This is a genomic window from Caldicellulosiruptor naganoensis, assembly GCF_026914285.1.
GTDB classification, from domain to species: Bacteria; Bacillota; Thermoanaerobacteria; order Caldicellulosiruptorales; family Caldicellulosiruptoraceae; genus Caldicellulosiruptor; species Caldicellulosiruptor naganoensis.
Genome location: NZ_CP113864.1, coordinates 1,834,730 through 1,892,136, shown reverse-complemented (window position 1 = coordinate 1,892,136; position 57,407 = coordinate 1,834,730). Strand labels below are relative to the sequence as shown.

Sequence of the window (57,407 nt, the reverse complement as noted above, 5' to 3'; positions counted from 1 at the left end):
CGGAAAATACAAAAAGGTAAAATACAAAGGTGTTGTATGTGACAAATGTGGTGTTGAAGTGACAAAATCAAAGGTAAGACGTGAGAGAATGGGGCACATCGAACTTGCTGCCCCTGTCTCTCACATTTGGTATTTCAAAGGCGTACCAAGCAGAATGGGTCTTATACTTGACATGACACCAAGAAACTTAGAAAAAGTTTTGTACTTTGCAGCGTATGTTGTCATTGATCCGGGTGATGTACCAAACTTGGAGAAAAAGCAGATTCTTTCTGAAAAAGAATATAGAGAGCTCAAAGAGAAGTATGGTGACAGATTCAAAGCAGGAATGGGAGCAGAGGCTATAAAAGAGCTTTTAAAGGAGATAGATTTAGACAAGCTCTCTCAAGAACTAAGACAAGAGCTTGAGACAGCAACAGGACAAAAGAAACTCAAGATAATAAAGAGACTTGAGGTCGTTGAAGCATTTAGAAAATCAGGAAACAGACCAGAGTGGATGATATTAGATGTAATACCGGTAATTCCACCTGAACTTCGCCCAATGGTCCAGCTTGATGGTGGAAGGTTTGCAACATCTGACCTGAATGACCTCTACAGAAGGGTTATTAACAGAAACAATCGTCTTAAAAAATTGATGGATTTAGGTGCACCTGATATAATTATTAGAAACGAGAAGAGGATGCTTCAGGAAGCAGTTGATGCTCTGATTGACAATGGTCGACGCGGAAGACCTGTCACAGGTCCTGGGAACAGACCATTAAAATCTCTTTCTGATATGTTAAAAGGAAAACAAGGAAGGTTTAGACAAAACCTTTTAGGAAAACGTGTTGACTATTCAGGACGTTCTGTTATAGTTGTTGGACCTGAGCTCAAGATTTACCAGTGCGGTCTTCCAAAGGAGATGGCACTTGAACTTTTCAAGCCATTTGTGATGAAAAAACTTGTTGAAAAAGGAATATGTAACAACATCAAAAATGCGAAAAAAGCAGTAGAAAGACAAAGAAGTGAAGTATGGGATGTCTTAGAAGAGGTTATAAAAGACCATCCTGTTTTGCTCAACCGTGCTCCTACTTTGCACAGGCTTGGAATTCAGGCCTTTGAACCAGTGCTTGTTGAAGGAAGAGCTATAAGACTTCATCCACTTGTTTGTACAGCGTACAATGCTGACTTTGACGGAGACCAGATGGCGGTGCATGTTCCACTTTCTGCAGAGGCACAGGCTGAGGCAAGGTTTTTAATGCTTTCTGCGAACAATTTGCTAAAACCTGCTGACGGTAAACCTATTGTAGTTCCAACCCAGGACATGGTTTTGGGAATCTATTATCTGACGCTTGAGAAAAAAGGTGACAAAGGCGAGGGGATGATGTTCTCATCAGAAGATGAAGCACTGCTTGCATATGAACATAAAGTGGTTGGACTACATGCCAGAATTAAAGTAAAAAGGACGGTTGAAAAAGACGGTGAAGTTGTTTCAGGTATTGTCGAGACAACAGTAGGGAAAATTATACTAAATCAGATAATTCCGCAGAACTTGGGTTTTGTCGATAGAAGCAAGAAAGAAAACTGGATAAAATACGAGATAGACACTCTTGTTGACAAAAAGATGCTGGGAAAAATCATTGACAGGTGCATAAAAGTTTACGGGAATACTCGAACAGCAGAGATTTTAGATGAGATAAAAGAACTTGGATTTAGATTTTCAACAAGAGGAGCAATTACAATTTCTGTATCTGACATGGTAATTCCAGAGGTTAAGCAAAAACTCATAGCAGAGGCTGAACAAAAGGTCGAGAACATTGAAAAACTATACAGACATGGTTTGATTTCAGACGAGGAAAGATATGAGCAAGTAATTGCTATCTGGAATGAAACAAAAGACAAGATTACTGAAGAACTTATCAAAAACCTGGATGAGTTTAACCCAATATACATGATGGCAAATTCAGGTGCACGAGGTTCCAAAAATCAGATAAGCCAGCTTGCAGGTATGCGTGGTCTTATGGCAAACCCATCCGGAAAGACAATTGAGATGCCTATTAAATCTAATTTCAGAGAGGGTTTGAACGTTATAGAGTTCTTTATTTCTACACACGGTGCAAGAAAAGGATTGGCAGACACAGCACTGAGAACTGCAGACTCAGGTTACTTGACAAGAAGACTTGTTGATGTTGCACAGGATATAATTGTTCGTGAAGAGGATTGTGGCACAGATAAAGGTATTTGGGTAGAAGAGATTAAGGATGGCACAGAAGTTATTGAAACGCTTGAAGAAAGAATTATAGGAAGATATGCTGCAGCAGATATAATCCACCCACAAACTGGAGAGGTAATAGTCAAGAGAAATGAACTTATCACAGAAGAGATAGCACAGAAAATAATAGATGCTGATATAAAGAGCGTGTATGTCAGGTCAGTACTTGAGTGCAAGACAAGATATGGAGTTTGTGCAAAATGTTACGGACTTGACCTTGGCACAGGCCAGCCAGTAAACGTCGGAGAAGCAGTTGGTATAATTGCAGCACAGGCTATAGGTGAGCCAGGAACACAGCTTACAATGAGAACATTCCACACAGGTGGTATTGCAGGGCAAGACATTACCCAGGGTCTTCCAAGAGTTGAAGAACTGTTTGAAGCAAGAAAGCCCAAGGGAGTTGCGATAATTTCTGAGATAGAAGGATATGTTTCTATCAAAGAGGAGAAGAAGAAAACAATCACAATACGAAATGACAATGGAGAGGAGAGAACATACGAAGTACCATATGGTGCAAGATTAAAAGTAAATGATGGAGATTATGTCAAGGCTGGAGATGAGCTGACAGAAGGTTCTATAAATCCTCATGACCTTTTGAGAATAAAAGGACCGAGAGGAGTTCAGAGCTATCTTTTAGCAGAAGTTCAGAAAGTTTACAAGATGCAAGGTGTTGATATAAATGACAAGCATATAGAGATAATTATCAGACAGATGATGAAAAAGGTAAAGATTGAAGACCCAGGTGATACAGATCTTTTGCCCGGTGAGATTGTTGAGATTCACAGATTTGAGGATGAAAATGATAAAGCAATTGCAGCTGGCAAGCGTCCTGCTCTTGGAAGAAGAGTACTTCTGGGTATTACAAAAGCGGCACTTTCAACAGAGTCATTCTTGTCGGCTGCATCTTTCCAGGAGACAACAAGAGTTTTGACAGATGCAGCAATTAAGGGTAAGGTGGATCCACTCATTGGCCTTAAAGAAAATGTTATTATAGGTAAACTCATTCCCGCTGGAACTGGTATGGCAAAATACAGAAATATTGCGGTTGAAGAAAAAGCATAAAATAAAATTTAAAAAGGGGTATGCCTGAGAAAGCTCTTAAAGGCATACCCCTTGAAAAAACTTTAAAGGCTGCTTAGTTAAACTTTCTTGACATAAAATAATTTGAGTGTTATTATATTTGAGTGTAATTTTACACCTTCCATTGTGAAAAAGGGAGGAAATGAATTTGTCATCAGATTTAGAAGCCTTAAAAACTTCTCCTAAAACAGTAGGTGCGCGCCAAACTGCCCAAGCTATCCAGAAAGGGAAAGCGAAAGTAGTGTTTGTCGCAAAAGATAGCGACGAATGGGTAGTGAGGGATATTATAGAAATGTGCAAACAAAAAGGCATTAAACTTGTCTTTGTTGATTCTAAAAAAGAACTTGGTAAGATTTGTGGTATAAGTGTGGCAGCATCCTCTGCCGCAATAATTGAATAAGATTTTTAACAAGGAGGTGTACAGATGCCAACAATAAACCAGCTTCTTGACTTTGTCAGTTAGGAGGAGTTTTTGAGCTAACAAAAAATAACAAAGTCTTAATTTATGCGGGTTTTGAGAATAGAAAAATAAAAAATTTTAAAAATTGTAGTGGCAAATTATAGTCTGAAATATGCTATAAATACTTGACATTTTGAATATTTTGTGGTACAATTACTCAAAATACCTTTGAGGAGTTACCATATGTTTGTCAAAATAACTAATGCTGGCGGTTACCAGTATGTTAGATTAGTCGAAAACTATCGTGAAAATGGCAAGGTAAAACAAAGAGTGTTATTTAATTTTGGTAGACTTGATCTTCTCAAAAGTGATCCTGCTTTTAAAAACATTGTAAAAAAACTATCCGACATTGTTGAAAAAACAACTACTGGAAATACAAAAGCTGTTACTATTGAATCTGAAGAGGATGTATCGGATGCAGTTATAAAAAATTGGGGATACATTGTATTCAGAAAGTTATGGGAAGAACTTGAAATAGATAAGTTTTCAAAAGAGAAAGCAACAAAAGGGAGAAAGATAAAATTTGATGTAGACAAAGTAAGTTTTTTAATGACCATACAGAGATTGATAGAACCTATGAGCAAACTAAGAACTTATCATCAGAGAAATAAATATTTTGGATTTGAAGAGGATATAGATTTAAATCAGTTGTACAGGTGTTTAGATTTTCTTGACAGTATAAAAGAAGATTTAGAGACGTATCTGTATCAGAAAAATAGGGATTTATTTAAGATGGTAGTTGATGTAGTTTTTTATGACGTGACGACAATATACTTTGAGAGTTGTAGAGCCGATGAACTTAAAAATTTTGGTTTTAGCAAAGACAACAAGATAAATGAAGTACAGGTTGTGTTAGGGCTTTTGGTAGACAAAGAAGGCAGGCCGATAGGTTATGAACTTTTTCCTGGCAATACAATAGATAGCAAAACAATGGTAAAGATACTGAGGAAACTGAAAGAAAAATTTAGTATAGATAAGATAGTGATAGTAGCAGACAAAGGGCTCAACAGCAGATTAAATTTAAAGATGATAAAAGAAGCGGGATACGATTATATAGTAGCAAGCAGATTAAAGAATGCAAGTAAAGAAATTTTAGATGAAGTTTTTAATGAAGAAGGATATAAAAGACTTGATGGCAAAAGATGTTTGAATGCTGAAGAAATTTATGGAGATGAATTCAAATATAAGGTATTGGAAAGAACAAATGTTATCAAGGATGAAGAGTGTAAAGAGTTTAAAATAGAAGAGAGACTGATAATAACCTATTCAAGCAAGAGAGCTAAGAAAGACAAAGAAGACAGAGAGAGATTGGTATCAAAAGCCAAAGAGCTTTTAGAGAACAAAGGAAGTATAACAGCCTTAGAGAAAAAAGGTGCGAGGAAATATTTGAAGAAGAAATCAAAGTCAGAAGAATATGTATTGGATGAGGAAGCGATAAAACGAGATGAGAAGTTTGACGGTTACTATGCAATACAAACGAGCAAAAAGGATATGGATGTAGAAGAAGTTTTAGGAGCATATCACGATTTATGGAAGATAGAACAGTCTTTCAGAGTAATGAAAAGCTGTTTAGAAGTACGACCGATATATCACTTTACAGAAAGCAGAATAAAAGGACATTTTGTGATATGTTTTTTGGCATTTTTATTACAGAGGACATTGGAATATATTTTGAGGAAAAAAGGTAAAGGAATAAGTAGTGAAGGGATAATGGAAGCAATAGATTCAATGAATTTTATTGAAATAGAGATAAAAGGGAAGAAATATTTGATAAAGCAAAGGACAGAAGGAGGAGCTGGAGATATACTGAATGTGATGAAGATAAAGGGGCCAAAAAATTTCATCACATATGAGGAAGGCTTAGAATTTATTGGTATTAGCAAATGATGTAGTGACAAAATTGAGGTCCATATTTTGTCAATCCCAGTCCCCCCAAGCTTTTTGAGTTTCAAACTGACAAAGTCAAGAAAAAGAACTTGGTAAGATTTGTGGTATAAGTGTGGCAGCATCCTCTGCCGCAATAATTGAATAAGATTTTTAACAAGGAGGTGTACAGATGCCAACAATAAACCAGCTTGTAAGATATGGCCGAGAAAAGAAGGTTGATAAGTCAAAGGCACCAGCGCTTCAAAAAGGTTTTAATTCACTTAAAAAGAAATACTACGACATAAGCTGTCCACAGAGAAGAGGAGTTTGCACAGTTGTAAAGACTATCACTCCTAAAAAGCCAAACTCTGCTTTGAGAAAGGTAGCAAGAGTCAGACTTACAAATGGTATTGAAGTGACAGCGTACATTCCTGGTATTGGTCACAACTTGCAGGAACACTCTGTTGTATTGGTAAGAGGTGGAAGAGTCAAGGACTTACCAGGTGTTAGATACCATATTATAAGAGGTGCACTGGACTGTGCTGGTGTTGCTAACAGAAGACAAGGCCGTTCTAAATACGGTGCAAAAAGGCCAAAACAACAGGCAGCAGGCACTGCAAAGAAATAATACATCTGAGAAAGCAGCATAAGTTGTTGTAAGGCCTAAAGAGGCAGTTAGAGTTTTTAAAAAGGAGGGGTAGAGTTTGCCAAGAAGAGGACCAGTTAAGAAAAGGGAGATATTACCAGACCCAGTTTACAACGACAAAGTTGTGGCAAAACTCATAAACAAAGTAATGAAAGATGGGAAAAAATCTATTGCACAAAAGATAGTATATGGTGCATTTGATATAGTTAGAGAGAAGACGGGTAAGGATCCACTTGAAGTGTTAGAACAAGCACTTAATAATGTTATGCCGGTACTGGAAGTAAGGCCAAGAAGAGTTGGTGGTGCGACATATCAGATTCCAATTGAAGTTTCACCTGATAGAAGACTTTCGCTTGGTTTGAGATGGCTTGTTGAGTATGCAAGAGAGAGAAAAGACAAAAGAACAATGAAGGAAAAGCTTGCTGCAGAGATTATGGATGCTGCAAACAACACAGGTGGAGCAGTTAAGAAGAAAGAAGATACACATAGAATGGCAGAAGCGAATAGAGCCTTTGCACATTATAGATGGTAAAATTACTTTTTTGACAAGGAGGACAGAAGAAATTGCCTAGGCAGTTTCCACTTGAAAAAACAAGAAATATAGGTATTATGGCTCATATAGATGCGGGGAAAACAACAACAACAGAGAGAATTCTTTTCTACACTGGTAAAGTTCATAAAATGGGTGAAGTCCATGAAGGTACAGCTACCATGGACTGGATGGAGCAGGAACAGGAAAGAGGTATTACTATAACCTCGGCTGCTACAACTTGTGAGTGGCGAGGACATAGAATAAACATCATTGACACACCAGGGCATGTTGACTTCACAGTTGAAGTAGAAAGGTCTTTGCGCGTGCTGGATGGGGCTATTGCAATATTTTGTGCAAAAGGCGGCGTAGAACCTCAATCAGAGACTGTGTGGAGACAGGCAGATAAATACCGTGTTCCAAGGATTGCATATGTTAACAAGATGGATATAATGGGTGCTAATTTCTTCAATGTCATTGAGATGATGAAAGAAAGACTTGGTGCAAATCCTGTTGCAATCCAGGTTCCAATTGGTAAAGAGGACACATTTAAAGGTGTTGTTGACCTTCTTACAATGAAGGCTATTATATATGTAGATGATTTAGGAAAGGTTGCACAGGAAACAGAGATACCAGATGAGATAAAAGACATTGCTGAAGAGTACAGAATAAAACTTTTAGAAGCTGTAGCTGAAACAGACGAAGAGATTATGATAAAATATTTAGAAGGCGAAGAGATCACGGTTGACGAACTCAAAGCTGCGATAAGAAAAGCAACAATAAACCTGCAGATGACTCCTGTTTTATGTGGCTCATCATATAGAAATAAAGGTGTTCAGCCACTTTTGGATGCTGTTGTTGACTACTTGCCATCACCAGTGGACATTGCAGCTGTAAAAGGAATTTCACCTGAAACAGGTGAGGAGATTGAAAGAAGAACGAGTGAAGATGAGCCGTTCTGTGCATTGGCGTTTAAGATTATGTCTGACCCATACGTCGGTAAATTAACTTTCTTAAGAGTTTATTCTGGTGTACTTCATGCAGGTTCGTATGTGTATAACTCAACAAAGAACAAGAAAGAAAGAATTGGAAGACTTCTTCAGATGCATGCGAACCACAGAGAAGACATCGACACAATATATGCGGGTGACATCTGTGCAGCAATTGGTTTGTCTAATACAACAACTGGTGATACACTCTGTGATGAGAATCATCCAATCATATTAGAATCAATGGAATTTCCAGAGCCTGTTATTCAGGTTGCAATTGAGCCAAAGACAAAAGCTGACCAAGAAAAGATGAGTATTGCACTCCAGAGACTTGCAGAAGAAGACCCAACATTTAGAGTATCAACTAACCATGAGACTGGGCAGACTCTCATTGCAGGTATGGGTGAGCTACATTTAGAGATTATTGTTGACAGAATGAGAAGAGAATTCAAAGTAGATGTAAACGTTGGTAAGCCTCAGGTTGCATATAAGGAGACAATTAAAAAATCAGTTAAGGTGGAAGGTAAATACATCAGGCAATCTGGTGGTAGAGGTCAGTACGGCCATGTTTGGCTTGAACTTGAACCGCTTGAAAGAGGCAAAGGATACGAATTTGTTAACAAGATTGTCGGTGGTGTGATTCCAAAAGAATTCATACCAGCTGTTGACGCAGGTGTTCAGGAAGCTATGCAGTCTGGTGTTTTAGCAGGATATCCAGTTGTGGATGTAAGAGTTACTCTATTTGATGGTTCTTACCATGAAGTTGACTCAAGTGACATGGCATTCAGGATTGCAGCAGCTCAGGCTTTCAGAGAAGGTATGAAAAAAGCGGAACCGGTGCTTTTAGAGCCTATTATGAAGGTTGAGGTTGTTGTTCCAGAAGAGTATATGGGTGATGTAATGGGTGATATAAATGCAAGAAGAGGAAGAATTGAGGGTATGGAACTGAGAGGCAACGCCCAGGTTATCCGTGCATATGTACCACTTGCTGAGATGTTTGGATATGCGACAGACCTGAGGTCTAAAACACAGGGTCGTGGCACATATACGATGCAGTTTGACCACTATGAAGAAGTTCCAAAGAATATTGCTGATAAGATTCTTGAAATGAAGAATAAATAAATGGTAAAATAGTTTATAAGCATTGGTTGTAATCTTAAATTAACATAAATCAAAAAAATACTATTACCGTGAAGGAGGATAAAATTAGGATGGCAAAGGCAAAATTTGAAAGAACAAAACCACACGTAAACATAGGTACAATTGGACACGTTGACCATGGTAAGACAACATTGACAGCTGCAATTACAAAGGTTTTAGCTCTCAAAGGTAAGGCTCAATTCATGCCCTATGACCAGATTGACAAGGCTCCAGAGGAAAGAGAAAGAGGTATCACAATCAACACAGCACACGTTGAGTATGAAACAGATGCAAGACACTACGCACACGTTGACTGCCCAGGACACGCTGACTATGTAAAGAACATGATAACAGGTGCTGCTCAGATGGACGGTGCTATCTTGGTTGTATCTGCAGCAGATGGTCCAATGCCACAGACAAGAGAGCACATTTTGCTTGCAAGACAGGTTAACGTTCCATACATTGTTGTATTCCTCAACAAAGTAGACATGGTAGACGACCCAGAATTAATTGAACTTGTTGAGATGGAAGTTAGAGAACTTCTTTCAAAGTATGGTTATCCAGGTGATGAAGTACCAATTATAAAGGGTTCAGCTTTGAAAGCATTAGAGTCAACATCAGAAGATCCAAATGCGCCAGAGTATCAATGCATTATAGAACTCATGAATGCTGTTGATACGTACATCCCAACACCGCAGAGAGACATTGATAAACCATTCTTGATGCCAATTGAAGACGTGTTCTCAATTACAGGTAGAGGTACAGTTGTTACAGGTAGAGTTGAAAGAGGAACACTCAAGACAGGCGAAGAGGTTGAGATTGTTGGATTTGCTCCAGAACCAAGGAAAACTGTTGTAACAGGTATTGAGATGTTCAGAAAGGTGCTTGACGAGGCAGTTGCAGGTGACAACGTTGGATGTCTTCTCAGAGGTATTCAGAAGAATGAGGTTGAAAGAGGTCAGGTTCTTGCAAAGCCAGGCACAATCAAACCTCACACTAAATTCAAAGCACAGGTTTACGTATTGACAAAAGAAGAGGGTGGAAGACATACACCATTCTTCACAGGTTACAGACCGCAGTTCTACTTCAGAACAACAGACGTTACAGGTACAATTACATTGCCTGAAGGCGTTGAAATGTGCATGCCTGGCGACAATGTTGAGATGACAGTTGAGCTTATTTCTCCAATTGCTATTGAGTCAGGGCTCAGATTTGCTATCCGTGAGGGCGGAAGAACAGTTGGTGCAGGTTCTGTTACAACAATAATTGAGTAGTCAAAAAAAGCCCAAGCCTATGGGACAGACTATAAAGTCTCTTAGGTTTGGGCTTTTTTTTGACTGAAAAAAATCCTTTAAAAAGGGGGCTTGATTTCAGGGTTTATGGCGAGGATAAGAGAATACTACAGGGACCTTATTGAAAAGCTCAAACACTACAAAAGCGAGGAGTACATGATAGATGAATTTATCTACAATAGCTTAAAGGAGATTTCACAGAAGCTAAATAAAGAAGTTGCTATTGTAATAAATAGGAAGGGAAACGTTGAAGAGGTTGTAATTGGCGAGAAAGATAAGATAGAACTTGAAGATGCTTCTGAGGCTCAGAAAAAAGCAGCGATTATCCATACTCATCCGACAAGCCAGGCTACCCCCTCTATGAATGATTTGTCAACACTGATTTTGGAAAAATATGATTATATAATGACAATTTCGCTCAAAACAGAAGAGGCAACACTTGCTTTTTGGGGAAAGGAACTCAAAGATGTTGAAATAATAGGTCCTTTTAAGGTTGAATATTTCTATGAATTTGACATATCTCATAAGATTTCAGAAATTGACCAAAAACAAAAAGAAAGAGAAAAGCTTTATGACATTGCCAACGATAAAATTGAAGAGAAGGCGCTTTTGGTTGATGTGTGGCCTAAAAGCGATTCTGAAGGAGACAAACACCTATTTGATGAGCTTGAGAGCTTATGTTACACAGCAGGTGTAAAGGTAGTTGACAAGGTTGTTCAAGTAAGGAGGAATATAGACCCTGCATATTTTATAGGTAGGGGTAAAGTAGAGGAGATATTGCAAATTTGTCAGCAAAAAGACATTGATGTTGTAATCTTTAACAGAGAGCTGACTCCAGCCCAGATAAAAAATCTTGAAGAGGCACTCTTAAGAAAAGTAATTGACAGAACAGATGTAATACTTGACATATTTGCAAGAAGGGCGAAGACAAAAGAAGGAAAACTCCAGGTAGAGCTTGCACAGCTTTTGACACTGCTCCCGCGACTTCGTGGAATGGGAACAGTACTCTCAAGACTTGGTGGTGGAATTGGCACAAGAGGACCCGGTGAGACAAAGCTTGAACTTGACAGAAGGCATATTCAAAGACGTATTGAAGAGATTAAAAAGGAACTTGAAAAGGTAAAGAAAAGTAGAGAGGTACAGAGAAAAAGTAGAATAGAGAACAATGTTCCAGTTGTTTCTATTATAGGTTATACCAATGCTGGCAAGTCAACTTTGATGAACAGGATTTCAAAAGCAGACGTGCTTGTTGAAGATAAACTCTTTGCTACTCTCGACACTACCACAAGAAGAGTGTACCACAAAGGTAAAGAGTTTTTAATTACAGACACGGTTGGGTTTATACGAAATCTTCCACATCATTTAGTAGAAGCCTTTTCATCAACTCTTGAAGAAGTAAAATATTCAAATTTAATCTTAAATGTTGTAGATGTATCAGACCCATTCTACTTTGAACACATAAAAGTCTCAGAGGATTTACTAAAACAGCTTGGTGCTGACCACATTCCTCTTATCAGAGTGTATAACAAGATTGACAAAGTCAACTCTCTTGATCTCAATGTTTTTGACAAAGTTCCTACTGTTTTTATCTCAGCAAAAGACGGAACGGGGATTGATAAGCTGCTTGATATGATTGTTGAGAGGATATGAAGAAAAATTTTTCACATTCGAGAATGTAAAGTTGAATATAATGCATAAAGAGGGTATTATTTATTTAGGGGGAAATTTAAAATTCAAATAAAAAGAAAGGGGTTGTCCGCAGTGCTTATTAGAAACTGTGCTGGTGGGGTTGTATTCTACCAGGGGAAGATTTTTATTATGAAGAATGAAAAGGGTGAATGGGTTTTCCCAAAAGGTGTTATCAGAAATGGCGAGATTGCGCCCGAAGTGGCAGTGAGGCGCGTAAAAGAAGAAGTTGGTATTGATGCTTCAATTCTGTCAACAGCAGGTCAAACAAGTTATGAGTTCTATTCTGTGACACGTCAAAAACCTGTATGTAACAAGATAGTATGGTATATCATGGAGGCAAAATCCCCAGAGTTTTTGAAAGAAAATAAAGAAGAGAATGTATTTGATGCAGGGTATTTTGACATTGAAGAAGCTCTTCAGAAGATTACTTATAGTCAAGACAAGGCTTTAGCATCTTATGCGTATCAGCAATACAAGCAGCTTGTGAATATTTAAATTGATGTTTATAATATAATTGAAAAGTAAGGGCTGTCAGTTGAACAAAATATGACAGCCCTTTTACTTCTGCTTTAGTAAATTGGTTGGTTATCTTGAGTTTTTCCCATATAAAACTTTACACAAAAAGGAGAAGCAATGAAGAATGGGTTACAAGACTATAAAACAAAATACACGATCAGAGATTATAGAAAAAAAATCGAGGTTCATTGCATCGGTATTTAGAGTGGAAAATCAGCAAGAAGTAGATTTTTATTTAAATGAAGTTCGAAAAGAGTTTTATGATGCAACTCACAATGTATATGCTTATACATACGGCATTGAATATCCTATCCAGAAATATTCAGATGATGGAGAACCACAGGGGACAGCAGGTCTTCCTGTAATGGAGGTTATAAGAAAAAACGGACTTTCAAACGTTCTTTTGGTTGTTACCCGCTATTTTGGTGGAATACTTCTTGGAGCATCAGGACTTGTAAGGGCATATACTCAAGCTGCTGCAGTTTGTATTGAAAAGGCGGGAATTTTAGAGTATCACGAGTGTGAAAAGATAGCAATAACTTTGGAGTACCCTAACTTTGAAAAGGTCAAATGGTTAATTGAGAAAACTGAAGCCAAGATACTTGAAATAGAATATTCGCAAGTGATAGATATTCTTGTTTTAGTAAAGGCAGAATATGCTGAAGACCTTATTAAAAACATTTCTGATCTTACAGCGGGTAATTTTTTGGCTGAAAGAAAAGGTCTGTGCCTTGAGGCAATTTAAAAGTTTAAGAGAATTTTATAAACAAAAAGGGTGTGATTCTGTGAACAAAAAAGAAAGTATATACAAGAATGTTATCTTTAATCCTTTGAATTTTGTCAAAGATATTTCTCTTATAAATAATTTTCCTGTCGGAATAGTGGTTTATCTAATTTATTTGGTTTTATTTTCATTATATGTGTATATTCAGATTCGAAATAGGAATGAAATACTGCCACATGAGTCTGGGTTAATTTTTTTTGCAGAGAGAATAATAAACTACGATATCGAAAATCTAAGATTGGCAAGACTTGTGATAAACCTTTTTTCTGCTGAAATCTTGAGACTTTTTATTATAAGCATAGTTTTGTTTGGAATAGCCTCAATACTGACAAGGAAAAAAACAAATCTTTCCCAGATTGTAACAATTCTTACGGTCTCATATTTAATTCCCTGTTATGTATTTTTGGCAGGAATAATATTGTCATTTTTACCTTTAAGTTTCGTAATCTTTAAAGTAGCTGAAATAACATTTTTAATATCTTTATATGAAGCATTCTCAAAGGGTTTTGGTATATCAAAAGCAAAAGCATTTTTTGTTCTGTTTGTAGTTATCACAGCTCAAGCATTGCTTTATGTATATGTACCCTCAGTTTTTCTTACGCCGTTTTTTATATAGCAAAAAGACAAAAACACAAAGTGCATACCCTATTAGAAACAATGGTACAAATATTGCCATAGTTGTAATCTAGATATAGAAAATCACAAGTATAACAAACAAGCAAAAACAAGCAAGAAAAAGAAGAGAAACAACTGTATCTTTTTCAAGTGTAAATTTAAGTTTCAAATTTGAAATTTTTTCTATCATAACAATACAGGAAATTAGAGCAAACATATTGGTAATCCAGATATAGGGAAGTTCATTTTTGAAGATTAATATTGAAGGTATGTAAAGTAGAAGGCGGATGATTATCAATATGGTACTTTGAACAAAGTTAAAAACAACCTCTCCAAGTGCGTTTAATATACTTGAAAGTGTGACAGAAATATAATAAAAAACTATAGCGGGTGCAATATGTTTTAAATAGCTTCCTGCTAACTGGTTTTTGTAAAGAGAGGCACAGATCTCAACCGGGTAGAGTAGAAATATACATGTGGTGGGTAGAGAGACTATTAATGTTGTGAAAATAAAAGAGTTTATTCGTGAGTTTAAAGTTTTGTCATATCCTTTTATTTCGGACAAAGTTGGTATTATAATAATTGAGAGTGAATTTATTATCACAAGAGGTAGTAATGCAGCAGGAAAACTCATTCCATTTATGATCCCGTATACTGAAATAGCTTGAGAGTTTTCCATACCGATTAACTCAAAAAGTTTTGGTATAATCATGTTTTCAAGCGATTGAAATATCATTCCAATAACACCTATTGTTGCTAATGGAATAGAAGTTTTATATATCTTAGAAGGTATTTCGACAAGATCAGTTAAGTTGATCTTAAGAGTATTCTTTGAAAACCTAATCTTATATGCTGCTATGAGAAAACCACAGCTCGAAAATTCACCCAAAAGTATTCCAAGAAAGGTAAGAAAAAGTTTTGTTTCAAATGAAGCAGTTTTATCAAGATTTAAAAAAAGAGGACACATAATGGAAAGTCTCATAAGATTTTCAAAAACCTCCGCAAATGCAGGCGGAGAAGGATTTTGCATCCCATAAAAAAACCTTTGAAGATTGCTGATTGCGAAACAACCACTTTACAGATAACAAGTGGGTAGATGGTTTCTTGGAGAACAGGGGTGTTGAATACACCAGTGCAAAGTATAGGATTTAAAGATAAAAAAATGATTGCAACTACAACGCTCCACAAAAATATAATTTTACCCATAATGAAAATGGTTTTTACTTTTATTTTTGACAATTCAGAAGTTTCAGCTATGTACTTTGAAATTGCTGTCGAGATTCCGCCGCTTGAGATGTTATAAAATAGATAGTACAAGGTCATACCAAATGTATAAAGGCCCATGCCAATAGAGCCGATTTGTCTTGAGATAAACACTCTGTAGAAGAAAAATAGGCTGTATGTTAGAATATTGCATAGTGTGAGTATCAAAATTTGATTTACAATTTTTCTATTCATTTTTCCAGATTCTTTTACAGAAATGTTCTACTTATAATATGTATGAGTAAATTCCATTTGACATTAATCCTAAATTAAATTTATAATTCCTAAATAGAAAAATGTGAGCATTTGAGGTATAGGAGGAAAGCATATGGCTGGACATTCGAAATGGGCAAATATCAGACATAAAAAGGAAAAAACTGATGCTCAGAAAGCCAAAATCTTCTCAAAATTAGGCAGAGAGTTGATGGTTGTAGCTAAAATGTATGGACCTGACCCTGAGAAAAATCCAAAACTCAGAGACGTGATTGCAAAAGCAAAGGCTAACAATATGCCTATGGAGAAGATAATGGGGTTTATAAAAAAAGCGGCTGGGGAGATTGACACAACAGGGTACGAAGACATTACATACGAAGGATATGGTCCGGGCGGTGTTGCTGTAATTGTTGAGGCTATGACAAACAACAGAAACAGAACTGCCGGCGAAATTAGGCATATATTTGACAAAAATGGTGGTAATTTGGGTCAGACTGGCTGTGTGTCTTGGATGTTCAACAAAAAAGGTGTGATTATAATAGAAAAAGAGAGCTTCCCGGACGAGGATTTTGTAATGGAAAAGGCTTTAGAGTATGGAGCTGAAGATTTTTCCTCAGAGAATGATGTATATGAGATAATAACCTCTCCAGAGGATTTTTCAAAGGTGAGAGAGGGTTTAGAAAAGGATGGATTTACATTTATAAGAGCTCAGATAGAGATGATTCCTCAAACCACTGTAAAGCTTTCTGAAGAAGATGCACAAAAAATGAGAAGACTAATTGACATGCTTGAGGACAATGACGATGTAAAAGAGGTATATCATAATTGGGAAGAGGAGTAAATTTTTATGTATAGCAGTGAGATTGGCAGGGAATAATAGTAAAAAAAGTCCATGTTAGTGGGGGCTTTTAGGTATGAAACTTTATTTTAAGACTGCCATTCTCACTGCTATTATTATTTTCTTATTTCTTGTATCATTTGCAGTGGGATTTACTATTACAATAGAAAAAAGCAAGATAAAATCAAAGCAGCAGCTGAAAGGAAAGAATATTACAGAAATTGCCTATATAAAAGATAGTTATCCTCAGAGAATAGATGAAAATACAATTTTGATAGTCAGGAAATACTTTAAGGCGTGCGGACATATAGTTGAAGAAAAATCTAATATTCCTCAGGAATATTTTGGAATGGTCAAGGAGGACTTTAGGAGGCTTTTTAGTGCTTGGGAAATAGATGCTTTTAATTCCAAGTATGTAGTAATAAGTAGAATATTTGAAGGTTATTGTTCACACCACTTTATAGTTTCAATCAAAGATGGGAGAGTAGCAATTTTTTATTCTCAACCTGTTGATGGAGACAATCTCAAGCTTATAACTCCCTATAAGTATTGATAATCTGCCTCAGAAAGAGGTTGAGGAATTGAAAAAGGGAATAGTTGTAAACTCATATGAAGATGCAATAAAGATAATTGAAGACTTTGGAAGTTAAATAAAACTTTTTGTAACACAGTTTACCCATAATTCATATTATGTAAATGAAAGAAGACATAATATGAATTATGGGAGGGAAGATGGTATGTCAGAAAAATTGGATTTAAGGTACGAAAGTCACGAGCACCACTGCCACGACATCTGCGAGCACATGAGAAGGTACTTGGGAGAGACAGTCACTGTATTTACAGAAAGCGGAGGAGAAAGCGGTCAAGGATTTACAGGTGTTTTGGCCCTGGTCACACCAAGATTTGTAAGACTTATTGTGACAGTTGGAACACCACCAGATGACCTATTTATGTACAGAATGTACAGAAGAGAAGGAGAAAGAGAATGTGAAGAACATGAACATCACAGAAGACATAGATACTGCTGCTACCCATATCCAAGAAGATTTTGTGGTCTTGGTTCAATTGTAGACATTCCTTGCAGAAAGATTGTTGCATTTGTTCACAATGCAGTCTGATTTTAAAAATATTGTAAAAACACTTTCTATCCTGGGGTTGCAGTGTTTTTGCTGTGGCCCCTTTAATTTTGTTAAAAGTTGTAGTATAAAATAATTAATATACTCTATTTTTTTTTTAGATATGAGGGATTTAAAAATGTTAGAGGATATACTGAAAATTATATTCGCAATCTTAGCAGGTGGACTTATTGGCATGGAACGTGAAAATGTCCACAGACCGGCAGGCTTCAGGACTCATATACTTGTGTGTGTGGGTTCCACACTTGTTATGATGACATCTGAGTATATTTTCAATGTTTACTATAAAGGACATGGAAACATAGATGTTGCAAGGCTTGGCGCTCAGGTCATATCAGGAATTGGTTTTTTAGGTGCAGGGACCATAATCAAAGACGGTGCTACTGTGAAAGGCTTGACAACTGCTGCAACTCTGTGGGCTGTTGCTTGTATTGGCTTGGCTATTGGAATTGGCTATTACAAAGGAGCCGTTGTGGCAACAGCGGCTGTGTATCTTACATTGATTTTTTTAAAGAAGTTTGAAGTGAGATTTGTCTCCAAAGGAATTTTAAGATCAATTGTTGTTGAAGGACATAATCTCAAAGATTCTATACAAAAAATTGATTCTATTTTGTCTGCACATTCTATTACTATAAAAGACCTTAAATTTATACATGAAGATACAGAAAAGGTCTATTATAAAGTTTTGGTCCTACCTGATGTCAATATAAATCAGCTCATAACAGACCTTTACCTGGTGGAAGGTGTCAGAAGGATATTTTTTGAATAAAAAAGTACTTTTAAAAAAATTGTAGTGTGGTATAATTATCATTCAGAAAATTAAAAAATATAAAGGATGGAGGCAGGGCAGAATAAGGTGACAAAGGAGGACCAGAGCAAAACACCCCTTTTTGATGCTGTAAAAAGACACATTGAGAAAAACATCATCCCATTTCATGTGCCAGGACATAAATACGGAAGAGGCTTAAAAGAATTTACCGATTTTGTGGGTCAGAACGTCATGCTAATGGACCTAAATGGCATGGAAGATTTAGACAATGCAAACAATCCTATTGGAGTTATCTGCGAAGCGGAAAAGCTTTTTGCAAGTGCATTTGGAGCCCAGTATGCATACTTCTTAGTAAACGGTACAACAGCTGGTGTGCAGACAATGATAATGTCAGCTTGTGAGCCTGGTGATGAGATTATCTTGCCCCGAAACGCACACAAGAGTGCATTTGGTGGAATAATCCTGAGTGGGGCAATTCCTGTATATGTACAGCCAGAGGTAAATGAAGAGCTTGGTATTACAATGGGTGTGACAGTAGAGAACGTCAAAAAGGCTATTTTGAAGCATCCTCATGCAAAGGCTGTGTTTGTTATTAATCCAACATACTATGGTATAGCAAGTGATTTAAAGTCTATAACTCGAACTGCACACAAATTTGGTATGGCAGTTTTAGTTGATGAAGCGCATGGTGCTCATATGGGCTTTCACAATGATTTTCCGTTAACTGCGATGGAAGTTGGCGCTGATATGAGCGCTGTGTCAACACACAAGACAGCAGGTTCGCTTACTCAAAGCTCGGTACTTCTTTTGCGAGGTCACAGGATTCAACCTGAGACAGTAAGGCAAATTTTGAACCTTACAATGACAACGAGCTCATCCTATATCTTGATGTGTTCAATTGACGTTGCACGAAAACAGCTTGCTATGTATGGTGAAGAGATGTTAGAAGAGACTTTGAGACTTGCCAGGATGGCAAGAGAGGAAATAAACAAGATTGAAGGACTTTATGCATTTGGCAAAGAGCTTATTGGAACACCTGGTGTTTATGACTTTGATGAGACAAAGCTTGGAATCAATGTCAGAAGGCTTGGAATTACTGGTTATGAAGCTGAAAGAATTTTAAGAGAGGAGTACAATATACAGATAGAGATGTCTGACCTTTACAATATTTTGGCAGTAATTACTTTAGGTGATACACAAGAGAGTGTGGAAAAGCTAATTGAAGCACTTAGAGATATGGCAAAGAAGCTTGGTGTAAAAGATGTAAAGACTCCAACAATAGTGCTTCACTCACCACAGGTTATTGTTTCGCCACGTGATGCCTTTTATAGTTCAAAGAAGGTTGTTGAGCTTGACAATGCAGTTGGTGAGATTTCGGGCGAAATGGTGATGGCATATCCGCCGGGAATACCACTAATTTTGCCTGGGGAGAGAATAACAAAAGACCTTGTAGATTACATTAAACTTCTGAAAGAGGAGGACTGTCAGCTTCAGGGCACTGCTGACCCATATGTCAATACAATTAGAGTTTTAGGTACTGCTGATTGAGAAAAGTCTAGTGAGTAAGTGACTTTTAGAATTCATTCAAGAGAGAGTGTTGATGAATTGCTTAGTCCTTTAGTATATGCTTATATCGGCGATGCAGTGTATGAGTTATATGTAAGAAATAAAGTGATATCCGAGAATCCTGATTTGACTCCTTATCTTTACTACTTGAAAACTACTATGTATGTTCGGGCTTCAAGTCAAGCAGTAGCTATAAAAAAATTGTATGAAAAGCTTGACGAAAATGAAAAAAGGATTGTAAAGAGAGGCAGGAATGCGAAGACTAAAACCATTTCCAAGAATGCTAAGTTGAGTGATTATAAATATGCTACAGCACTTGAAACATTAATTGGTTATTTGTATTTAGAAAACAATATTGAAAGATTGGAGTATATTCTTTCTCAAGTGTATGAAATAATAACTCAAGAGTACCAAACGAGTAAAAACAACTAATTTTAGTATTAATCTTGAAAGGATTGATAAAAAATGATTAGTGGGTTAATAGTACTACTTTTGATTATTTTATTTTTGCCTTTTTTTGTTAAGGCAGTTGAACATAATTTAGAGTATTTTTTGTTCATAATGGGCATTATAGGTGTTATTATTTCAAAGCAAATGAGCTTAGATTTATTTGAACATATTCTTAAAAATCATTTGCTTTATTATATAACTTTTGCTGTTTTGATAGCAGGGATGTTGTTTTTCTTCTTTAGAAATAGAATAAACACAATGATAGAATTACTAACTCATAGAATTTCAATCCAGCTTTTTGTGTTTGTTATAATTGTTATTTTGGGATTAAGTTCAAGTTTTATTACTGCCATAATTGCGTCACTGTTATTAACCGAAATAATGCATCACATGCCACTTGACAGAAACACCAAGGTAAAGGTTATTGTATTGGCGTGCTTTGCAATTGGATTTGGAGCGGCATTGACACCAGTTGGTGAACCGTTAGCAACAATTACTATTTCAAAGCTTAAAGCAGACTTTTTCTATTTAGCAAGAGCAATTGGGTTAGAAATTTTTATCACAATACTGTTAATGGCTTTTTTAGCAGCTCTTGTTGTTAAAAAGGCAAGTAAAACAGATAAAGATGAATTTACAGAAAGTGCAGAGAGCATTAAAGATGTGTTTTTAAGGGCTTTTAAGGTTTTTGTGTTCGTATTTGCACTTGAACTGTTAGGGACTGCTTTTAAACCCTTGATAGATTTGTACATCATAAAGTTAGATGCCAAAATTCTTTACTGGGTAAACATGATTTCTGCAATAGTGGATAATGCTACCCTGGCAGCTGCAGAGATTTCAAGAGAAATGACAGATGAACAGGTCCGAGCAATTGTTCTTGGAATGATTATAAGTGGAGGAATGCTAATTCCCGGAAATATACCAAATATAATCTCTGCAGGAAAGTTCAAAATTAAAAGTAAAGAGTGGGCAAGGATTGGGGTTCCAATAGGTTTGATTTTGATGGCTGTATATTTTGTTTTGGTGTTTATAATTAAACTGTAAAAAATTTCAAAAACTTATGAAGGGAAGATGTAGTTAATGTACGATGTTACCAGCATATTGCAGATTTTACCACACAGGTACCCATTTTTGCTTGTTGACAGAATAATTGAGATAGAAGAGGGAAAAAAGGCAAAAGGAATAAAGAATGTAACAATAAATGAACCTTTTTTCCAGGGGCATTTCCCGGGCAATCCTGTAATGCCAGGTGTTTTAATTGTTGAGGCAATGGCACAGGTTGGAGCTGTTGCCATGCTCTCAAAAGAAGAATTTAAAGGAAAGACTCCGTTTTTTGCGGGTATTGATAAAGTAAGGTTTAAAAAGGTTGTAAGACCGGGAGATGTGCTTTTGATTGAAACAGAGCTTATATCTCTCAAAGGCTCAATTGGCAAGGCGAAAGCTGTTGCTTATGTTGAAGGTGAAGTTGTTTGCGAGGGAGAGCTACTTTTTGCAATTAAGTAGCTCTCCTTTCTAACTGAGTTTTAGCCTTTATAACCCTGATATCTTCACCAAACAGATGCAAAAACATGAAATACTCATGAAGCCTTCCCATTGTTTTGTCTGAGTAGAGCTTTAGCAAACCATCGATGTTATAGTTTGTTGTAATGATCATCTTCTTGTTTGTCATATAACGCTTGTCCAAAAGACTTTGAAATACACCATAACAAAACTCTGCACTTTTTCCCTCATTTCCAAGGTCGTCAATAATCAAAAGGTCCACTTCTTCAAGGCTTTTATACTCTTCATCGTCTACTTCATCGTATAGCCTTACCATTTTAGAGTACTTTTCTTTTAGAATCTCAAAGAATGAGATGCTGTCAAGAAATATTACCGTTTTTTTTCTGTCAATAATCTCTTTGGCAATACAGTGGGCTAAAAAGGTCTTGCCAAGCCCAGTACTACCGTAAAAAAGTAGTCCTTTTTGAGAAGGTTTGTCAAAGTTTTTGATAAATTTTTTTACTTCTTTTATAATGTTTAACATATTTTCATAAGGAGATATACCTTCCTGTGGGTCTATCTCTTTTGAATAATATTCTAAGTTAAAATTTTTAAAGTTATGCTCTTTTAGAATATCTTTTAACTTGCTCTGTTCATACAAAAGTTCTATGAAGAGCTGTGTTCTACATTTGCAAACCTCAATTCCGTTTTCACTTACAATAAAACCAGTGTCTTGGCATGCTTGGCATGTGTACTCAGGTTCTAAATAATTACTTCCAAGTCCAAGATCAATCAAAAGTTTTGTCCGCTTCTGAAGTAAGCTATCAAGTATCTTTGAGTACTTTTCTATCTCAGCTTGGTTTTGAGAAAGAGAAGCTTGTGAAAGTTTTAAACCTGCTTTTGTTATCTTTTCATTTAATATATCAAAATCTTTTGACTTGGAAGAAAGCTGAGCAATCTTTCTTTCTCTTGCAATTTCTGCATTTTGACGACGTTGCTGATATATCCTGTTTATCATCTCAATTATCTTCTTTTTATTCGTCATCATCGTCATCTCTATTACCTCTCAATGCCTTTTTATAAAGTTCTTCAAGAGCTGTATATGTAGACGGATCTCTTTCTTCATATAAAACTTTCTTAGAACTTGACTGTTTTTTGTTTTTCTCTCTCTTTTGTGCATTTTCAAGCTCAAACTTTTTGATTGCCTCTAAACTTCTTAGTCCTGCCTCATACCATCGCTTTATTATACCATTTACATAATTTACAGTGGGATTATTAACATTTTTTACCAGACTCAAAGCGTATATTATGACTTCTTCAGGCATCTTCCAATCATTTATCCAAACGTTCATAATCTCATCTTCGACCTTAGTCGGAGCTCTGTGATATATTCCAAGGTTCTGAAGTACAAGTCTCTTTATTCTACTTGTGTCCTCTTGTGACCTTATGTACTCCTCAGCCTTTTCAATGCTATCTATATTCAGCTCTTTCCATTTAATTGCCATTTGTTCAAGGTATTTAAGATTCTTATTATTCTTAGTGATTGTTACATAGTTTATGAGAAGATATATTACCTCAATAGGAAGCTTTAACCAATCATAAATTTCAAGAAGCACGTCTATATCATTTTTATTGAAAGTCCTGCAGTATTGCTTTTGAGCAAATTCAAGAAGTCCCCTGAATTTTTCGTCTGTTTCATAAAACCTTGATAAGTCTTCAGTTGTGTAGACAGGGGGTGTAGGTGCATTTTCAGGCTTTTCAAACTCAAGCTTTTCGTCCAAAAAATCAATTGTTATATTTCCATCTGCATCTTTTGTAAGCTTTATCAGTCTTCTTTCTGACCAAAATTCAAGTGCTTTGATTACATCACTCTCAAGAAGGTTTAGGTCATGTGCTATCTTGTTTATCTCAATAAATTCCACTTTATTTTGAAGCAAGAACTTTAGGTATATGTATACCTTCACGAACTCCCCGTCAGAAAAAGGCATGTGGTTTTTGATAAAATCATAAGTGATTACAACAAAGTTTTGGACCTTTTGTTGAATAAAGACCTTTAGCATATATAAAAATGCCCCCTTTTTGTGATAAAATAATTTTATCACAAAATCATCTTTGTTTTTATACCAATAAAAGTCAATAGAAGAAGATGGAGGATAAAAATGAGCTTTAAGGTTGTTCTTTTATCGCATACACCCGACCCTGAAAAGGTTGTAGCAACAGCTGCAAAGCTTTGTTATTCAAATACATCAGTTGAGAATATTTATGATAAGCTCGATAGCGAAGCAGTTAAAAACTTTTTAAATCTCTTGATTGATGTTGGCCATGAATCTCCGCTTGAGCATGTGAGTTTTACATTTGGGATTGAGGGTGTTAGCAGGAGCTTTACACACCAGCTTGTCAGACACAGGATTGCTTCATATTCTCAGCAGTCACAAAGGTATGTGAGGCTTGATGGCTTTGAATATGTAATTCCACCGAGTATAGAAGAAGATGAGGAATTAAAAACCATCTTTGTAGACACAATGAACCAAATTGCAAAAAGCTACAAAATTTTAACAGAGAAGCTGCAGGAAAGGCACAAAAATGCTCTTGTCAATAAGGGCTTTAGCGAAAAGGAAGCTTTAAAAAAGGCTGAGAAAATGGCAATTGAAGATGCGAGATATGTTCTTCCAAACGCGTGTGAGACGAAGATAATCATGACAATGAACGCAAGAGAGCTTTTGCATTTTTTTGAACAGCGGTGTTGCAACAGAGCACAGTGGGAAATAAGAAGTGTTGCTGATAAAATCTTAGAGATAGTAAAAGAGATTGCACCGAACATTTTTAAGTTTGCAGGACCTAAATGCATAAGGCTTGGTTACTGTCCTGAAGGAAAGTTTTCTTGCGGGGAGTTTGAAAAGGTGAAGAAAAAATACCTTGGAAAGAGGGAAGAAAATGAGGACAATTGAAGGCAAAAATCCTGTAAAAGAAGCATTAAAAGCTAACAGTCAAATCACAGAGGTGTATATATCAAATACTGCAAGGGATAAAGCATTATCAGAGATTATAAGCCTTTGCAAGCAAAAAGGTGTTGTGGTAAAGTTTGTTGACAAGAACAAGATAGAAAAGATGGCGAAGACAAAAAATCCACAGGGAGTAATTGCAATTGCTCAGGAGTATAAGTACTGGGATATAGATGACCTTTTGCTTGAAGCATCAAATAAAGGCGAAAAGCCTTTTTTAGTGTTATTAGACGAGGTTACCGATCCACACAATTTTGGTTCAATTATAAGGTCTGCCCATTTATGTGGTGCCCATGGTATTATTATTGAGGCAAGGAATTCATGCCCGATCACCCCTACTGTTGAAAAAGCTTCAGCAGGTGCAATAGAACACATTAAGATAGCAAGAGTTGTTAACTTAAGAAGAACAATAGATGAGCTTAAGCGAAAGGGTATTTGGGTGTACGCAGCAGACAACAATGCCACAAAGCTTTTGTATGATTGTGATTTTAAGATTCCAACATGTATTGTGATTGGCTCTGAAGGTAAAGGAATTTCAAGGCTTGTAAAAGAGGGGGCTGATTTTTTAGTGAAAATTTCCCAAAAAGGCAAGGTCAACTCTTACAATGCTTCTGTTGCGGCTGGGATTATCTTCTTTGAGGTTTTAAAACAAAGAATTCAAGAAGGAGAAGGGAAAGGTGCACTTAATGGTTGATGGCTATAACTTTATAAATGCATGGAGCCATTTAAAAAGGATTGCTGAAGATGACTTAGAAGCAGCCAGAAAGAAGTTGTTAGATATTTTAGCTGACTTTTCTGGGTATAAAGGGTATAAAATAACAATTGTTTTTGATTCACATTTGGTAAAAGGTGCTCAGAGAAAAAGAGAGGTTATAAATGACATAGAAGTGGTGTTTACAAAAGAGGGTGAAACAGCTGACAACTACATAGAAAGGTACGTTTATGAGAACGCAAAAGTAGAGAGGATAGCAGTTGTGACATCTGACTACTTAGAGCAACTTATGGTCTTAGGCAGTGGAGCGGTTAGAATACCTCCAAGAGAACTTATATACGAGATTGAAAGTTACAAAAAGGAGCTTGAAAAAAAGACAGATGAAAAGACAAAGAAAAAAGAGAAAATAGAAGATGCACTTGACAGTTCTATTATCGAGAAATTGGAGAAATTTAAAAAAAGATTAGACCAAGCTTGATAGGTAGTTGGTAATAATATATAATTATGATGTGAAAGAATATCTTCATTGCGAGCATTTGAATAAAACAGGCTTGAAAAATTAAGGAGGCATTTTGCCTTGACATTGCAAAAACAACTTTTGAATTTCAAAGAGTGCACCGATGAGGAACTTGTAAAGTATTCAAGAGAAGGTATAAAAGAGGCTACAGAAGAGCTTTTAAATAGGTATCAAAATCTTGTAAAAGCAAAATGTAGAATGTATTTTCTAATTGGTGCTGAAAAAGATGATATTTACCAAGAAGGTATGATAGGTCTTTTTAAGGCTGTACGTGATTTTGATGAGAGCAAATACCCCACTTTTAGATTGTTTGCTGAACTGTGTATTACAAGACAGGTGATAACTGCAATAAAAACTGCAAGCAGGCAAAAACATATTCCTCTTAATACATACATATCCTTAAACAAACCTGTGTATGAAGAAAATGATGAGAGGACATTACTTGACACTATTGCAAATTCTCTCATCTCTGATCCGGAAGAGGTTATGATTACAAAGGAGGAGTTTGAAAACACCTTAAATGCCATCACAGGGTGTTTAAGCCCTTTTGAGTACAAGGTTTTAAACCTCTACCTTGAAGGGAGAAGTTATCAGGAAATTGCCGTGATGATTAACAAGGATGTAAAGTCAATTGACAATGCTCTGCAGCGAGTGAAGAAGAAGATAGAAAAGTACTTGAGTAGTTCTCAAGTCTAGTGATTTTAGCCTTTGGAAAGTATGGAACGCGAACAGGTGTTTTGAGAAGATGGCCAGATAACTTTTGATGGCCATCTTTTTTGTTTGTTGTAAAAATTTCAAACTATACTGTAATATATTTGTCCAATTTTTTAAAAAGGAGGTCAAAATAAAGATGAAAAAAATAACCTTTGGAACAGACGGTTGGCGAGGAATCATTGCCGATGATTTTACTTTTGACAACGTAAAGATTGTTGCCCAAGCAATTGCTGATTATGTTGTTGAGACTTATGAGAATCCGAAAATAATCATTGGTTATGACTATAGATTCCATTCAGAAAACTTTGCAAAGATTTGTGCTGAGATTTTAAGCTCAAATGGTATTCAAGTGCTATTTTCGCAAAATCCAATTCCTACCCCGGCTGTTGCACATGCAGTTGTGAAAAAAGGAGCAAGCGGTGCAATTATGATAACAGCAAGCCACAATCCATATTATTACAATGGAATAAAGTTCATACCTCATTATGGTGGTCCAGCAAATACGCAAATTACTGACAAGATAATAAAAAATGTTGAGAGAATCCAAAAAGAAGGGCTAAAAGATATAAATCCTGACAAAGATCTCATTGAGTATTTTGACTACAAAGAAGAGTATTTGAACGACATATTGAATCTGATAGACAAAAAAGCGTTTGAGGGCAAACAACTAAAGGTACTTGTAAATCCTATGTATGGTTGTGGGATAGGGTATATTGACGAGGCTCTAAGACGGCTTGGATGTGACGTAAAAGTAATAAACAACTGGCGTGACCCACTTTTTGGTGGTCATTTGCCAGAGCCAAATTTAGAGAATATGAAGGATTTGCTTGAGATTATAAAGACAGAGGAGTTTGATTTAGGGCTTGCAACAGATGGTGATGCTGACAGGTTTGGTGTTGTAAACCCTGATGGTCAGTTTATTTCAGCAAATGAAGTGATATTTATGTTAACAGATTATTTAATTAACACAAGAGGCAAGGCTTCCTCTGTTGCAAGAACTGTCGCAACAACCTCTATGATTGACAAGATTGCTCAAAAACATGGTATGAGATGCATTGAAACACCAGTTGGGTTTAAGTACATTGCAGAGTGTCTTATGAAAGAGGATGCTTTAATTGGTGGTGAGGAATCAGGTGGACTTTCTATAAAAGGGCATGTGCCGGAAAAGGATGGGATTTTGGCAGACCTTTTGGTTGCAGAGGCGGTTGCAAAGCTTGAAAAATCTCCAAGAGAGATTTTAGATAGAATTGAATCTGAGTATGGAAAGCTATATAGTAAAAGAATTGACGTTAGAACCACACATAGCAAAAAACAAGAGGCATTAGAGAGAATAAAGAATTTTGGCAAAGACAACGTAGCTGGGCTGAGGTGCTTAGAGTACAGGACAAGAGATGGTCTTAAAGTTATTTTAGAGGATGAGGCATGGTTTTTGGTAAGGGCGTCTGGTACAGAGGATTTGATTAGAATATATGCGGAGAGCAAGGATGCAAAGACTCTTGAAAATATACTTTCTGAGGTAAAAGAATATCTGGGTTTGTAGTTTTTTATACAGGATTGCTTATTGCTTAAGTGTAATAAAATTGAAGAATCTATGAATATGAATATTATAAATTTGCAAAAAGCACATTTGTGGAGGTAATTCGTAGATGACCAAATTAAAGGTTGCAGTTTTGTTCGGTGGAGTTTCAACAGAACATGAAGTTTCGATAATCTCTGCAAAATCGGTTATGCAAAACCTTGACAAGGAAAAGTATGAGATAATACCAATTGGTATTACAAAAGAAGGGAAGTGGCTTTTGTACACAGGAAAGATAGAAGATTTAGACAGCAAATGGACAATGTATTCAATTGAATGTTTTATCTCACCAGACAGGACTAAAAAAGCGCTTGTGAAGATAAAAGATGGTGAAGCTACCTTTATTGACATTGACGTTGTATTTCCTGTATTGCATGGATTAAATGGTGAGGATGGTACTGTACAAGGGCTTTTAGAGCTCTCGGGGATTCCGTATGTTGGATGTGGTGTGTTGTCATCAGCGCTCTGCATGGACAAAGCTTTTGCTAAAAAACTTGCTCTTTTAGAGGGGATTCCACAGGGCCATTTTTTAGTGATTTACAAAGATGAGTATCTTTCCAAAAAGGAATATTTCATCAGACGGATTGAAAGTGAGTTTTCGTATCCTGTATTTGTAAAGCCTGCAAATTCAGGTTCATCAGTTGGGATTTCAAAGGCAAAAGACAAAGACGAGCTGATTTTGGCAATCCATGAGGCATTTTTGTATGATACCAAGATTTTGATCGAAGAGGCTATAAATGCACGTGAGATTGAGTGTGCAGTGCTTGGCAATAGCGAAATTTTTGTGTCAGCCTTGGGAGAGATAGTGCCTTCGAGGGAGTTTTATTCGTATGAAGCAAAGTATATAGATGGCTCATCAGAATTAATCATTCCTGCAAAACTTGAAAAGCAGGTAGAGGATGAGATTAAGGAGCTTGCTATTAAGATTTACAAGCTTTTTGAGTGTAGTGGTATGGCAAGAATAGACTTTTTTGTTGACAAAGAAACTAATAAGGTGTATTTCAATGAAGTAAATACAATCCCTGGCTTTACAAGTATTTCGATGTATCCAAAACTGATGGAGTACAGCGGTATACCATATCCTCAGCTTCTTGACAGACTCATACAATTTGCAATTGAAAAGAACCAACAAAAACAAAGCATAAAATATAGCAAAGAGGGTTAAAGCCTATGGATACAAGACCAATTGGGATATTTGACTCAGGCCTTGGCGGGCTTACAGTCTTCAAAGAGATTGTAAATCTTATGCCAAATGAGAGCATAGTATATTTTGGTGATACGGCAAGGATCCCTTATGGATCTAAGTCCAAAGAGACAGTGACAAAGTTTGCCACTCAAAACACAAGGTTTTTGCTATCCAAAAATGTCAAGATTGTAGTTGTTGCTTGCAACACTGCGTCTGCCTATGCATACGAATATTTAAAAAGTCAGTTTGATGTTCCGATTGTTGCTGTCATTGAGCCTGGAGCAAAAGCTGCAGTCTTAGCAACAAAGAACAAGAAAGTTGGTGTAATTGGTACAGAAGGCACAATTGCAAGTGGTTCTTTTGAGAAAAAGATTTTAGAGTATGACCCAGAGATAGAGGTGTATTCAAAGCCCTGTCCTCTATTTGTGCCGCTTGTTGAGGAAGGGTGGGTCGATAAAGAAGTGACATATCTTGTTGCAAAGGAATATTTAGAAGAGTTCAGAGAAAAGGGAATAGATACCCTTGTTTTAGGGTGTACACACTATCCATTTTTACAAAATGTCATAAAGAAGATTTTACCAGAGGTAACTTTGATAAACCCTGCGCTTGAGACAGCAAAACAAACATATGAGGTTCTAAAACAAAACAATATGTTAAATAGCTCAGAGGAGGAGCCAACTTATTATTTTTATGCAAGTGACAATTTGAAAAAGTTCGAAGCAGTTGCTTCAATATTCTTAAATGAAAAGATAAAATGTGAAGAAAAGATTGATATAGAAAAATACTAAAACCAATGTTTTTGAGGTGAAAGTATGAAAAAAGACGTTTTGATTTTTGTCAAGGGCACCCAAGAATACCCCATAAATAGCCTTGAGAATAGCATAGAGTTTTTCACAGAAGGCACGTTTTATAAAAAAGGTGAAAGCTTTTATGTGACATATAAAGAAAGCGAGCTTACTGGGCTTGAAGGTACAACTACTACATTTAAGATTCAGCCGAACCATATAACATTAATTCGCTATGGCGATGTTACGTCAACCCTTATTTTTGAGCCGGGCAAGAGGCATATATCAACATATATCACTGAAGACGGTGTGATAATGATAGGAGTTTATACAAAGAAGATGAGGGTAGATTTGACCGAAAATGGTGGAGAGGTTTTTGTTGAATATGCCATAGATTTAGATTCGCATATGATGTCTGAAAACGACTTTTTACTCAAAATAAAAGAGGCAGGTGTAAAAAATTGAATTTAGTAAAACTTGCAAAAGACCAGATAAAAGATACCATTGAAAAGGCTATAAATACTTGCGTTGAAAAGGGCATATTTCAGCTAAACGATGTTGTTCCTCCAATAATGATCGAAAAACCAAAAGAAAAAGCTCATGGCGATTTTGCAACCAACATTGCAATGGAGCTTACTAGAAAACTCAAAAAAAACCCACGTGAAATAGCTCAGAACATTGTAGATAATATTGACCTGACAAACACTTTGATTGAAAAAGTAGAAGTTGCAGGGCCAGGCTTTATCAATTTCTTTTTCAAAAGACAGTGGCTTTACAAGGTTGTAGATGCTATACTTTCTGAAGGTGATGATTATGGCAAAGTAGATATTGGAAATGGGAAAAAGGTTATGGTTGAATTTGTTTCTGCAAATCCGACAGGACCTATGCACATGGGAAATGCGCGAGGTGGTGCGCTTGGCGACTGTCTTGCAAACCTTTTAAAATGGGCAGGGTATAAAGTTACAAAAGAGTTTTATGTAAACGATGCAGGGAATCAAATAGAAAAATTTGGACAGAGCCTTGAGATAAGATACAGACAGCTCAAGGGCGAAAAAATAGAACTTCCAGAGGATTGTTATCACGGTGAGGATATAATCGAGCGAGTCAAAGAATACTTAAACGAAAATGGGGATGATTTAGAAACTTTGCCTTCTGAGGAGAGAAGAAAAAAGCTTGTTGAGTTTGCGCTCAAGAGAAATATTGCACTGATGAAAGAACATTTACAAAAGTATGGCATCGAATATAATGTGTGGTTCCATGAGAGCAGCCTCTATACCAGTGGTGAGGTTTTTGAGACAATTGAGGAATTGAAAAAGAGGGGATTTACCTATGAAAAAGACGGAGCTGTATGGTTTGCTGCATCAAAGTTGGATGAAAATTTAAAAGATGAGGTTTTGATAAGAACAAATGGAATACCCACGTATTTTGCAGCTGACATTGCTTACCACAGGAACAAGTTTGAGAAACGAGGGTTTGACATTGTAATTGACATTTGGGGAGCAGACCATCATGGACATGTTCCAAGGATGAAGGCTGCAATGAAAGCACTTGGAATTGATCCTGAAAGGCTTGTTATAATCCTTATGCAACTTGTACGGCTTGTTCGTGGCAAGGAAGTTGTGCGAATGTCAAAAAGAACAGGTAAGGCTATAACCCTTATCGATTTGATAGAAGAGATTGGGAAGGACGCAGCAAGGTTTATGTTCAACACAAAATCGGCAGACACACATATTGAGATAGACTTAGACCTTGTTACACAGCAGACCCTTGACAATCCTGTATTTTACGTGCAGTATGCTCATGCAAGAACTTGTGGGATAATAAGGGCTCTTTCTGAAGAGGGGATTGTTCTAAATAAAGAAAAAATTAGGCTTGAGCTTTTGCAGCAAGAGGAAGAGCTTGAGCTGCTCAAAAAACTTTTGGAGCTTCCAGAAGAGATAGAGATTGCAGCACGCAATTTAGATGTTAGCAGGGTTACAAAGTACCTTTTAGATTTGGCCTCAATTTTTCATGCTTTTTACAATGCATGTAGAGTAAAAAATGAAAACGAAGAGCTAATGCATACAAGACTTTCACTTGTCGAATGTGTAAGGATTGTAACTAAAAATGTGCTGACACTTTTGGGTGTTGATGCTCCAGAAAAAATGTAAATAAAGATGGGGCCTCTTAACTATTTTTGACAAATGGTTAAGAGGCTTTTTGTTTACTTTGAATAAAATTTAGATTAAAAGTTTTTAATCTATTGTTAGTCTTTGAAACAATATGATATAATTTGAGTAGTAAAAAGCACTTAAGTTGGGAGTTATACTATGGATATATTTGCAATACTAATTAGAAATGTATTCTTTCCTTTAATGGAATTATTCAAAGGAAATAGGATTAGAAAAAAATTGAATATTTTGAGAAATAATCAATCAAAAAGTAAATTGGAGATTGAAAACATCCAGAAGGAAGAGTTAAAAAAACTACTTCTTTTTTGTCTGGAGCATGTCCCAGCATACAAAAAGTTTGAATATTTAAGAGAAAAAATTATGACCGAACCAGAAAACGCTTTGCTTGAATTTCCTATCTTAGAGAAAAAAGAGTTCAACCAAAATAGAGATTTGTATTTGTCTGACAAAGCAAATTTATCTCGCTGTATTCTCAACAAAACAGGTGGTTCTACAGGTGAGCCTGTGAAGTTTTACATAGACAGGGAGACAGTTGAGTGGTACGAGGCAGCAAGGTATTTGGGACTTTCATGGTGGGGGATTAATATTGGCGACAGGTGTCTTATGCTTTGGGCGTCCTTAAATGATATTGAAAATACAAAGAGTTTGAAAGACAAACTTAAAGAGCTTGTGTTGAAAAATAGACTGATAATCTCATCTTGGGAGATAAATGAAAGAAATATAAGAAATATAGCAAAGAAGATTCAAAAATACAAGCCTTCCTTTATATACGCTTATCCTTCGGCTGCTTATAAACTTGCAAGCCTTATTAAGGAGAATAAGATAGAGCTCAGATTAAAACTAAAAGGTGTTGTTACAACAGCCGAGAATTTATATAAATACCAGAAAGATTTGATAGAAGAGGTTTTCAAATGTCCTGTGATAAATGAATATGGTGCAAGAGATGGAGGTATTATTGCCTATCAATGCAGAAAAGGTAAGATGCATTTGATGACTCTAACAGGCTATTACGAGTTTGTCGATATTGAAGGTGTGGAGGATAAAAACAAAAAAGCTATTCTAGTTACAGACCTTCACAATTATGTAATGCCAAGGCTGAGGTATCGGCTTGGAGATGTTGTAACTTTGGATGACGAGATGTGTGACTGTGGGATAGGTTTTCCTACTATCAAGGAAATAGATGGTAGGATAGACGAGATTTTTGTGGCAAAAAGTGGTGAAATTTATGATAGCCATTTCTTTAACATATTAGCAAGAGAGATGGAGGGAGTGCTACAGTATCAGCTCATTCAGCATGATTTAGATAATATGACACTTAAGATTGTAAAAGGAAAAAGATTTGATGAAAGAGAAGTAGAACAATTTGTAAAGAGTATTAAAAGTAAGTTTGGCGACATTTCCATAAAGGTTGATTATGTAAATGAGATTCCAACTGGACCCTCAGGCAAAATAAGATATACAATCAGAGAATACAAAATCCCCATTATGAGAACACTTTTACCGTTGGTAAAAATTGGCGCAACAATGTTAGCTTTACTTAGTATAGATCTATGATTTAATACAACTACTTATTAATGTTATATAACTCAACAATGTAGGAAGGGAGGATGGTTGGAATGAACTTAAGAAGGCCAAATGCGAACGAAGCAACTGGTACATTTAACCGTTCAAGAGATGTTGTTCCTATGTCAGGACTTTGTACAAGGTGTGTTGATGGATGTCAGGGTAATTGTGAAATCTTTTTAGCATCATTTAGAGGAAGAGAGGTTTTGTATCCTGGACCGTTTGGCGAGGTCACTGCAGGTGCTGACAAAAATTATCCTGTCGACTATTCACATTTAAACATCCAAGGTTATGCAGTCGGCGCAAAGGGTCTTCCTGAAGGTGTTGAAGCAAATCCTGATACAGCAATCTTTCCAAATGTTGACACAACGACAGAATACGGTTGGGAAAAGAAGGTTAAGATGAAGGTTCCAATATTTACGGGTGCACTTGGATCAACAGAGATTGCACGCAAGAACTGGGAGCACTTTGCAGTTGGTGCGGCTATCTCAGGTATCACACTTGTCTGTGGTGAGAATGTCTGTGGTGTTGACCCAGAGCTTGAACTTACATCGGATGGCAAGGTCAAAAAATCTCCTGAGATGGACAGAAGAATCACAACATACAAGAGGTTTTATGAGGGCTGGGGCGAAATACTTGTTCAGATGAATGTTGAGGACACGCGCCTTGGTGTTGCAGAGTATGTCATTGAAAAGCATGGGCTTGACACAATCGAACTCAAATGGGGTCAGGGTGCAAAGTGCATTGGCGGTGAGATAAAGGTAAATAGCTTAGAGAGAGCTCTTGAGCTGAAAAAAAGAGGGTATATAGTACTTCCTGATCCAACTTTAAAAGAAGTGCAGGAGGCATTCAAAAAAGGTGCAATCAGAGAATTTGAAAGACATTCAAGGCTTGGTTTTATTGAGAAGGAAAGCTTTTTGAAAGAGGTTGAGAGATTAAGAAGCATTGGATTTAAGAGGATTACTCTCAAAACAGGTGCTTACTCAGCTGTGGAGCTGGCAATGGCGCTGAGGTTTGGTGCTGAGGCAAAGCTTGACCTGATAACAATAGATGGTGCACCAGGTGGCACAGGCATGAGCCCGTGGCCTATGATGAATGAATGGGGAATTCCGACATTTTACTTAGAAGCATTGGCATATCAGTTTGCAGAGAAGCTTACTAAAAGAGGTTTCAGAGTTCCTGACCTTGCAATTGCAGGCGGATTTTCAACAGAAGATGGAGTGTTCAAAGCAATTGCAATGGGCGCTCCATATGTAAAAGCTGTTTGTATGGGAAGAGCATTAATGATACCAGGAATGGTAGGCAAAAACATTGAAAAGTGGCTGAAAGAAGGTAATTTGCCAAAGACAGTTTCCAAGTATGGAACAACACCAGAAGAGATATTTATCACATATGAAGAGCTCAAAGAAAAATATGGTGATGAAATAAAGAATATTCCTCTTGGTGCAATTGGTATTTACACATTTGTACAGAAATTCAAAACAGGTTTGCAGCAGCTTATGGCAGGTTCGAGAAACTTCAGAATTTCTACAATCTCAAGAAAGGATTTGATTGCACTCACAGAAGATGCTGCAAAGATATCGGGTATTCCATACGTAATGGATGCGTACAGAGAAGAGGCAGAGAGAATTTTAGAGGAATAAATTTGAGATAATTTAATTTTTAGCCAAAAACTAAAGGGGCTGTTAACTAATAAATAAAGAGTTGCAGCCCCTTTTATATTTTGACTTTATAAATAATTAGTTCACATTTAACTTATTCCCTATTCTAATTTCAGTGGCAAACTTTAATGGCAGGGGCGGAGGGACTCGAACCCCCAGCCAACGGTTTTGGAGACCGCTACTCTACCAATTGAGCTACGCCCCTACGTCTGATTTTATTATAAGCTATAATCTATGCTCTTGTCAACCCTATGTTGAGTATCATTTTAGATAGATAAAAATCTAAAATGTTTAGAAACATTCTCTTTTCAAACGTTATTGCATATAGTTTCCTTATTCTCAATGTAATAAGCTTAATTTGTTATTATCAAATGCTTGATGTTGACTGTCAAAGATTATTGGTTTTGGACAGCCACTTGTTATTTTGATATGTAAGGAAAATTATTATATAATTTTTATAGGTAAGGTCATAGATGATTGAAAATTCACATAACTTAAAAATAAGGGTGGAAAAATCAAATGGAAAAGAGAATTTCTAAGTTTTGGACATATCAAGATTATCTCAAGCTGCCTGAAGAAGCAAGGGTAGAGATAATAGATGGTGTCATCTACGATATGAGTCCTGCACCTTCAAGAGTGCACCAAAAGATTGTTTCAGAGCTTACAATTACAATTGGTAGTTATTTACGCCAAAATAAAAAGCCATGTGAAATTTACACAGCTCCTTTTGATGTTGTCTTAGTTAGCGAAGGACAAGATGAAAATCAAGCAATCAATGTTGTTCAGCCTGATATCTCAATCATATGCGACAAGAGAAAACTTACTGAAAAAGGCTGCGTTGGAGCTCCTGAAATGATAATTGAAGTAGTCTCGCCTAATAATTTGATTCATGATTATGTAAGGAAATTAAACCTATATACTCAATTTGGAGTCAAAGAATATTGGATTGTCAATCCTGCTAACCAAACGATTTTAGTTTATAGGCTTAAAGATAATGAAGGTTTACAAGCTCCAGAAAGCTATACTTTCAATGACAAAATAAAGGTTGGTATTTTTGAAGACCTTATAATAGACTTTGCTCAAATAAAAGAGGTGTTATAAAACAACTGGCGCGCCCAGGAGGACTCGAACCCCCAACCCTCAGATCCGTAGTCTGATGCTCTATCCAATTGAGCTATGGGCGCGCACATTTTGTTTTTTTACATAAAAAATAAAGCCCTTTTCAGTAGGGCCTTATTTTCTTTTTAATTGGTGCCGAGAGCGAGACTCGAACTCGCACGGGCTTGACGCCCACTACCCCCTCAAAGTAGCGTGTCTGCCAATTCCACCATCTCGGCACCTTTTATCGCTGCTGCAATATATATTATAAAAAGCTCTTTCAACTTTGTCAATAACTTTTTTGAGCTTTAGTTCCCGCAACAGCCTCTATTTCCTGAGCATGTGCTGCAACTTTGTACTTTTGAGCCATTTGCAGCAGATATTCCAAAGTTTATTTTGGAGTAATCTCTTCTTACATCATCTGAAGAGCATTTGGGACAAATCACTTTTAGACCATTTGAAATTTCTGAAATAGAAGCATTTATTTCGAAAACCTCTTCGCATTTGTTGCAAATAAATGTGTAAAACATTTTATTTGTCACCTTCATTAGCTTACTTTCTATTTCAAATAGTATACCAAAATATTATACAAATTCAACCCTTTTTGTTTTTACTCAACCTGCATTATTGAAGGTGGGGTGTATACTCTCATTGATAATTCTTTGTCCAAAAACAAAAGTCCACTTGGATCTTCTTTGATAAATTTTAGCTTTTTCAAAATCTTATCCATCGTTTCCTCTTCCTCTGCCTGCTCACTTATAAACCATTGCAAAAAGTTGTGGGTTGTGAGGTCCTTTTCTTCAAGAGCAGTTTTTGCTATCTCATGGATAGAGGATGTTATAAACTGCTCGTGAGCAAGCGCAAGTTCAAATACCTCAGTAGGTGAAGAGTATTCTACTTTTGGTTGTTTTAATTCTTTTAAAATAACTCTTCCACCAATTTTGTTAATATAATCAAAAATTAGTCTTGCATGGTCTAATTCCTCTTTTGTTTGGACCATGAAAAAGTGTGCAAAACCATCTAAATTTTGAGAAGCAAAATACGCTTCCATTGCTGTGTAAAAATATGCAGAAAAAAGTTCCCTGTTTAGTTGTTCATTAAGCATCTCAATTATTTTTTGATTTTTCATTGCTCAATTTCACCTCTTCATAAAATAATTTTTCATAGTTATTTTTACCCTCAAAATTAAAAAGTTAACGCTATCTTTTTTCAAATATTGTGGTATAATTATTTCATAGGATGGTATCGACAAGGATGTCGAGCCATACCAAACTCATGTAGGCTATCTTTTATTTGAAAAAATCAAATAGAAAGCTGCCCTGATTTTTAAAGAACAGGGACTGCTAAAAAGGTATTGACACATACTTTAATTACATTTTGCAAAGAAAAGGCAGACTCTGTTCTGCCTTTTTTAATTTATTCTTGGAGGTAATTTTTATGAAAATTGGTTTTTATGGAGCATCAAGAGCAGGAATTTCTTTGGGTTTGTATTTTATAAACAAGGGTCTTGAAGTTGTAGGATATTACAACCGCACATATGAGAAAGCAAAAGAAGCTTCCAATTTGACAAATACAAAAGTTTTTAAAACACCGGAAGAACTAATTAAATCATCTGATGTGATTTTTCTCAGCGTATCTGACTCTGCTATAGAAGAGGTTTCTAAAAATCTACCACAGGAAATTTCAAAAAGCAAAGTTTTTGCTCATCTTTCAGGGGCATTGCTATCAAGCGCAATAAAGGTGTCTTGTAAAGGGAGATTTTCTCTGCATCCAGTGCAGACATTAAGAGGGAAAATAGAAGATGTCCAAAAACTGAATGATGCAGTATTTTCATTAGAAGGTGATGAGCTAGGGAAGGAAATTGGCAAGATAATACTTCAAAAATTGGGGAATAAATATATAGAGCTTAAAAAAGAGGACAAAGTAAAATATCACCTTGCTGCAACGATTGCTTCGAACTATTTAATTGGACTTTTAAACTTTTCATACAGCATTTATAAAGATCTAAAACTATCTGATGACATTATATTCTCAATGATAGGTCCTCTTGCAAAGGCCTCATTAGAAAACTTTTTAAAAGATAGATTGAATTCTTTAACTGGCCCTGCGTCAAGAGGAGATATCCCAATTTTGGAAAAGCACTACACGGTACTTTCAGATAGCCAAAGAAATACATTTTTGGAACTTTTGAAACTTACTTCAGAGCTTATCAAAGAAAGAGGACAGCTTGAGGTTTTTGAGAAACTACAGGACTTTATTAAATCAAAAGGTGGTGAGTAAATTATGAACAAGGTTACAACAAAATTATTGCTTGAAAAAAAGCAAAAGGGCGAAAAGATTACCATGCTCACAGCTTATGATTACACATTTGCAAAGCTATTTGACAGCTGTATGGTTGACATCTTGCTTGTTGGTGATTCACTTGGTATGGTAATTCTTGGATATGATTCGACAATTCCAGTTACCATGGATGATATGGAACACCATGTAAAGGCTGTTGCAAGGGGAACAAGGTACGCGATGGTTGTTGCGGACATGCCATTTTTGTCCTATCATACAACACCTGAAGAAGCTGTAAGGAATGCTGGAAGGTTAATTAGGGCTGGTGCATATGCAGTCAAGATGGAAGGGTGCGATGATGTTTTAGACAAAATAGAAGCTGTGCTTAGAGCTCAGATTCCTGTTATGGGGCATTTAGGACTTACACCTCAGTCTGTAAATGTATTTGGTGGGTATGAGCTTCGTGCAAAAGAGGAAAAAGAAGCAAAAAAGCTAATCGAAGATGCAAAAAAGCTTGAAGAGGTAGGTGTTTTTGCGATTGTGCTTGAAAAGGTTCCAGCAATGGTTGCAAAACAGGTTCAAGAAAGTGTTAAAGTACCCGTAATTGGCATTGGTGCAGGTCCTTATTGCGATGGGCAGGTACTTGTGTGCTATGATATGCTCGGCATGTATGAAGACTTCAAACCAAAGTTTGTAAAAAGATATGCTGAGATTGGTAGTATAATTAAAGATGCTGTTTCTAAGTATATTGAAGAGGTCAAAAAAGGAGAATTTCCAGGAAAGGAGCATAGTTACTGATGGTTGTGGTTGAGAAAATTCAAGAAATGAAGGATATTGTCAAAAAGCTTAAAAAGGAAGGCAAGACAATAGGATTTGTTCCAACAATGGGATATTTACATGAAGGACATTTGAGCCTGGTCAGGAAATCAAAAAGTGAAAATGATATAACAGTTATGAGCATTTTTGTAAATCCAATTCAATTTGGACCAAATGAAGACTATGACAGATATCCTCGTGATTTTGAGAGAGACAAAAATTTGGCTGAGAAAGAAGGGTTAGATTATGTCTTCTATCCCTCAGTAAAAGAAATGTATCCAGATGACTTTAAAACAGTTGTATCCGTCAAGAATATAACAGATATTATGTGTGGCAAGTCAAGGCCAGGGCATTTTGATGGTGTTGCAACTGTTGTGCTAAAGCTTTTTAACATTGTAAACCCTGATAGGGCATATTTTGGGCAAAAGGATGCACAGCAACTTGCAGTCATTAAGCAGATGGTAAAGGACCTGAATTTAGATATTGAGATTGTTCCATGCCCGATTGTGCGTGAAGAAGATGGACTTGCAATGAGTTCACGGAATGTGTATCTTTCTGATGATGAGAGAAAGTCAGCAACAGTTTTGTACAAATCTTTAAATTTAGCAAAGGATCTGATTGAAAAGGGCGAAAGAGATGTTTTAAAGCTAAAAAAGGCAATGGAAGATTTGATTTTAAAGGAAAAGTATACGAGGATTGATTATATTGAATTTGTAAACTATGAGACTTTTGAAGTGATTTCAGAGGTTAAAGGCAAGGTTTTGATAGCATTGGCAGTATTTGTTGGAACAACCAGACTTATCGACAATATGGTTGTGGAGGTATGATAGAAGAATGCTGATTGAGGTTTTAAAATCCAAGATACACAGGGTAACCGTTACAGAGGCTAATCTGAATTATATAGGAAGCATTACAATTGACGAAGAACTGATGGAAGCTGCAGGAATATTAGAAAATGAAAAAGTTCAGGTTGTTAACATAAACAACGGTGAGAGATTCGAAACTTATGTTATAAAAGGAGAAAGAGGAAGTGGAACAATTTGCTTAAATGGTGCAGCTGCTCGCTTGGTGCAGGTTGGAGATAAAATTATTATAATGGCTTATTGCTTGCTTACGATGGAAGAGTATAGAGAACATAAACCAAAGATTGTATTTGTGAATGAAAATAATAAGATTGTGAAACTTTCAAGTAAAGAAGATCATTCAGAGTGTATGTGTTAGCAAAGAAGCTTTCAGAAGAAGGGGGCCTAAGTTAGCATAATGGGGCCCCTTTTAATATTATTAGGACCAAGTGCATATACTATATTTACTGATAATGATAAAACTCTATTGTATGCAAAATGAAAGGAAAAGTAAAAAATAAAAGGTCATTGGCAATAGCTTTAATAACAGGAACTTTAATTTGTCTTACTTTCATCTCGGCAATCTCTCAACATTTTGCAAATCCGTATTTAATCTTTGTTTCTATCGATAATAGCAAACTTTATGTATTTAAAAATGGAGTATTATACAAATCATACCCCATTTCTCCTGGGAAGCCTTCAACTCCAACTCCAGTTGGAACATTTAGGATAATTTCAAAATCGTACTGGGGTGAAGGTTTTGGGGGAAGGTGGATGGGCCTGAATGTGCGGCATGGCAAATATGGTATTCATGGAACAATATACGAAAGTTATATTAGTGCACATGTTAGCAAAAGGTGTGTAAGGATGCGAAATGACGATGTAAAAGAGTTATTTTCATATATACCTCTTGGCACAACTGTTGTAATTTCGGAAGGTGCATATGGTGAATTTAGAAATGGTTTCAGAACAATCTTTCCTGGAGACACAGGTGAAGATGTGATGGCCGTGCAGAGACGGCTCAAAGATCTTGGTTTTTATCATGGCGATGTTGATGGGAAGTATGGTCTTGCAATGGAGGCAGCAATTTATCAATTTCAAAAAAAGAATAAATTGCCAATAACAAATAAAATTACTCCTTATTTAATGAAAAAAATGGGATTTTACTTATTTGAATAAAAAAATCTCATGATAGCAAAAATAAATATGTAACTTAATAGAATTTTAATTCTCATAAAAAGGGAGGTAGAAGCACGTGGCAAACATAAGTGCAAAAGAACTCATATTCTTAGAAGACAATATTAAGATGAAGCAAAACTCAATCAATTTCATCGCAGGGGTTTCTGACCAAATTACAGACATCTCTCTCAAAAACCTTTGCCAGCAGTGTGTAAACCACTGCAAAAGTGACATAGCTATTTTGTCAAGGTTTATTGAAAATCCAAACATTCAATAACAAAGAAGGGGTGAAGTGAGTATGAAGACATTGTCAGATAGAGACATTGCCTTTTCACTTTTGAACGCTATGAAGCTTCAAGCAATGGCACTTACAAACTTGATTTTGGAAAGCTCCAACAATGCTCTAAGAAAAGAAACTATGTCAATTTTAAATAGAGTATTTGACCATCAAAAGCAGATATTTGATTTTCTATCTCAAAAAGGGTGGTATCCTGTTGAGATGGCAAAGCAAGATGATATATCAAAGGACCAAAGAGATGTCCAGACAATTCAGAACAATGTTCAGATGATTTCAATGTGAAGTTCTTAAAAAAGTATTGTTTAAGGGGCTGGAGAGAAACTTTTCGCCAGCCCCTTGGATTTTTCTAAAGGTCCTTCTTCATGACAATCCATTTACCTTGTGGGTCTTGTGACATTCCTATCTGGTAAAAGCCAAATTTTTTGTAGAGCTTTATTGCAGGCAGGTTATCTGGTCTTACTTCTAATTTGACTTGTTTTACTCCTTTTGATTTTAGAAAATTTAGTCCTGCTTCAACAAGTTTTGTTCCAATATTTTTCCCTCTATACGATTTGCGTGTGCCAATTGAGAGAATTTGAGCGCTAATACCGCTTGCGTATTTTGTTTGAAACTTAAAGAAATCAAGTTTGTTAGAAAGTATCTTCCAGATGGGTTTTATGCCAAATCCATAAAGGCCGAATATCCATTTAATTACCCATTTAAAGACAGACAAAGACAAAACAGCTACTAACCATACTTTTCTTATATCTTTTACTACACAGATATATCCAGCAATTTTTTTATTTTCTTTGTCTTCGTACACCAAAAAACCATGAGGTTCTGCAAGAAGAACTACTTTGAATATGTCTTCAATGGCAGAGTTTTTAATTCTATTGTTAAAATAAAATTCTATGCTGTCACTAAAAGCTTCTCTGAAAATTTCAGCAACCTGAGGCAGGTCAGAGAACTTTGCACATCTTACCATGTATCTCACCTTTATAAAAGTATCTTTTGCTGTTTGTATTTTCATTTTTACTACATAGTACTTTAATTATACTTCTTTCATAGAGTTTTAAAAAGGTGAACAAAGATTTTAAAAGGTCAAAATATTATCCAGATAATTCCAATAAAATTTTCAAAAAAGCATATTGACAAAAAATCTTTTATAAGTATAATAAATAATGTCAACGGCGTGAGAGAAAGACGCCGGTGACGAGAAAAATAAAACAATAAGAGGTTCCTCGGTAGCTCAGCGGTGGAGCATCCGGCTGTTAACCGGAGGGTCGTAGGTTCGAATCCTACCCGGGGAGCCAATTTTTTAAAGGGCCTTTAGCTCAGCTGGTAGAGCAGCCGGCTCATAACCGGTCGGTCTGGGGTTCGAGTCCCTAAGGGCCCACCAATTCCGAAAATAATAAGCGAGTCTTAAAAGACTCGCTTTTATTTTTGTCTACTCTTGCGAAGACTCTTCGTGGTTTTTAGCTAAATTCTCAAAAAGAAGTCTGTAGACTGTTTCAGCGTTTTTATTCCAGTTTCGACAGATTCTTTTCGCAATCTCTACATGAGGTACATTTACTTTTACTTCAAATAGTATACTATTTCCTTCCCGCAGGGAACATACAACCAAGTATTCGTTTGGGTTGATTATCTTGTAGTCAGAATAAACTTCAGTATTGAGCTTAATCTTTCTATAGTTTTTCTTTATGTACTCTTCAATTTCATCAAGTGTAGTTTTGGGAACAAGGTTAAGAAGTATCTCTAATACGTTTTTACCACTTTGAGAAATTTCTATGTATGTCCTAAGCTCATCGTCATATCTATGTATGAGCTTTTGAGCTTCAAGTTCTTTTAGGTATTGCTGATATTCGAAAAAGTTCATATACTTTGTTGAGAGAATAAATTCATCAAGTTGCTGAGTTGAAATAGGAATGCTAATCCTGTTTAGGAAAAATAATATGATAAGTTTGTTTTGAGCAAGAGTGTGTATTTCGTTGTACTCATCCGACATTCTATTTCACTCCTTTTACTTTTAAAGCCGCCATATTTTGTGCAAAATATGGCGGCTTTTGTATTTTCTTTATTACATTTCTCTTCAGCTTATCTTAAGTTAAACTCACCAAGTGTCCTCATTCTCTCGATTTCTTTCAGTACAATGTCATAAAGATTCAAATCCAAGGTATTGCAGATTGATGCTAAGTAAAATAGTGTACTTCCGATCTCTTTTTCAATCAAATCCCTGCAATTTTCACAAAGCTTACCTTCTACATGAGTCTTTAAATACTTTTTAGCTTCTTTGAGACTTACATCTATTGGAATCTCTTGTTTTTTAGCGTTTATTCTTATACATCCGCAGTTTGTGACAGACTTTATTATACTTCGGTTGACCCTTGCTGCTGATTCAGAGAATTTAGTAAGACTATCAAGTATACTTTTGTTTCTTATTAACAACTCATCAACTACATATTGGAAATCGTCTATGAAGATATCCTTCAACATATTTCACTCCTAAAAAACGACTTTAGTTTAATTATAAATTTCTTCAAATTCAAATGTCAATAAGAAATTAACCTTTTCTTTTCATATCAAAAACAATAGTGTAAAATATTAAAAACAGCACTTTAAAGGGAGGATAAATTTGTAGATGAAGATTAGCTTTTCAACTGTGGGTTGCCCAAATTTTACATGGGATGAAATAGTTGCAACTGCAAAGGACTTTGGATATGATGGTATTGAACTTAGGGGAATATGTGATGAGCTTGAGGTTTATAAAACATTTCCTTTTGTTGGTGACAATTTAAAACTTACAAAAAAGAGATTAGATGACCTGGGTTTGGAGATTTCTTGTATTTCAACGTCTTGTTATCTTTTTGACAAAAAGGCCAAAGATGTCACAATCGAGGTGGCAGAAAAACATATGAGGTTAGCAAAAGAGCTTAGTTGCAAATACATAAGAGTCTTAGGAGATGAGTGGATAACTCCTGCGAAAGACATAGATGAAGAATTTGTAAAGGAAATGCTAACCATCTTATGTAAGATAGCAGAAAATTACAATGTTGATGTTTTGATTGAAACAAATGGTGTATGGGCTGATTCTAAAAAGCTTGCAGCTTTACTTGAGAAGGTGCCTTATCAAAATGTTGGGGTTGTTTGGGATATTCACCACCCCTTTAGGTTTTTTAATGAGGATATAGAGTACACATATGGCAATTTAAAGGGTTATATAAAACACGTTCATGTAAAGGATTCAATAAAAGAAGGCAGCAAACTTATATTTAAGATGATAGGTGAGGGAGATATTCCTATTGAAAAGGCTATTAATTTACTGCTCAAAGATAGTTACCAGGGGTATATTTCGCTTGAATGGGTAAAAAGATGGTTCTCTGAACTTGAAGAGCCAGGGATTGTGTTTTTAGAGTTTATTAACAGAATTAAAAAACTTGTAGTTTAAAAATGTACGCCTGAAAAAGAGGAAAAGAAAAAATAGCACAGTAGGAAGGATTTACTCCTTTCTACTGTGCTCAAAAAGTATTTCATAGAAATTTGGAAAAGATACTGATGCACACTCTGCATTTAAAATTGTGCTTTCGCCTTCAACTGCACATGCCATAACTGCCCCTGCCATGGCAATTCTGTGGTCGTTATATGAATCAACAATGCCAGCTTTTAGCTTGTTTTTTGAGCCGATGATTTCCAATCCATTTTCAAGCTCATAGCATTCAGCACCAAAGCTCTTTAGCATCTCAATGGTTGTTTTTATCCTATCACTTTCCTTTACCCTCAGCTCTGAAGCATTGTCGATAATGGTTTTTCCATCAGCAAAAGCTGCAGCAACCGCCAAAATAGGTATCTCATCTATAATGCGTGGGATATCATCTTTATCAACCGAAACTCCTTGAAGGCTGCTACTTTTTGCAACTATTGTTCCAACAAGTTCGCCGTTTTGGATTTGAACATCTTCAATACTAATATCAGCACCCATTTGTTTTAAGATATCAATTATACCTGTTCTTGTATGGTTTAAAATACAATTTTCAACTATAACTTCACTATCTTCACAGATAAGAGCAAGCACAATAAAAAATGCAGCAGAGGAGATATCTGAGGGAACTTTAATTTTGAGTGCTTCTAAACTGCTGGGAAGTACCTCGATTTTGTAAAATTTATCTTCAAATGAGGTTTTGATATTTGCCCCAGCAGACTTTAACATAAGCTCTGTGTGATTTCTTGACATTGGCTTTTCTTTTATTATGCTCATTCCCTCTGCTTTTAAAGCTGCAAAAATGAGTGCTGATTTTACTTGTGCGCTTGAAACAGGCAAAATGTAATCAATGGGTTTTAAGAGATTTTTCCCTTTTACCTTTATAGGGAGAAAATCTTCTCTTTCTAAAAACTCAAAATTTGCTCCCATTTGACTCAACGGTTGTGTTACTCTTTTCATAGGTCTTTTCCGCAAAGAGTTATCACCATCTAAAATTGCTTCAAACTCTTGTGTTGACAAAATTCCAAGCAAAAGTCTTGTGGTTGTACCGGAATTGCCACAATATAATTGCTGCTCAGGAGCTGATAAATTATAATTTTTTCCTTTCACGATAACCTTGCCGTTTTTTGTTTCTATTTCTACTCCAAGTTTTTTAAAACACTCTATTGTGCTTATACAATCATCAGCAAATAAAAAATTTTCTACTTCAGTTGTTCCTCTTGCTAAGGAACCTATCATTATACTTCTGTGTGAAATTGACTTATCAGGTGGAATATTAATCTTTGCTTTTATCTTTCTTCTTCCCTCAATCTTTACGTTCATTTTATTTCATCACTCACAATCTTATCTCTTATTGATTTTGCTCTTTCAAAATATGAATAAACATCGCTGTAGCTATTGGATTCAAGATTTGATTTAAAATTTGTCAAAAGCTCAATGTATTTGTTTATAAGTTTAAGCAAAACCTCTTTGTTTGAGAATGATATATCTGCCCACATCTTGGGGCTGGAGGAGGAGATGCGAGTAATGTCCTTAAAACCCCCTCCAGCAAACTTGCAAAAGATACTATTTTCGTTTAACATATTCACAAGCCCAGCAGATACAATATGAGGAAGATGGGAAATTACGCCTGTTACAGCATCATGAAGATTGTAATCAATTTCCTCAACCCTGCATCCAATCGAGGTTATAAGTTCTTTTAGTTTTTCAACTTCATTTTTAGAATTTATATCAATCGGTGTTATAAAATAGTATGCTCCTTTAAAAAGAGTATCAAAGGAATTTTCATAGCCTATCTTTTCTGTACCAGCCATTGGATGACCACCAATGAAGTTTGAAATTCCTTTTTGCAATGCAAATCTGCATATTTGAGCTTTTGTACTACCAACATCTGTAATAATTCCTTTTTTTATCTTTGACGATAACTTTTCCAAAATTTCAATACTTTCTAATACAGGCACGCATATGAAGCTAAAGGCATACTCGTCTTCAACATCCTCTAAGTCTTCTATTTTTTCTTTCACGATTCCATCTTTTATTGCTATTTCAACTGACTTGTGGTTTATATCAAATGCATGGATTTCAAATCCACACCTGTTAAATACTTTGGCAAGTGAACCACCAATCAAGCCAAGTCCAACAATTAGAATCTTTCTTCTCATTTTCTCATACACTCTTTCCAATTGATTTAGCAATTTGAGATATTTCTTTTACAAGCTTGTCAAATTCCTCAGGTGTAATCGACTGTGGACCATCAGATAAAGCCTGCTTTGGATTTGGATGCACCTCAATCATAAGCCCATCAGCGCCTGCTGCAATTGCCGCTTTTGAAAGTGCTGGAACATACTTTGCTTTTCCGGCTGCATGGCTCGGGTCTACAATAATTGGCAAGTGGCTCTTTTCCTTCACAACTGGTATTGCAGATATGTCAAGCGTATTTCTTGTAGCTGTCTCAAAGGTTCTAATTCCTCTTTCGCAAAGAATTACATTAGGATTTCCTTCGCTCAAGATATACTCAGCAGCATTTAGCCACTCTTCAATTGTTGCAGCAAGACCACGCTTTAAGAGAACAGGCTTATCTTGTCTTCCTACATATTTTAGTAAATTGAAATTTTGCATATTTCTTGCACCAATCTGAAAGATGTCTACATAATCGTATGCTTTGTCAACAGCATTTTCACTTATAACTTCTGTTATAACTAAAAGGTCATACTTTGTTGCTGCCTCCTTTAATATTTTCAAACCTTCTTCTTCAAGACCCTGGAACGAATATGGAGATGTTCTGGGCTTGTAAGCTCCACCTCTTAGTATCTTTGCTCCACTTTTTTTGATTTTTTCAGCAACTTCAAACATCTGTTCATAGCTTTCAATTGCACAAGGACCACCAATAAGTGTAAGTGTATCTCCACCAATCTCAACATCTTTGATTTTTATAACGGTTGGCTCGCTTTTGAATGTCCTGCTTGCGAGCTTGTAGCTCTCTAAGATTGGAATTATTCTATCAACTCCAGGAAGAAGTTCAACTGGCACATCTGAAAGTATTCTTTCATCACCAATAACACCAATTACTGTCCTTTCAATACCTTGAGAGATGTGTGGGCGAAGCCCAAGCGAGGTGATTAGTTTTACAACCTCTTCAATTTCTGTTTGACTGCAATCTTTTTTCATAACAATAATCATGTTACATACCCCCATCCTACCATTTAGTTTGTTCTCTTTTATCTCCATGCTACCGTTCTGCAAACCTAAATCTTTTACAGAATTTCTCTCAACGCCTTTATAAATTCCATGTTATCACTCTCCAATCCTGTTGTTACTCTAAGATATGTTGGCATATCAAAAATATCTCCCGGCCTTACAATGATTCCTTTTAACAAGAGCTTTTTAAAAACCTCAACTGCATCCTTTTTTACGTCTACCATTACAAAGTTACCGTAAGACTTAATATATGGAAGATTCATTTCCTCAAAACTTTTATAGAAAAATTCAAGAGACTTTTTATTAAGCTCTTTTGCCTTCTTTATATGTTCTTGGTCGTCAAGTGCAGCAATTGCAGCAATCTGCGCTACATGGTTTACATTAAAAGGTGGTCTTACCCTGTTTAGCTTTTCAATTATTTCTTCTGAAGATATAGCATAACCAATTCTAAGTGATGCAAGACCGTAAATCTTTGAGAATGTCTGAAGCACAATCAAGTTTTTAAATTCATCAAGCCACTGAGTAGCATCTGGATATTCTGGATCTTCGATGTACTCTTTGTATGCTTGGTCAACAACAACTGCGATGTTTGATGGTACAGATTTGATGAAGCTGTAGAGCTCATCTTTTTTGACAATTGTACCTGTTGGATTGTTGGGGTTGCAAATCCATATTACTCTTGTTCTTTCGTTTATATGTTTGGAGAATTCTTCAAGGTCATGAGTATGGTTTTTTAGAGGAATCTCAATGGGAATACCGCCCATCACTTTGGTCACAGTTTCGTATCTTGGAAAAGAAGGTCTTGCCATTATTGAGTTATCGCCGGGATTAATAAATATGCTGGCTATAAGCTGAGTAATTTCGTCAGAACCAGCACCGAGCATTATTTGCGTAGGCTTTACATTTAACTTTTTTGAAAGTTTTAACTTTAGCTCTGTACAGTTTCCATCAGGATAGAAACTTAAGTGGTCCAAACTTTCTTTTATTGCTTTTTTAACATTTTCAGAAGGTCCTAAGGGATTTTCATTTGAGGCAAGCTTAATCACCTTTTCAAGTCCCAGTTCTCTCTTTACTTCAGAAATTGGTTTTCCAGGGATATATGGCGAAATAGTATTTATCACCTCTCTGAACAAGCTACTACATCCCCTTCTGTTAAACTTATTTTCATTAATTTTATTATCAACCTTTAGGGTTGTCAAGCATGTGTGTGCTAATTCAAGAAAGACTTAGTGTAAAATATTTATAGGACTTGAGATGGAAAAAATGCTCCCTCCTCTTGGGAAAAATGAGAGAATGATATAAAATAATGAGTAAAAAGAAAGAAGAAGAGAAATGAAAAGAAAAACAAACCAAAGGAGGGAGCAAAATGTTTGATAATATTATAGCAAAAATAGAGGAACTTTTAAATAGATTTGGAGAAGGGATAGTGGAGATATTAAGAGGAGAGAAGGATATAGCGATGTATTCAATGGAATTGAAGGAGAAGATGGATGAGATAGGGAAGGAGATGATAAAAGAGGCATGCGGACTTGTAGATGAGATTGTAAGGAATGAAAAGAAGAGGAAGGCAAGGTATGAGGTTGTAAGGAAAGATAAGAGGAGCATAAAGACAATATTTGGAGATGTGGAATATATAAGGACGTACTACAAGAATAAAGGAGAGGGAGGGTATGTGTATTTAGCAGATGAAATTTTGGGGATAGAGAAATACCAAAGAATAGACAAAGCAGTCAAAGCAGCAATAGTTGAGAAGGTAGTAGAGATGTCATATGAAAGAGCAGCCAAAGAAGTATTAGGAGAAGAGAAAATTGCAAGACAAAGTGTAATGAATATTTTGAGGAGGATAGAGGCAGCTCAGTTCGATAGAATCGAGCATAATAGAAAAGGAGTTGCAGGCAGTAAAAAAGTGGTAAAAGAACTTTATATAGAGGCAGATGAAGATCATATTTCGTTACAAAACGGAGAAGGGAAGATAGCGAAGCTTGCGTACATAAATGAGGGATATAAGGGAGAAAAGGGGGTTGTCAAAAGGAGGGAATTGAAAGGAGTGCATTATTTTAGCAGTATTAAAGAGAGACCAGAAGATTTTTGGTCAAAAGTAAGTGAATATATAGAGGAGCACTATGAAACGGAGAGGATAGAGAAGATATATTTGTTAGGGGATGGAGCGGCATGGATAAAGGAAGGGCTTGAATGGATAGTGGGTGCAGAATTTGTATTAGACAGGTTTCATCTAATGAGAGAGGTAATCAAAATAAGCGGTGGAGATAAGAATATATTTGCTGGGATAGTAGAAGCGTTGAGGGATAAGGATAGAGAGAAGTTTGAGGGATTGGTAGCTAAAGCGATGGAAAAGACTGGAGGGGACAAAAGAGCGTTGAAGAGGATAAGTGAAAGCAGGAGATATATAGCTAATCATTGGGATAATATAGTATTAGAGTTAGATAATAGGATTATAAAAGGATGTAGTACAGAAGGGCATGTAAGCCATGTATTAGCAGATAGGATGAGTTCAAGACCAAGAGGATGGAGCGAACAAGGAGCAGAAGTGATGGTAAAGTTATTGAGCTTGAAGTATAATGGTGTAAACTTGAAAGAAGCATATTTAAAAGAGATTTGTAGCAAGGAAGAGAAAGAAGAAAAAATATTGAAAGAAATTGTGAGAAAAGATGTTAAGAAGATAAAGAAACAGATTGAAGAGACGAGGAATAATGTGCCAATTTTAGCAAGAGGAAAGTTTATTTGACGTTTAGAGTACTGAAAGGCCTAAGTACTGGAGATTTCTTAAATGCAGTCGTATTTTAATAAAAAATTTCCCTACAAACTCTTGACACTATCCAAGAAAGATATTTGCTTTACTTTTTGTATGAAATATGATAAAATCAAAAACATAGTCCTCTCTGCTACCAAAGAGGAAAAAGATAGTGTAAAAATAGGATGTTTGACATGCCTGTATATAAAAAAGCGTAAAAGAGCCCACGAAGGGTTAAAAAAACCTGAAGTGGGCTTTTATTATTTTCTGCAGGCTAATCTTTGAATTTATTAAATTAAATTCAAGTTTAAAGGAGGTTGATTGAATTTGCATATTCCAGATGGTTATTTAAGTCCTCAGACGTGTGCAACATTTTATGCGGTATCAGCAGCTGCAGTAGGTTATGCTTTTAACAAATTTAGAAAACAGGCAGATGAAAAGACCTACATTCAGTTATCTGTTGCATCAGCTTTTACATTTATAGTCATGATGTTTAACTTTCCTGTTGTCGGTGGAAGCTCTGCTCACATAACCGGAATACCGCTTATAACATTTTTGTTTGGACCAATGGCTTCAACAGTTGCCTCAAGTGTTGTTTTGATTATTCAAGCACTACTTTTTAGAGACGGTGGAATTTTGGCGCTTGGGACAAATATATTTAACATGGCAGTGGCAATACCTTTAACTGCGGTTCTTATAAGCAAACTTTTGGAAAAATTAGGTCTTAAAAACGAAAAGGTTCGAATATTTATATCGTCTTATTTCGCAATGAACATTGCAGCGCTTTTGACAGCCATTGAGCTTGGCCTTCAACCACTTTTATTTACAAAAGCAGGAAAGCCTTTGTATTTCATGTATGATTTAAAGACCACCATTCCTGCAATGATGATACCACACCTTTTGGTTGTAGCAGTGGTTGAGGCGGCAATGACAGTCCTGCTCTATTCACCTTTAAAAAATTTTGTTGCAATTAATGCTGAAGAAAGAAGGGGTGTAGTAAGTTAAAATGAAACAAAAGAATTATAAAAGCAATATAAGAAGAATTTTTTTGGTCCTCTTAGTGCTTGCTTTTCTGACTCCTATTGGGCTTTTGACTCAAAACCCTACTTTTGGAGAGTGGAGTCAAGAAGAGATAAAAAAGATGCTTGGGTTTGTGCCAGAAGGAATAAAAAAGTATGCTGATATATACAAATTTGATTTGTTTGACGGTTACACAGTAAAGTTTATTAAAAATGATTATATAGGATATATCTTGTCCGCAATAATTGGAATTGTAGTTATATTTGCACTATTTTATATCTTGAAATTCGTAATGGCTGAAAGGAAGTAGTTATAAAGTGTTACCAGAGTTTTTAAAGAGCGAAGATACCTTTGCAATAGATGTTGAAAAAGAAAGCTATGTACAAAAATCCATTTCTGAGTATTTAAAGCTTTCGCAGTGGTTCTTTAAAACAAATAAAAGTGCTTTTTCAAAAATTGATGAATGGGCAAAACTTATATTTTTGATTTGGTTTAGTTTTTTAGTTGCTACATCACAAAGTTTATATTTTATAGCATTGTCATTTGCACTAATTATTATTATTGCTCTTATTTCAAAAGCAGATTTAAAAGCATTGTTAATTTCTTCGTGGGGTTTTGTACCGCTTTTGACGTTTGTAATAGGTATTCCTTACGCGGTGTTGACTAAAAATTTCATTCCCACCGTCTTACAGAGCTTAAAAGTGGGTATTATAATTATGATAGGTGAGGTTATAATCTACAACTCAAAAATCGATAGGCTTTTTAAGCCTTTTTCTTTTTTTAAGGGATTTAGAGAATTTACATGGTTTGTGGAACTTACCTTGAGAAATATTTTTATTCTCATTACAACAATCACCCAGATTCTATTTGCAAAAAAGACAAGGACAGTAGGTAAGACTGCCAACAAGATAGTGTTTGTAGGACAAATGCTCAAGGTTATAATGGTAAAGAGTATGTATGTCTCAGAAAATACACTTATTGCAATGAAAACACGAGGATATAGTTCTAAAAATAAAAGTGTTTCTACAACATATAAATTCAAAATGGGAATAGGTGAAATTCTCACGCTTTTAATGGCATCAATATTAGCAATTTTGGAGAGGATATTGATATGAACGTTTATTCGGCAAAGAATTTGACCTATAAAATTAACAATAAAATTATTCTTGATAACCTAAATTTTGAAATAAAAAAAGGAAAGTCATACGCACTCATTGGCTGCAACGGCAGTGGCAAGACCACGCTTATGAAAATACTTGCGGGGGTAGAACTTAACTTTGAAGGGGAGCTTTATTTTTTTGACAAAAAGCTTGACAAATCAACTTTTGAAAGGTTATTTGAAGAAGGGTTTTATAGGAAAGTAGGATATATGTTTCAAGATACTGACCTACAACTTTTTAATCTCAATGTGTTTGACGAGATTGCCTTTGGACCAAGGCAGTACATAGCCGATGAGAAGGAAATAGAAAAAAGGGTTTTTGAGATCGCAAAACTTTTTGGGATTGAGAATTTATTACAAAGTGATATACTTGTTTTAAGCGGTGGTGAAAAGAAAAAGGTAGCACTTGCATCAATCCTTGTAAACAATCCTGATATTCTTATTTTAGATGAGCCAACAAACGATCTTGATCCCAAAAGTATAAGATTCATTGCAAAAGTTTTGAGCGAGCTGAAAAATGCGGGAAAGACAATTATTCTCTCAACTCATCATTTTGACGTGCTTTTGCTGCTTGCTGATTTTACAATTGTTATGTCTTCTGACCACAAGATTTTAAAAATTGGCAAGACAGAGGAAATATTGAAAGACAAAGATCTTTTAGTAGAAGCAAACGTGATAGATGAGGAATTTGAAATTTTTAAAAAATTTTTTTAAAGGAAGTGAGACAGGTCCATGAGAATTAACAGACTTGAAGATGTTGAAAAGCTCAAAACAGATAAGGACAGACTTTTTTTCTCTGCACAGCATGATGAAATAAAGATGGGATTAACTACTGACATTTATTTTATAAAAACACTGGAAGTATTAAGGTATCTCAAAAGAGAAGATGCAGTTGTGAAGGCTGAGATTTTTGCAAGGAGAGATGGGGTTTTTTGTGGCCTGCCCGAGGTTTTAAATCTTTTAAAAGATATAGATTGTAAAGTGTACTCCTTAGAGGAAGGAGAAAGTTTTTCAGCAAAAGAAGTTGTGATGAGAATAGAGGGCAAGTACACAGAGTTTGGTATATTTGAAACACCAATTCTTGGCATTCTTGCAAGCTCATCTGCGTGGGCAACAGCTGCACGTGAATGCAAGCAGGCAGCAGGTGACAAGCCAATTTTGTGTTTTGGTGCGCGCCACATCCATCCTTCAGTTGCGCCTGTAATGGAAAGGGCAGCAAAAGTGGGTGGCGCTGATGGGGTAAGCTGCATATTGGCAGCCAAAATATTGGGAATTTCCCCATCGGGAACAATTCCACATGCTGCAATACTGATTGCCGGGTCAACAGAAGATGTTGCAGTAGCCTATGATAAGGTGATTCCAGAAGACTCACCTCGCATCATACTTGTTGACACCTTTAAGGACGAAGCACAAGAGGCACTGGATGTTGCAAGGATATTGAAAGAAAGGCTACAAGGCATCAGGCTTGACACACCGGGTGAAAGAGGTGGGGTTACCCCCGAGCTTGTGTATGAGGTGAGAAGAAGGCTTGATTTGGAAGGTTTTTCACATGTGAAAATATTTGTCTCAGGCGGACTTTATCCTGAAAAGATAAAGATTTTATCTGAAGCAGGGGCTGATGCTTTTGGCGTTGGAAGCTATATTTCTGGTGCACCTCCAATTGACATGACGATGGATATAAAAGAAGTTGACGGAAAGCCTATTGCAAAAAGGGGAAGAATTCCTGGGATTACAGAAAATAAGAGGCTAAAGAGGGTAAAGTGAAGTGATTTTTAAAAGAAAGATTCAGATGACTCATAAATAGTTCATAATTGGTTCAAGAATATTGATGTTTAGAACATATTTTTACCATCTTTTTTTATTTTTCGTGTTAATCAAAAAAATAAAAGTTTTTACTTTTCATCAACCAAAGTGTTATAATTATAGTTGATAAATTTTAGCAAAGAACATTTTAATGTAAGCCAAAAGCTCATAATGCCTTTAGATAGGAGGTATTAACAATTCTTGGGTGGGAGTCGATACTTGGTGAACTTGATAAATATTATTACAAACTTGCTCTTATTATAAGTGGAAATCCAAACCAAACGAGTAAAATTTTGAAAGAATTATCGACGACATTTGGGATAAGATATATAAATCTTAATCTTGAGTTAGCAAATTATTTGGTTGAAATTCCATTTTCCGAAAGGTGGAGACATGTAAGCAAAGCAATTGACGAGATTATATTAAAAAATGAAGAGCAGACACTTATTATTGATAATACTGACATACTGTTTGAAGAGCATCTGAAAATTGATCCAATTGGAGTTTTAAAGAATGCAAGCAAGTATAAAAAACTAATTGCTTCTCTCAGAGCACGAATTGAAAATAATTATATCATCTACGCAACACCGCAGGCTAAGGAATATAAAAAGTATAAGATAGATAATGTTGGGTGTTATGTAGTAAATCTTGAGGAGTGATGGTTTTTGAGGTATAAAGATGTAATAAATTTTGAGCCAATTGAAACCTTGATTCAACTTGTAGATGCTAATGAAAAGGAAAAGGCGAAAACTTTAGTTAAAACTTTTGTTATATCTGATTCAATGGCTGAGGTTTTGTGTGATATTGTCATTCCTCAGCTTCAATTTGAGGAATTTAATGATAATAAAGGAATATTTGTTGTTGGCAACTATGGGACAGGTAAGTCGCATTTGATGGCAGTTATATCGGCTATTGCCGAAGATAAGGATTTATTAGATTATGTAAATAATGAAAAATTTAAGAAAGCAGCAGAAAAAATAGCTGGAAAGTTTGAAGTAGTAAGAGTAGAAATTGGCTCTGTTACAACAAGTTTGAGAGATATTATTTTAAAAAGAGACATTGAAAACGATTTGAAAAGAAGAGGGATTGATTATACATTTCCATCAATGAATGAAATTTCTAATAACAAGGATTCAATTATTGAAATGATGGCAAAGTTTGAGGAAAAGTATCCTGAAAAAGGATACTTAATTGTTATTGATGAATTGCTTGATTTTCTGAGAACGAGAAAAGAGCACGAACTGAGGCTCGATTTGGGATTTTTGAGGGAATTGGGTGAAGTATGTAAAAACACACGTGTTAGAATAATCGCAGGTGTTCAGGAATCATTGTTTGACAGTTCAAGTTTTTCTCATGTTTCAGATAAAATAATGCAGGTGAAAGACAGATTTGAGAATATAATTATCAAAAAAGAAGATATTGCATATGTTGTATCTCAAAGACTGCTCAAAAAAAATGATACTCAGAAAGCTCTTATTCGAGAACATCTAAAAAAATTTAGTAATCTGTATAAGAACATGGGTGATAGGCTTGAAGAATTTGTAGAACTTTATCCAATACATCCTTCTTACATAGATGTATTTCAAAAGGTGCTTATCGCTGAGCAAAGAGAAATTTTAAAAACTATCAGCCGAACCATTTCAAAATTGTTAGATGAAGAGATTCCTGAAGATGATACAGGAATAATTTCTTATGATTCTTATTGGGACTTTATAAAGGAAATGCCAGCTGCAAGAGCCAATCCTGACGTAAGACAGGTTATTGATGCAAGCAGTGTTCTGGAAAACATAATTAACAACTCTTTTCCTAAGAGAATTTACAAGAGTTATGCAATTAAAATAATAAAAGCTCTTAGTGTTTATAGACTTGCCACTGGTGACATACATGTACCGCTGGGATTGACTATTGAAAATATCAAAGATGATTTGTGTTTTTATATTCCTGATTTACCAGAGAAAGAGGAAGATTTTTTGATTACCACTATCGAGTCTATAATAAAAGAGATATTAAAGACTGTTGACAACAAGTTCATTTCATATAACAAAGAAAATAACCA

Annotated in this window: 60 protein-coding genes, 5 tRNA genes and 1 pseudogene (2 of these 66 running past the window's edge); 50 read left to right on the top strand and 16 right to left on the bottom strand. The window is 35.9% G+C overall.

What is annotated here, in order from left to right:
- The 11 genes from rpoC to OTJ99_RS09440 all read left to right on the top strand — a co-directional run.
- On the top strand, nt 1–3,310 hold the 3' portion of the coding sequence (gene rpoC / locus OTJ99_RS09490) for a DNA-directed RNA polymerase subunit beta' (protein WP_045165667.1). Its footprint begins 182 nt before the window's first position; only the last 3,310 of its 3,492 coding nucleotides appear in the window; its start codon lies beyond the left edge, outside the window; the stop codon is at nt 3,308–3,310.
- A gap of 160 nt (nt 3,311–3,470) precedes the next feature.
- Nucleotides 3,471–3,728 (top strand): L7Ae/L30e/S12e/Gadd45 family ribosomal protein, encoded by a 258-nt coding sequence (locus tag OTJ99_RS09485; RefSeq protein ID WP_045165668.1) that lies wholly within the window; start codon nt 3,471–3,473, stop codon nt 3,726–3,728.
- Between the two features lie 243 nt (nt 3,729–3,971).
- A complete protein-coding gene (locus tag OTJ99_RS09480) occupies nt 3,972–5,675 on the top strand; it encodes an IS1634-like element ISCsa8 family transposase (RefSeq protein ID WP_045165669.1) in 1,704 nt (567 codons plus the stop codon).
- A 169-nt stretch (nt 5,676–5,844) separates the two neighbouring features.
- On the top strand, nt 5,845–6,282 hold the full coding sequence (gene rpsL / locus OTJ99_RS09475; RefSeq protein ID WP_045165670.1) for a 30S ribosomal protein S12: 438 nt from the start codon (nt 5,845–5,847) through the stop codon (nt 6,280–6,282).
- 76 nt (nt 6,283–6,358) lie between these two features.
- Complete coding sequence (rpsG, locus tag OTJ99_RS09470) at nt 6,359–6,832, top strand: 30S ribosomal protein S7 (protein ID WP_045165671.1); 474 nt, start codon at nt 6,359–6,361, stop codon at nt 6,830–6,832.
- Between the two features lie 32 nt (nt 6,833–6,864).
- Nucleotides 6,865–8,940 (top strand): elongation factor G, encoded by a 2,076-nt coding sequence (gene fusA / locus OTJ99_RS09465; protein ID WP_045165672.1) that lies wholly within the window; start codon nt 6,865–6,867, stop codon nt 8,938–8,940.
- A gap of 89 nt (nt 8,941–9,029) precedes the next feature.
- Nucleotides 9,030–10,232 carry an elongation factor Tu gene (tuf, locus tag OTJ99_RS09460; protein ID WP_045165673.1) on the top strand — a complete coding sequence of 401 codons (1,203 nt, stop codon included), beginning with the start codon at nt 9,030–9,032 and terminating at the stop codon, nt 10,230–10,232.
- Between the two features lie 105 nt (nt 10,233–10,337).
- Nucleotides 10,338–11,900, top strand: coding sequence for a GTPase HflX (hflX, locus tag OTJ99_RS09455; RefSeq protein WP_045165674.1), 1,563 nt, complete (start codon nt 10,338–10,340; stop codon nt 11,898–11,900).
- 111 nt (nt 11,901–12,011) lie between these two features.
- Nucleotides 12,012–12,434, top strand: a complete 423-nt coding sequence (locus OTJ99_RS09450) for an NUDIX hydrolase (protein WP_045165675.1) — start codon at nt 12,012–12,014, stop codon at nt 12,432–12,434.
- Between the two features lie 145 nt (nt 12,435–12,579).
- Nucleotides 12,580–13,200, top strand: coding sequence for a YigZ family protein (locus OTJ99_RS09445; protein WP_045165676.1), 621 nt, complete (start codon nt 12,580–12,582; stop codon nt 13,198–13,200).
- Nucleotides 13,201–13,240: 40 nt separating this feature from the next.
- Entirely contained in the window at nt 13,241–13,855 is a 615-nt protein-coding gene (locus tag OTJ99_RS09440; RefSeq protein WP_045165677.1) for a hypothetical protein, read from the top strand.
- A gap of 69 nt (nt 13,856–13,924) precedes the next feature.
- On the opposite strand, the gene OTJ99_RS09435 is transcribed toward OTJ99_RS09440, so the two are convergent.
- A complete protein-coding gene (locus tag OTJ99_RS09435; RefSeq protein ID WP_235374833.1) occupies nt 13,925–14,884 on the bottom strand; it encodes an MATE family efflux transporter in 960 nt (319 codons plus the stop codon).
- On the bottom strand, nt 14,833–15,312 hold the full coding sequence (locus OTJ99_RS09430) for an oligosaccharide flippase family protein (protein ID WP_235374786.1): 480 nt from the start codon (nt 15,310–15,312) through the stop codon (nt 14,833–14,835). The genes OTJ99_RS09435 and OTJ99_RS09430 overlap by 52 nt, the downstream gene beginning before the upstream one ends.
- A 133-nt stretch (nt 15,313–15,445) precedes the next feature.
- Between OTJ99_RS09430 and OTJ99_RS09425 the strand changes: the two genes are divergently transcribed.
- The 9 genes from OTJ99_RS09425 (at nt 15,446) to fabZ (ending at nt 21,589) form a co-directional block, all read left to right on the top strand.
- Nucleotides 15,446–16,171 (top strand): YebC/PmpR family DNA-binding transcriptional regulator, encoded by a 726-nt coding sequence (locus OTJ99_RS09425; RefSeq protein ID WP_045165678.1) that lies wholly within the window; start codon nt 15,446–15,448, stop codon nt 16,169–16,171.
- Between the two features lie 73 nt (nt 16,172–16,244).
- Complete coding sequence (locus tag OTJ99_RS09420; RefSeq protein ID WP_235374788.1) at nt 16,245–16,721, top strand: hypothetical protein; 477 nt, start codon at nt 16,245–16,247, stop codon at nt 16,719–16,721.
- Nucleotides 16,722–16,749: 28 nt separating this feature from the next.
- Entirely contained in the window at nt 16,750–16,818 is a 69-nt protein-coding gene (locus tag OTJ99_RS12845; RefSeq protein WP_333782758.1) for a hypothetical protein, read from the top strand.
- Nucleotides 16,819–16,905: 87 nt separating this feature from the next.
- A complete protein-coding gene (locus OTJ99_RS09415; protein WP_045165885.1) occupies nt 16,906–17,286 on the top strand; it encodes a hypothetical protein in 381 nt (126 codons plus the stop codon).
- Nucleotides 17,287–17,422: 136 nt separating this feature from the next.
- Nucleotides 17,423–18,073 (top strand): MgtC/SapB family protein, encoded by a 651-nt coding sequence (locus OTJ99_RS09410; protein ID WP_045165679.1) that lies wholly within the window; start codon nt 17,423–17,425, stop codon nt 18,071–18,073.
- Between the two features lie 87 nt (nt 18,074–18,160).
- Nucleotides 18,161–19,621 carry an aminotransferase class I/II-fold pyridoxal phosphate-dependent enzyme gene (locus OTJ99_RS09405; RefSeq protein ID WP_333782753.1) on the top strand — a complete coding sequence of 487 codons (1,461 nt, stop codon included), beginning with the start codon at nt 18,161–18,163 and terminating at the stop codon, nt 19,619–19,621.
- A gap of 57 nt (nt 19,622–19,678) precedes the next feature.
- Nucleotides 19,679–20,071: a Mini-ribonuclease 3 gene (locus OTJ99_RS09400; RefSeq protein WP_200889466.1), complete on the top strand. Its 393-nt coding sequence runs from the start codon at nt 19,679–19,681 to the stop codon at nt 20,069–20,071.
- A gap of 33 nt (nt 20,072–20,104) precedes the next feature.
- Nucleotides 20,105–21,130, top strand: a complete 1,026-nt coding sequence (locus OTJ99_RS09395; RefSeq protein ID WP_045165200.1) for a DUF1646 family protein — start codon at nt 20,105–20,107, stop codon at nt 21,128–21,130.
- A 36-nt stretch (nt 21,131–21,166) separates the two neighbouring features.
- Nucleotides 21,167–21,589 carry a 3-hydroxyacyl-ACP dehydratase FabZ gene (gene fabZ / locus OTJ99_RS09390; RefSeq protein WP_045165199.1) on the top strand — a complete coding sequence of 141 codons (423 nt, stop codon included), beginning with the start codon at nt 21,167–21,169 and terminating at the stop codon, nt 21,587–21,589.
- On the opposite strand, the gene OTJ99_RS09385 is transcribed toward fabZ, so the two are convergent.
- Nucleotides 21,582–22,613 (bottom strand): ATP-binding protein, encoded by a 1,032-nt coding sequence (locus OTJ99_RS09385; RefSeq protein WP_045165198.1) that lies wholly within the window; start codon nt 22,611–22,613, stop codon nt 21,582–21,584. The genes fabZ and OTJ99_RS09385 overlap by 8 nt on opposite strands.
- Entirely contained in the window at nt 22,600–23,625 is a 1,026-nt protein-coding gene (locus tag OTJ99_RS09380; RefSeq protein WP_045165197.1) for a DnaD domain protein, read from the bottom strand. Before OTJ99_RS09380 ends, OTJ99_RS09385 begins: the two co-directional genes overlap by 14 nt.
- Before the next feature lie 99 nt (nt 23,626–23,724).
- On the opposite strand from OTJ99_RS09380, the gene thyX reads away from it, so the two are divergent.
- From thyX to OTJ99_RS09325, 11 genes are all read left to right on the top strand, one after another.
- A complete protein-coding gene (thyX, locus tag OTJ99_RS09375; protein ID WP_045165681.1) occupies nt 23,725–24,513 on the top strand; it encodes an FAD-dependent thymidylate synthase in 789 nt (262 codons plus the stop codon).
- Complete coding sequence (gene rlmB, locus OTJ99_RS09370) at nt 24,500–25,261, top strand: 23S rRNA (guanosine(2251)-2'-O)-methyltransferase RlmB (protein ID WP_045165886.1); 762 nt, start codon at nt 24,500–24,502, stop codon at nt 25,259–25,261. Before thyX ends, rlmB begins: the two co-directional genes overlap by 14 nt.
- Nucleotides 25,245–25,757 carry an NYN domain-containing protein gene (locus tag OTJ99_RS09365; RefSeq protein ID WP_045165682.1) on the top strand — a complete coding sequence of 171 codons (513 nt, stop codon included), beginning with the start codon at nt 25,245–25,247 and terminating at the stop codon, nt 25,755–25,757. Before rlmB ends, OTJ99_RS09365 begins: the two co-directional genes overlap by 17 nt.
- A gap of 99 nt (nt 25,758–25,856) precedes the next feature.
- On the top strand, nt 25,857–26,492 hold the full coding sequence (locus tag OTJ99_RS09360) for an RNA polymerase sporulation sigma factor SigH (RefSeq protein WP_045165683.1): 636 nt from the start codon (nt 25,857–25,859) through the stop codon (nt 26,490–26,492).
- A 154-nt stretch (nt 26,493–26,646) separates the two neighbouring features.
- The gene (locus OTJ99_RS09355) at nt 26,647–28,050 is read left to right on the top strand and encodes a phosphoglucomutase/phosphomannomutase family protein (RefSeq protein WP_045165684.1); all 1,404 of its coding nucleotides are present in this window, start codon (nt 26,647–26,649) and stop codon (nt 28,048–28,050) included.
- 106 nt (nt 28,051–28,156) lie between these two features.
- On the top strand, nt 28,157–29,251 hold the full coding sequence (locus tag OTJ99_RS09350; RefSeq protein WP_045165193.1) for a D-alanine--D-alanine ligase family protein: 1,095 nt from the start codon (nt 28,157–28,159) through the stop codon (nt 29,249–29,251).
- Between the two features lie 5 nt (nt 29,252–29,256).
- Nucleotides 29,257–30,060, top strand: coding sequence for a glutamate racemase (murI, locus tag OTJ99_RS09345; protein ID WP_045165192.1), 804 nt, complete (start codon nt 29,257–29,259; stop codon nt 30,058–30,060).
- A gap of 24 nt (nt 30,061–30,084) precedes the next feature.
- Nucleotides 30,085–30,522, top strand: a complete 438-nt coding sequence (locus OTJ99_RS09340) for a DUF1934 domain-containing protein (RefSeq protein WP_045165191.1) — start codon at nt 30,085–30,087, stop codon at nt 30,520–30,522.
- Nucleotides 30,519–32,207, top strand: coding sequence for an arginine--tRNA ligase (gene argS / locus OTJ99_RS09335; protein ID WP_045165190.1), 1,689 nt, complete (start codon nt 30,519–30,521; stop codon nt 32,205–32,207). Before OTJ99_RS09340 ends, argS begins: the two co-directional genes overlap by 4 nt.
- 159 nt (nt 32,208–32,366) lie before the next feature.
- On the top strand, nt 32,367–33,782 hold the full coding sequence (locus OTJ99_RS09330) for a phenylacetate--CoA ligase family protein (protein ID WP_045165189.1): 1,416 nt from the start codon (nt 32,367–32,369) through the stop codon (nt 33,780–33,782).
- A 62-nt stretch (nt 33,783–33,844) separates the two neighbouring features.
- Nucleotides 33,845–35,434 (top strand): FMN-binding glutamate synthase family protein, encoded by a 1,590-nt coding sequence (locus OTJ99_RS09325; protein WP_045165188.1) that lies wholly within the window; start codon nt 33,845–33,847, stop codon nt 35,432–35,434.
- 147 nt (nt 35,435–35,581) lie between these two features.
- Here OTJ99_RS09325 and OTJ99_RS09320 read toward each other — a convergent pair.
- A tRNA-Trp gene (locus OTJ99_RS09320) sits at nt 35,582–35,657 on the bottom strand.
- 314 nt (nt 35,658–35,971) lie between these two features.
- Between OTJ99_RS09320 and OTJ99_RS09315 the strand changes: the two genes are divergently transcribed.
- A complete protein-coding gene (locus tag OTJ99_RS09315; RefSeq protein ID WP_045165685.1) occupies nt 35,972–36,553 on the top strand; it encodes a Uma2 family endonuclease in 582 nt (193 codons plus the stop codon).
- A 6-nt stretch (nt 36,554–36,559) separates the two neighbouring features.
- On the opposite strand, the gene OTJ99_RS09310 is transcribed toward OTJ99_RS09315, so the two are convergent.
- The 4 genes from OTJ99_RS09310 to OTJ99_RS09295 all read right to left on the bottom strand — a co-directional run bounded on the left by OTJ99_RS09310 (nt 36,560) and on the right by OTJ99_RS09295 (nt 37,679).
- Nucleotides 36,560–36,636: transfer RNA gene (locus OTJ99_RS09310), tRNA-Arg, on the bottom strand.
- A gap of 65 nt (nt 36,637–36,701) precedes the next feature.
- Nucleotides 36,702–36,789, bottom strand: a tRNA-Leu gene (locus tag OTJ99_RS09305).
- Between the two features lie 69 nt (nt 36,790–36,858).
- Nucleotides 36,859–37,080, bottom strand: coding sequence for an FmdB family zinc ribbon protein (locus tag OTJ99_RS09300; protein WP_045165686.1), 222 nt, complete (start codon nt 37,078–37,080; stop codon nt 36,859–36,861).
- An 80-nt stretch (nt 37,081–37,160) separates the two neighbouring features.
- The gene (locus tag OTJ99_RS09295) at nt 37,161–37,679 is read right to left on the bottom strand and encodes a ferritin (RefSeq protein WP_045165687.1); all 519 of its coding nucleotides are present in this window, start codon (nt 37,677–37,679) and stop codon (nt 37,161–37,163) included.
- A 308-nt stretch (nt 37,680–37,987) separates the two neighbouring features.
- Between OTJ99_RS09295 and OTJ99_RS09290 the strand changes: the two genes are divergently transcribed.
- From OTJ99_RS09290 to OTJ99_RS09260, 7 genes are all read left to right on the top strand, one after another.
- Nucleotides 37,988–38,830, top strand: a complete 843-nt coding sequence (locus OTJ99_RS09290) for a Rossmann-like and DUF2520 domain-containing protein (RefSeq protein ID WP_045165688.1) — start codon at nt 37,988–37,990, stop codon at nt 38,828–38,830.
- 3 nt (nt 38,831–38,833) lie between these two features.
- Complete coding sequence (panB, locus tag OTJ99_RS09285) at nt 38,834–39,628, top strand: 3-methyl-2-oxobutanoate hydroxymethyltransferase (protein ID WP_045165689.1); 795 nt, start codon at nt 38,834–38,836, stop codon at nt 39,626–39,628.
- Complete coding sequence (panC, locus tag OTJ99_RS09280; RefSeq protein ID WP_045165690.1) at nt 39,628–40,473, top strand: pantoate--beta-alanine ligase; 846 nt, start codon at nt 39,628–39,630, stop codon at nt 40,471–40,473. The genes panB and panC overlap by 1 nt, the downstream gene beginning before the upstream one ends.
- Nucleotides 40,474–40,480: 7 nt before the next feature.
- Nucleotides 40,481–40,867, top strand: coding sequence for an aspartate 1-decarboxylase (gene panD, locus OTJ99_RS09275; RefSeq protein ID WP_045165691.1), 387 nt, complete (start codon nt 40,481–40,483; stop codon nt 40,865–40,867).
- A 149-nt stretch (nt 40,868–41,016) separates the two neighbouring features.
- Nucleotides 41,017–41,667 (top strand): L,D-transpeptidase family protein, encoded by a 651-nt coding sequence (locus tag OTJ99_RS09270; protein WP_269015332.1) that lies wholly within the window; start codon nt 41,017–41,019, stop codon nt 41,665–41,667.
- A 76-nt stretch (nt 41,668–41,743) separates the two neighbouring features.
- Nucleotides 41,744–41,944, top strand: coding sequence for a hypothetical protein (locus OTJ99_RS09265; protein WP_045165694.1), 201 nt, complete (start codon nt 41,744–41,746; stop codon nt 41,942–41,944).
- Between the two features lie 21 nt (nt 41,945–41,965).
- Complete coding sequence (locus OTJ99_RS09260) at nt 41,966–42,247, top strand: spore coat protein (RefSeq protein ID WP_045165695.1); 282 nt, start codon at nt 41,966–41,968, stop codon at nt 42,245–42,247.
- Nucleotides 42,248–42,311: 64 nt separating this feature from the next.
- Here OTJ99_RS09260 and OTJ99_RS09255 read toward each other — a convergent pair whose 3' ends face one another.
- Nucleotides 42,312–42,929, bottom strand: a complete 618-nt coding sequence (locus OTJ99_RS09255; protein WP_045165887.1) for a GNAT family N-acetyltransferase — start codon at nt 42,927–42,929, stop codon at nt 42,312–42,314.
- Between the two features lie 253 nt (nt 42,930–43,182).
- On the opposite strand from OTJ99_RS09255, the gene OTJ99_RS09250 reads away from it, so the two are divergent.
- Nucleotides 43,183–43,257: transfer RNA gene (locus OTJ99_RS09250), tRNA-Asn, on the top strand.
- A 10-nt stretch (nt 43,258–43,267) separates the two neighbouring features.
- Nucleotides 43,268–43,343: transfer RNA gene (locus OTJ99_RS09245), tRNA-Ile, on the top strand.
- Between the two features lie 48 nt (nt 43,344–43,391).
- Here OTJ99_RS09245 and OTJ99_RS09240 read toward each other — a convergent pair.
- Nucleotides 43,392–43,949, bottom strand: coding sequence for a DUF4364 family protein (locus tag OTJ99_RS09240; RefSeq protein ID WP_045165696.1), 558 nt, complete (start codon nt 43,947–43,949; stop codon nt 43,392–43,394).
- 89 nt (nt 43,950–44,038) lie between these two features.
- Entirely contained in the window at nt 44,039–44,437 is a 399-nt protein-coding gene (locus tag OTJ99_RS09235; RefSeq protein ID WP_083943547.1) for a nucleoside triphosphate pyrophosphohydrolase family protein, read from the bottom strand.
- Between the two features lie 145 nt (nt 44,438–44,582).
- Between OTJ99_RS09235 and OTJ99_RS09230 the strand changes: the two genes are divergently transcribed.
- Complete coding sequence (locus tag OTJ99_RS09230) at nt 44,583–45,389, top strand: sugar phosphate isomerase/epimerase family protein (RefSeq protein WP_045165697.1); 807 nt, start codon at nt 44,583–44,585, stop codon at nt 45,387–45,389.
- Between the two features lie 51 nt (nt 45,390–45,440).
- On the opposite strand, the gene aroA is transcribed toward OTJ99_RS09230, so the two are convergent.
- From aroA to hisC, 4 genes are all read right to left on the bottom strand, one after another.
- Entirely contained in the window at nt 45,441–46,742 is a 1,302-nt protein-coding gene (aroA, locus tag OTJ99_RS09225; protein WP_045165698.1) for a 3-phosphoshikimate 1-carboxyvinyltransferase, read from the bottom strand.
- On the bottom strand, nt 46,739–47,581 hold the full coding sequence (locus tag OTJ99_RS09220; protein WP_045165699.1) for a prephenate dehydrogenase: 843 nt from the start codon (nt 47,579–47,581) through the stop codon (nt 46,739–46,741). Before OTJ99_RS09220 ends, aroA begins: the two co-directional genes overlap by 4 nt.
- Nucleotides 47,582–47,585: 4 nt before the next feature.
- The gene (gene aroF / locus OTJ99_RS09215) at nt 47,586–48,599 is read right to left on the bottom strand and encodes a 3-deoxy-7-phosphoheptulonate synthase (protein ID WP_045165700.1); all 1,014 of its coding nucleotides are present in this window, start codon (nt 48,597–48,599) and stop codon (nt 47,586–47,588) included.
- 74 nt (nt 48,600–48,673) lie between these two features.
- Nucleotides 48,674–49,750 (bottom strand): histidinol-phosphate transaminase, encoded by a 1,077-nt coding sequence (hisC, locus tag OTJ99_RS09210; RefSeq protein ID WP_045165701.1) that lies wholly within the window; start codon nt 49,748–49,750, stop codon nt 48,674–48,676.
- 233 nt (nt 49,751–49,983) lie between these two features.
- On the opposite strand from hisC, the pseudogene OTJ99_RS09205 reads away from it, so the two are divergent.
- The 8 genes and pseudogenes from OTJ99_RS09205 to OTJ99_RS09170 form a co-directional block, all read left to right on the top strand.
- Nucleotides 49,984–51,422: pseudogene (locus tag OTJ99_RS09205) on the top strand (ISLre2 family transposase).
- Between the two features lie 268 nt (nt 51,423–51,690).
- Nucleotides 51,691–52,374: an energy-coupling factor ABC transporter permease gene (locus OTJ99_RS09200; protein ID WP_269015331.1), complete on the top strand. Its 684-nt coding sequence runs from the start codon at nt 51,691–51,693 to the stop codon at nt 52,372–52,374.
- A 1-nt stretch (nt 52,375) separates the two neighbouring features.
- Nucleotides 52,376–52,699: a PDGLE domain-containing protein gene (locus OTJ99_RS09195; RefSeq protein WP_052671498.1), complete on the top strand. Its 324-nt coding sequence runs from the start codon at nt 52,376–52,378 to the stop codon at nt 52,697–52,699.
- A gap of 7 nt (nt 52,700–52,706) precedes the next feature.
- On the top strand, nt 52,707–53,504 hold the full coding sequence (locus OTJ99_RS09190; RefSeq protein ID WP_045165705.1) for a CbiQ family ECF transporter T component: 798 nt from the start codon (nt 52,707–52,709) through the stop codon (nt 53,502–53,504).
- Nucleotides 53,501–54,262: an energy-coupling factor ABC transporter ATP-binding protein gene (locus OTJ99_RS09185; RefSeq protein ID WP_045165706.1), complete on the top strand. Its 762-nt coding sequence runs from the start codon at nt 53,501–53,503 to the stop codon at nt 54,260–54,262. Before OTJ99_RS09190 ends, OTJ99_RS09185 begins: the two co-directional genes overlap by 4 nt.
- An 18-nt stretch (nt 54,263–54,280) precedes the next feature.
- Nucleotides 54,281–55,312, top strand: coding sequence for a nicotinate phosphoribosyltransferase (locus OTJ99_RS09180; protein WP_045165707.1), 1,032 nt, complete (start codon nt 54,281–54,283; stop codon nt 55,310–55,312).
- Between the two features lie 236 nt (nt 55,313–55,548).
- The gene (brxF, locus tag OTJ99_RS09175; RefSeq protein ID WP_045165708.1) at nt 55,549–56,010 is read left to right on the top strand and encodes a BREX-3 system P-loop-containing protein BrxF; all 462 of its coding nucleotides are present in this window, start codon (nt 55,549–55,551) and stop codon (nt 56,008–56,010) included.
- A gap of 6 nt (nt 56,011–56,016) precedes the next feature.
- Nucleotides 56,017–57,407, top strand: the beginning of a protein-coding gene (locus OTJ99_RS09170) for a DUF6079 family protein (protein WP_045165709.1). 2,302 nt of this gene lie beyond the right edge of the window; 1,391 of the gene's 3,693 nt are visible here — the first part of the coding sequence; its start codon is at nt 56,017–56,019; its stop codon lies off the right edge, out of view.

What these genes read in the sequence shown, in the direction of transcription:
- panD (WP_045165691.1), top strand. Translation starts at nt 40,481, where the DNA reads ATGCTGATTGAGGTTTTAAAATCCAAGATACACAGGGTAACCGTTACA.
- panC (WP_045165690.1), top strand. Translation starts at nt 39,628, where the DNA reads ATGGTTGTGGTTGAGAAAATTCAAGAAATGAAGGATATTGTCAAAAAG.
- OTJ99_RS09290 (WP_045165688.1), top strand. Translation starts at nt 37,988, where the DNA reads ATGAAAATTGGTTTTTATGGAGCATCAAGAGCAGGAATTTCTTTGGGT.
- OTJ99_RS09350 (WP_045165193.1), top strand. Translation starts at nt 28,157, where the DNA reads ATGACCAAATTAAAGGTTGCAGTTTTGTTCGGTGGAGTTTCAACAGAA.
- hflX (WP_045165674.1), top strand. Translation starts at nt 10,338, where the DNA reads ATGGCGAGGATAAGAGAATACTACAGGGACCTTATTGAAAAGCTCAAA.
- OTJ99_RS09430 (WP_235374786.1), bottom strand. Translation starts at nt 15,312, where the DNA reads ATGAATAGAAAAATTGTAAATCAAATTTTGATACTCACACTATGCAAT.
- tuf (WP_045165673.1), top strand. Translation starts at nt 9,030, where the DNA reads ATGGCAAAGGCAAAATTTGAAAGAACAAAACCACACGTAAACATAGGT.
- OTJ99_RS09485 (WP_045165668.1), top strand. Translation starts at nt 3,471, where the DNA reads ATGAATTTGTCATCAGATTTAGAAGCCTTAAAAACTTCTCCTAAAACA.
- OTJ99_RS09380 (WP_045165197.1), bottom strand. Translation starts at nt 23,625, where the DNA reads ATGCTAAAGGTCTTTATTCAACAAAAGGTCCAAAACTTTGTTGTAATC.
- OTJ99_RS09185 (WP_045165706.1), top strand. Translation starts at nt 53,501, where the DNA reads ATGAACGTTTATTCGGCAAAGAATTTGACCTATAAAATTAACAATAAA.
- OTJ99_RS09255 (WP_045165887.1), bottom strand. Translation starts at nt 42,929, where the DNA reads ATGGTAAGATGTGCAAAGTTCTCTGACCTGCCTCAGGTTGCTGAAATT.
- aroA (WP_045165698.1), bottom strand. Translation starts at nt 46,742, where the DNA reads ATGAACGTAAAGATTGAGGGAAGAAGAAAGATAAAAGCAAAGATTAAT.
- OTJ99_RS09330 (WP_045165189.1), top strand. Translation starts at nt 32,367, where the DNA reads ATGGATATATTTGCAATACTAATTAGAAATGTATTCTTTCCTTTAATG.
- OTJ99_RS09325 (WP_045165188.1), top strand. Translation starts at nt 33,845, where the DNA reads ATGAACTTAAGAAGGCCAAATGCGAACGAAGCAACTGGTACATTTAAC.
- OTJ99_RS09300 (WP_045165686.1), bottom strand. Translation starts at nt 37,080, where the DNA reads ATGTTTTACACATTTATTTGCAACAAATGCGAAGAGGTTTTCGAAATA.
- OTJ99_RS09410 (WP_045165679.1), top strand. Translation starts at nt 17,423, where the DNA reads ATGTTAGAGGATATACTGAAAATTATATTCGCAATCTTAGCAGGTGGA.
- OTJ99_RS09480 (WP_045165669.1), top strand. Translation starts at nt 3,972, where the DNA reads ATGTTTGTCAAAATAACTAATGCTGGCGGTTACCAGTATGTTAGATTA.
- OTJ99_RS09425 (WP_045165678.1), top strand. Translation starts at nt 15,446, where the DNA reads ATGGCTGGACATTCGAAATGGGCAAATATCAGACATAAAAAGGAAAAA.
- thyX (WP_045165681.1), top strand. Translation starts at nt 23,725, where the DNA reads ATGAGCTTTAAGGTTGTTCTTTTATCGCATACACCCGACCCTGAAAAG.
- rlmB (WP_045165886.1), top strand. Translation starts at nt 24,500, where the DNA reads ATGAGGACAATTGAAGGCAAAAATCCTGTAAAAGAAGCATTAAAAGCT.
- OTJ99_RS09315 (WP_045165685.1), top strand. Translation starts at nt 35,972, where the DNA reads ATGGAAAAGAGAATTTCTAAGTTTTGGACATATCAAGATTATCTCAAG.
- aroF (WP_045165700.1), bottom strand. Translation starts at nt 48,599, where the DNA reads ATGATTATTGTTATGAAAAAAGATTGCAGTCAAACAGAAATTGAAGAG.
- OTJ99_RS09415 (WP_045165885.1), top strand. Translation starts at nt 16,906, where the DNA reads ATGTCAGAAAAATTGGATTTAAGGTACGAAAGTCACGAGCACCACTGC.
- murI (WP_045165192.1), top strand. Translation starts at nt 29,257, where the DNA reads ATGGATACAAGACCAATTGGGATATTTGACTCAGGCCTTGGCGGGCTT.
- OTJ99_RS09355 (WP_045165684.1), top strand. Translation starts at nt 26,647, where the DNA reads ATGAAAAAAATAACCTTTGGAACAGACGGTTGGCGAGGAATCATTGCC.
- OTJ99_RS09340 (WP_045165191.1), top strand. Translation starts at nt 30,085, where the DNA reads ATGAAAAAAGACGTTTTGATTTTTGTCAAGGGCACCCAAGAATACCCC.
- OTJ99_RS09235 (WP_083943547.1), bottom strand. Translation starts at nt 44,437, where the DNA reads ATGTTGAAGGATATCTTCATAGACGATTTCCAATATGTAGTTGATGAG.
- rpsL (WP_045165670.1), top strand. Translation starts at nt 5,845, where the DNA reads ATGCCAACAATAAACCAGCTTGTAAGATATGGCCGAGAAAAGAAGGTT.
- OTJ99_RS09420 (WP_235374788.1), top strand. Translation starts at nt 16,245, where the DNA reads ATGAAACTTTATTTTAAGACTGCCATTCTCACTGCTATTATTATTTTC.
- fabZ (WP_045165199.1), top strand. Translation starts at nt 21,167, where the DNA reads ATGTACGATGTTACCAGCATATTGCAGATTTTACCACACAGGTACCCA.
- OTJ99_RS09385 (WP_045165198.1), bottom strand. Translation starts at nt 22,613, where the DNA reads ATGATGACGAATAAAAAGAAGATAATTGAGATGATAAACAGGATATAT.
- OTJ99_RS09260 (WP_045165695.1), top strand. Translation starts at nt 41,966, where the DNA reads ATGAAGACATTGTCAGATAGAGACATTGCCTTTTCACTTTTGAACGCT.
- OTJ99_RS09445 (WP_045165676.1), top strand. Translation starts at nt 12,580, where the DNA reads ATGGGTTACAAGACTATAAAACAAAATACACGATCAGAGATTATAGAA.
- panB (WP_045165689.1), top strand. Translation starts at nt 38,834, where the DNA reads ATGAACAAGGTTACAACAAAATTATTGCTTGAAAAAAAGCAAAAGGGC.
- OTJ99_RS09230 (WP_045165697.1), top strand. Translation starts at nt 44,583, where the DNA reads ATGAAGATTAGCTTTTCAACTGTGGGTTGCCCAAATTTTACATGGGAT.
- OTJ99_RS09395 (WP_045165200.1), top strand. Translation starts at nt 20,105, where the DNA reads ATGATTAGTGGGTTAATAGTACTACTTTTGATTATTTTATTTTTGCCT.
- OTJ99_RS09435 (WP_235374833.1), bottom strand. Translation starts at nt 14,884, where the DNA reads ATGCAAAATCCTTCTCCGCCTGCATTTGCGGAGGTTTTTGAAAATCTT.
- OTJ99_RS09295 (WP_045165687.1), bottom strand. Translation starts at nt 37,679, where the DNA reads ATGAAAAATCAAAAAATAATTGAGATGCTTAATGAACAACTAAACAGG.
- OTJ99_RS09180 (WP_045165707.1), top strand. Translation starts at nt 54,281, where the DNA reads ATGAGAATTAACAGACTTGAAGATGTTGAAAAGCTCAAAACAGATAAG.
- OTJ99_RS09195 (WP_052671498.1), top strand. Translation starts at nt 52,376, where the DNA reads ATGAAACAAAAGAATTATAAAAGCAATATAAGAAGAATTTTTTTGGTC.
- OTJ99_RS09240 (WP_045165696.1), bottom strand. Translation starts at nt 43,949, where the DNA reads ATGTCGGATGAGTACAACGAAATACACACTCTTGCTCAAAACAAACTT.
- OTJ99_RS09220 (WP_045165699.1), bottom strand. Translation starts at nt 47,581, where the DNA reads ATGAGAAGAAAGATTCTAATTGTTGGACTTGGCTTGATTGGTGGTTCA.